The 57,671-nt window shown below is 57.8% G+C and carries 50 protein-coding genes and 1 tRNA gene (1 of these 51 running past the window's edge); 29 read left to right on the top strand and 22 right to left on the bottom strand.

Annotation, left to right across the window (positions count from 1 at the left end):
• Positions 1–740, top strand: the 3' portion of a protein-coding gene (locus tag AC5S3R_RS16075; protein ID WP_494268170.1) for a DeoR/GlpR family DNA-binding transcription regulator. 121 nt of this gene lie to the left of the window's left edge; the window shows 740 of its 861 coding nt (coding positions 122–861); the start codon falls outside the window, past its left edge; it ends in the stop codon at positions 738–740.
• A gap of 163 nt (positions 741–903) precedes the next feature.
• Here the strand turns inward: AC5S3R_RS16075 and AC5S3R_RS16070 are convergent, their stop codons facing one another.
• The 8 genes from AC5S3R_RS16070 to AC5S3R_RS16035 all read right to left on the bottom strand — a co-directional run bounded on the left by AC5S3R_RS16070 (position 904) and on the right by AC5S3R_RS16035 (position 7,499).
• A complete protein-coding gene (locus AC5S3R_RS16070) occupies positions 904–1,149 on the bottom strand; it encodes a hypothetical protein (protein ID WP_494268169.1) in 246 nt (81 codons plus the stop codon).
• Positions 1,146–2,153: an APC family permease gene (locus AC5S3R_RS16065; RefSeq protein ID WP_494268168.1), complete on the bottom strand. Its 1,008-nt coding sequence runs from the start codon at positions 2,151–2,153 to the stop codon at positions 1,146–1,148. Before AC5S3R_RS16065 ends, AC5S3R_RS16070 begins: the two co-directional genes overlap by 4 nt.
• Positions 2,154–2,180: 27 nt before the next feature.
• Positions 2,181–2,597 carry a phosphoheptose isomerase family protein gene (locus tag AC5S3R_RS16060; RefSeq protein ID WP_494268167.1) on the bottom strand — a complete coding sequence of 139 codons (417 nt, stop codon included), beginning with the start codon at positions 2,595–2,597 and terminating at the stop codon, positions 2,181–2,183.
• 296 nt (positions 2,598–2,893) lie between these two features.
• Positions 2,894–2,969, bottom strand: a tRNA-Lys gene (locus AC5S3R_RS16055).
• A gap of 155 nt (positions 2,970–3,124) precedes the next feature.
• The gene (locus AC5S3R_RS16050; RefSeq protein ID WP_494268166.1) at positions 3,125–4,843 is read right to left on the bottom strand and encodes a carboxypeptidase-like regulatory domain-containing protein; all 1,719 of its coding nucleotides are present in this window, start codon (positions 4,841–4,843) and stop codon (positions 3,125–3,127) included.
• A 110-nt stretch (positions 4,844–4,953) separates the two neighbouring features.
• Positions 4,954–6,687: a GWxTD domain-containing protein gene (locus AC5S3R_RS16045; protein WP_494268165.1), complete on the bottom strand. Its 1,734-nt coding sequence runs from the start codon at positions 6,685–6,687 to the stop codon at positions 4,954–4,956.
• 159 nt (positions 6,688–6,846) lie between these two features.
• Complete coding sequence (locus AC5S3R_RS16040; protein ID WP_494268164.1) at positions 6,847–7,263, bottom strand: type II toxin-antitoxin system VapC family toxin; 417 nt, start codon at positions 7,261–7,263, stop codon at positions 6,847–6,849.
• Positions 7,260–7,499 carry a FitA-like ribbon-helix-helix domain-containing protein gene (locus tag AC5S3R_RS16035; protein WP_494268163.1) on the bottom strand — a complete coding sequence of 80 codons (240 nt, stop codon included), beginning with the start codon at positions 7,497–7,499 and terminating at the stop codon, positions 7,260–7,262. Before AC5S3R_RS16035 ends, AC5S3R_RS16040 begins: the two co-directional genes overlap by 4 nt.
• 254 nt (positions 7,500–7,753) lie before the next feature.
• Here AC5S3R_RS16035 and AC5S3R_RS16030 point away from each other — a divergent pair, with 254 nt between their 5' ends.
• Both AC5S3R_RS16030 and AC5S3R_RS16025 read left to right on the top strand, forming a co-directional pair.
• Positions 7,754–9,124 (top strand): efflux RND transporter periplasmic adaptor subunit, encoded by a 1,371-nt coding sequence (locus AC5S3R_RS16030; protein ID WP_494268162.1) that lies wholly within the window; start codon positions 7,754–7,756, stop codon positions 9,122–9,124.
• Between the two features lie 146 nt (positions 9,125–9,270).
• The gene (locus tag AC5S3R_RS16025) at positions 9,271–10,026 is read left to right on the top strand and encodes an ABC transporter ATP-binding protein (RefSeq protein ID WP_494268161.1); all 756 of its coding nucleotides are present in this window, start codon (positions 9,271–9,273) and stop codon (positions 10,024–10,026) included.
• Between the two features lie 86 nt (positions 10,027–10,112).
• Here the strand turns inward: AC5S3R_RS16025 and AC5S3R_RS16020 are convergent, their stop codons facing one another.
• The 3 genes from AC5S3R_RS16020 to AC5S3R_RS16010 form a co-directional block, all read right to left on the bottom strand.
• Entirely contained in the window at positions 10,113–11,021 is a 909-nt protein-coding gene (locus AC5S3R_RS16020; RefSeq protein ID WP_494268160.1) for a 3-keto-disaccharide hydrolase, read from the bottom strand.
• A 112-nt stretch (positions 11,022–11,133) separates the two neighbouring features.
• A complete protein-coding gene (locus AC5S3R_RS16015; protein WP_494268159.1) occupies positions 11,134–12,042 on the bottom strand; it encodes a haloalkane dehalogenase in 909 nt (302 codons plus the stop codon).
• Between the two features lie 9 nt (positions 12,043–12,051).
• Positions 12,052–12,630: a TetR/AcrR family transcriptional regulator gene (locus AC5S3R_RS16010; protein ID WP_494268158.1), complete on the bottom strand. Its 579-nt coding sequence runs from the start codon at positions 12,628–12,630 to the stop codon at positions 12,052–12,054.
• A 215-nt stretch (positions 12,631–12,845) separates the two neighbouring features.
• On the opposite strand from AC5S3R_RS16010, the gene AC5S3R_RS16005 reads away from it, so the two are divergent.
• The 9 genes from AC5S3R_RS16005 to AC5S3R_RS15965 all read left to right on the top strand — a co-directional run bounded on the left by AC5S3R_RS16005 (position 12,846) and on the right by AC5S3R_RS15965 (position 26,105).
• A complete protein-coding gene (locus AC5S3R_RS16005; RefSeq protein WP_494268157.1) occupies positions 12,846–13,787 on the top strand; it encodes a sigma-54-dependent transcriptional regulator in 942 nt (313 codons plus the stop codon).
• Positions 13,788–14,074: 287 nt separating this feature from the next.
• Positions 14,075–15,073 (top strand): DUF885 domain-containing protein, encoded by a 999-nt coding sequence (locus AC5S3R_RS16000; protein WP_494268156.1) that lies wholly within the window; start codon positions 14,075–14,077, stop codon positions 15,071–15,073.
• 123 nt (positions 15,074–15,196) lie between these two features.
• On the top strand, positions 15,197–16,714 hold the full coding sequence (locus AC5S3R_RS15995) for a GGDEF domain-containing protein (protein WP_494268155.1): 1,518 nt from the start codon (positions 15,197–15,199) through the stop codon (positions 16,712–16,714).
• Positions 16,715–16,973: 259 nt separating this feature from the next.
• Entirely contained in the window at positions 16,974–18,383 is a 1,410-nt protein-coding gene (locus AC5S3R_RS15990) for a GGDEF domain-containing protein (RefSeq protein ID WP_494268154.1), read from the top strand.
• Between the two features lie 98 nt (positions 18,384–18,481).
• Positions 18,482–19,336 (top strand): pyrroline-5-carboxylate reductase, encoded by an 855-nt coding sequence (proC, locus tag AC5S3R_RS15985; protein WP_494268153.1) that lies wholly within the window; start codon positions 18,482–18,484, stop codon positions 19,334–19,336.
• 361 nt (positions 19,337–19,697) lie between these two features.
• Positions 19,698–20,762 (top strand): acyltransferase family protein, encoded by a 1,065-nt coding sequence (locus AC5S3R_RS15980; RefSeq protein ID WP_494268152.1) that lies wholly within the window; start codon positions 19,698–19,700, stop codon positions 20,760–20,762.
• 156 nt (positions 20,763–20,918) lie between these two features.
• On the top strand, positions 20,919–23,309 hold the full coding sequence (locus AC5S3R_RS15975) for a phosphoketolase family protein (RefSeq protein WP_494268151.1): 2,391 nt from the start codon (positions 20,919–20,921) through the stop codon (positions 23,307–23,309).
• A gap of 130 nt (positions 23,310–23,439) precedes the next feature.
• A complete protein-coding gene (locus tag AC5S3R_RS15970) occupies positions 23,440–24,636 on the top strand; it encodes an acetate/propionate family kinase (protein ID WP_494268150.1) in 1,197 nt (398 codons plus the stop codon).
• Between the two features lie 515 nt (positions 24,637–25,151).
• Positions 25,152–26,105 carry a COX15/CtaA family protein gene (locus AC5S3R_RS15965; RefSeq protein WP_494268149.1) on the top strand — a complete coding sequence of 318 codons (954 nt, stop codon included), beginning with the start codon at positions 25,152–25,154 and terminating at the stop codon, positions 26,103–26,105.
• Position 26,106: 1 nt separating this feature from the next.
• Here AC5S3R_RS15965 and AC5S3R_RS15960 read toward each other — a convergent pair whose 3' ends face one another.
• The 5 genes from AC5S3R_RS15960 to bshC form a co-directional block, all read right to left on the bottom strand.
• A complete protein-coding gene (locus AC5S3R_RS15960; RefSeq protein WP_494268148.1) occupies positions 26,107–27,261 on the bottom strand; it encodes a M24 family metallopeptidase in 1,155 nt (384 codons plus the stop codon).
• Between the two features lie 81 nt (positions 27,262–27,342).
• Entirely contained in the window at positions 27,343–28,770 is a 1,428-nt protein-coding gene (locus tag AC5S3R_RS15955; protein WP_494268147.1) for an L-fucose/L-arabinose isomerase family protein, read from the bottom strand.
• A 35-nt stretch (positions 28,771–28,805) separates the two neighbouring features.
• Positions 28,806–29,021, bottom strand: coding sequence for a hypothetical protein (locus AC5S3R_RS15950; RefSeq protein WP_494268146.1), 216 nt, complete (start codon positions 29,019–29,021; stop codon positions 28,806–28,808).
• 14 nt (positions 29,022–29,035) lie between these two features.
• The gene (locus tag AC5S3R_RS15945; RefSeq protein ID WP_494268145.1) at positions 29,036–30,820 is read right to left on the bottom strand and encodes a sodium:solute symporter family protein; all 1,785 of its coding nucleotides are present in this window, start codon (positions 30,818–30,820) and stop codon (positions 29,036–29,038) included.
• A gap of 751 nt (positions 30,821–31,571) precedes the next feature.
• A complete protein-coding gene (gene bshC / locus AC5S3R_RS15940) occupies positions 31,572–33,164 on the bottom strand; it encodes a bacillithiol biosynthesis cysteine-adding enzyme BshC (protein ID WP_494268144.1) in 1,593 nt (530 codons plus the stop codon).
• Positions 33,165–33,444: 280 nt separating this feature from the next.
• Between bshC and AC5S3R_RS15935 the strand changes: the two genes are divergently transcribed.
• The 4 genes from AC5S3R_RS15935 (at position 33,445) to AC5S3R_RS15920 (ending at position 37,511) form a co-directional block, all read left to right on the top strand.
• The gene (locus AC5S3R_RS15935) at positions 33,445–34,050 is read left to right on the top strand and encodes an NUDIX hydrolase (protein WP_494268143.1); all 606 of its coding nucleotides are present in this window, start codon (positions 33,445–33,447) and stop codon (positions 34,048–34,050) included.
• Between the two features lie 429 nt (positions 34,051–34,479).
• On the top strand, positions 34,480–34,713 hold the full coding sequence (locus AC5S3R_RS15930) for a cold shock domain-containing protein (protein WP_494268142.1): 234 nt from the start codon (positions 34,480–34,482) through the stop codon (positions 34,711–34,713).
• A gap of 256 nt (positions 34,714–34,969) precedes the next feature.
• On the top strand, positions 34,970–36,712 hold the full coding sequence (gene polX / locus AC5S3R_RS15925) for a DNA polymerase/3'-5' exonuclease PolX (RefSeq protein WP_494268141.1): 1,743 nt from the start codon (positions 34,970–34,972) through the stop codon (positions 36,710–36,712).
• A 178-nt stretch (positions 36,713–36,890) separates the two neighbouring features.
• The gene (locus AC5S3R_RS15920; RefSeq protein WP_494268140.1) at positions 36,891–37,511 is read left to right on the top strand and encodes a hypothetical protein; all 621 of its coding nucleotides are present in this window, start codon (positions 36,891–36,893) and stop codon (positions 37,509–37,511) included.
• A 90-nt stretch (positions 37,512–37,601) separates the two neighbouring features.
• Here AC5S3R_RS15920 and AC5S3R_RS15915 read toward each other — a convergent pair whose 3' ends face one another.
• On the bottom strand, positions 37,602–38,429 hold the full coding sequence (locus AC5S3R_RS15915) for a hypothetical protein (RefSeq protein ID WP_494268139.1): 828 nt from the start codon (positions 38,427–38,429) through the stop codon (positions 37,602–37,604).
• Positions 38,430–38,928: 499 nt separating this feature from the next.
• Between AC5S3R_RS15915 and AC5S3R_RS15910 the strand changes: the two genes are divergently transcribed.
• On the top strand, positions 38,929–40,062 hold the full coding sequence (locus AC5S3R_RS15910) for a citrate synthase (RefSeq protein WP_494268138.1): 1,134 nt from the start codon (positions 38,929–38,931) through the stop codon (positions 40,060–40,062).
• Between the two features lie 136 nt (positions 40,063–40,198).
• Complete coding sequence (locus tag AC5S3R_RS15905; RefSeq protein ID WP_494268137.1) at positions 40,199–40,672, top strand: hypothetical protein; 474 nt, start codon at positions 40,199–40,201, stop codon at positions 40,670–40,672.
• Between the two features lie 132 nt (positions 40,673–40,804).
• Here AC5S3R_RS15905 and AC5S3R_RS15900 read toward each other — a convergent pair whose 3' ends face one another.
• From AC5S3R_RS15900 to hfq, 4 genes are all read right to left on the bottom strand, one after another.
• A complete protein-coding gene (locus AC5S3R_RS15900) occupies positions 40,805–41,389 on the bottom strand; it encodes an NUDIX domain-containing protein (protein WP_494268136.1) in 585 nt (194 codons plus the stop codon).
• Between the two features lie 170 nt (positions 41,390–41,559).
• On the bottom strand, positions 41,560–41,760 hold the full coding sequence (locus AC5S3R_RS15895; RefSeq protein ID WP_494268135.1) for a cold-shock protein: 201 nt from the start codon (positions 41,758–41,760) through the stop codon (positions 41,560–41,562).
• A 117-nt stretch (positions 41,761–41,877) separates the two neighbouring features.
• A complete protein-coding gene (hflX, locus tag AC5S3R_RS15890; protein ID WP_494268134.1) occupies positions 41,878–43,317 on the bottom strand; it encodes a GTPase HflX in 1,440 nt (479 codons plus the stop codon).
• Positions 43,307–43,618, bottom strand: a complete 312-nt coding sequence (hfq, locus tag AC5S3R_RS15885) for an RNA chaperone Hfq (RefSeq protein WP_494268132.1) — start codon at positions 43,616–43,618, stop codon at positions 43,307–43,309. Before hfq ends, hflX begins: the two co-directional genes overlap by 11 nt.
• Before the next feature lie 241 nt (positions 43,619–43,859).
• Between hfq and AC5S3R_RS15880 the strand changes: the two genes are divergently transcribed.
• The 11 genes from AC5S3R_RS15880 (at position 43,860) to AC5S3R_RS15830 (ending at position 56,807) form a co-directional block, all read left to right on the top strand.
• Positions 43,860–45,050, top strand: coding sequence for a DegT/DnrJ/EryC1/StrS family aminotransferase (locus tag AC5S3R_RS15880; protein WP_494268131.1), 1,191 nt, complete (start codon positions 43,860–43,862; stop codon positions 45,048–45,050).
• A gap of 367 nt (positions 45,051–45,417) precedes the next feature.
• Positions 45,418–47,058 carry a methyl-accepting chemotaxis protein gene (locus AC5S3R_RS15875; protein ID WP_494268130.1) on the top strand — a complete coding sequence of 547 codons (1,641 nt, stop codon included), beginning with the start codon at positions 45,418–45,420 and terminating at the stop codon, positions 47,056–47,058.
• 131 nt (positions 47,059–47,189) lie between these two features.
• Positions 47,190–47,660 (top strand): transcriptional regulator NrdR, encoded by a 471-nt coding sequence (gene nrdR, locus AC5S3R_RS15870; RefSeq protein ID WP_494268129.1) that lies wholly within the window; start codon positions 47,190–47,192, stop codon positions 47,658–47,660.
• A 119-nt stretch (positions 47,661–47,779) separates the two neighbouring features.
• Complete coding sequence (locus tag AC5S3R_RS15865; protein WP_494268128.1) at positions 47,780–48,778, top strand: isocitrate dehydrogenase (NAD(+)); 999 nt, start codon at positions 47,780–47,782, stop codon at positions 48,776–48,778.
• A gap of 38 nt (positions 48,779–48,816) precedes the next feature.
• Positions 48,817–49,131, top strand: coding sequence for a YciI-like protein (locus tag AC5S3R_RS15860; protein ID WP_494268127.1), 315 nt, complete (start codon positions 48,817–48,819; stop codon positions 49,129–49,131).
• A gap of 128 nt (positions 49,132–49,259) precedes the next feature.
• A complete protein-coding gene (gene asd, locus AC5S3R_RS15855) occupies positions 49,260–50,336 on the top strand; it encodes an aspartate-semialdehyde dehydrogenase (protein ID WP_494268126.1) in 1,077 nt (358 codons plus the stop codon).
• A 69-nt stretch (positions 50,337–50,405) separates the two neighbouring features.
• Positions 50,406–51,824, top strand: a complete 1,419-nt coding sequence (lysC, locus tag AC5S3R_RS15850; protein WP_494268125.1) for a lysine-sensitive aspartokinase 3 — start codon at positions 50,406–50,408, stop codon at positions 51,822–51,824.
• 111 nt (positions 51,825–51,935) lie between these two features.
• Entirely contained in the window at positions 51,936–52,613 is a 678-nt protein-coding gene (locus AC5S3R_RS15845; RefSeq protein WP_494268124.1) for a 4-hydroxy-tetrahydrodipicolinate reductase, read from the top strand.
• Between the two features lie 133 nt (positions 52,614–52,746).
• On the top strand, positions 52,747–53,577 hold the full coding sequence (locus tag AC5S3R_RS15840; protein ID WP_494268123.1) for a TIGR03435 family protein: 831 nt from the start codon (positions 52,747–52,749) through the stop codon (positions 53,575–53,577).
• A gap of 81 nt (positions 53,578–53,658) precedes the next feature.
• Positions 53,659–54,579: a 4-hydroxy-tetrahydrodipicolinate synthase gene (gene dapA, locus AC5S3R_RS15835; RefSeq protein ID WP_494268122.1), complete on the top strand. Its 921-nt coding sequence runs from the start codon at positions 53,659–53,661 to the stop codon at positions 54,577–54,579.
• Positions 54,580–54,728: 149 nt separating this feature from the next.
• Entirely contained in the window at positions 54,729–56,807 is a 2,079-nt protein-coding gene (locus tag AC5S3R_RS15830) for a beta-N-acetylhexosaminidase (protein ID WP_494268120.1), read from the top strand.
• A 171-nt stretch (positions 56,808–56,978) separates the two neighbouring features.
• Here AC5S3R_RS15830 and AC5S3R_RS15825 read toward each other — a convergent pair whose 3' ends face one another.
• Positions 56,979–57,449 (bottom strand): GatB/YqeY domain-containing protein, encoded by a 471-nt coding sequence (locus AC5S3R_RS15825; protein ID WP_494268119.1) that lies wholly within the window; start codon positions 57,447–57,449, stop codon positions 56,979–56,981.
• Between the last annotated feature and the right edge of the window lie 222 nt (positions 57,450–57,671).

The raw sequence follows: 57,671 nt of genomic DNA, 5'->3' as shown, positions 1-57,671 counted from the left end.
TGCAGATTCTGCATAAGATTCGTACGCAGGGTCGCGTCAAGGTCAACGAGCTGGCCAACGTCTTCAACACATCCGCCGTCACGATTCGCAACGATCTCAACGACCTGCATCAGCGCGGGTTGCTCATGCGTTCCCATGGCGGTGCCGTTTCTCCCGATACCATTCTGCAGGAGTCCTCAGTCAATGACCGGCTCAAATCCCATGCAGATGAAAAGCGCCGCATTGGGGCCATGGCCGCAACTCTCGTTAGCAACGGGGAAACGGTCGTCATCGATTCCGGCACAACAACCGTTGAGCTCGCCCGTGGCATCAAGAACAAGCATGCGCTCCAGGTCATTACCAATGGTGTCAACATTGCCGCCGAGCTTCTCGATGCACGTGGCGTGCAAACCTTCATCATCGGTGGCACGGTACGCGGAGAGTCTGCCTCCATCGTAGGCCGCACGGCCGAAGATATGCTCAATCAATTTGCCGCGGACAAGTTCTTTCTAAGCGGCGCAGGATGTGACCCCGACTTTGGCGTGAGCGGCGCCAACTTCGACGAGACCATTGTTACGCGCGCCATGATGCGCATCGCCCGCGAGATTATCCTCGTTGCAGACTCCAGCAAGTTTTCCAAACGTGGGCTTGCGCGCATCGCGGAGTTCTCTGAGATCGATACTGTTATCAGCGATACGAATCTTAGCGAAGCCTTCCAGGAACGGCTGAAGGGCTTCGGCTGCAACCTGATTCTTGTCTGATTCGCGCCTGCCTATTCAAGCACCTCGTCGAGCTGGAACATCCGCACTCCAAACCGGCGTGTGCGAATCGCCCCGTAGCCAAGCCCCAGAACCATCCACACAAGACCTAGCGCCTTGGCCATATTACCCAGATGAATCCAGATGAACAGACAAATGACAAAGCTCAGCGCTGAGGCCGCCAGGATGCCTGTATGACGGCGAGGTCCCACCGCCAATAGTGCAGAAAGCAAGCCGCGTTTACTCCGGTGAACGCGAGAAACGCGCCAAAGTTCAGCATCTCCGCGCCAATCTCATACGCGCCGCCGCCCAGGTGTGCCGAGAAGAGCTCCAGCAACGATGCGCCGGCAAACGCTATTGCGCCCACAACCAGGATGCTGTTGCGAGGAACCTGCCGCTTCGGTTCAATCACACTGAAAAAGGACCGTGGCAGCGCGTTGCTGCGGCCCATTCTGTAAAGAATCCGCCCGCGGCAAGCTGCGAGCCAATCCCCGATCCCATGTTGGCCACCAGTAGCGTCAGATTGATGGCACGAAACAGTGCCACGCCGCCCACCCTCCGCGAGAGCAGCGCGAACGCGGACTCAACCTCATTGCCGGCAAACAGCTGCGATCCCCACACCAGTTCTGCCGCATACACCTCCAGCGACGACAGTACGCCAGCAATCAGGCACACTAGAATCGTCGCCAGCAAAATTTTTCTTCGCGGATTCCGCGCCTCTTCTGAGAGCGTTGATACCGCGTCAAACCCGATATACGTCAGCACTGCCACGGACGTGCCGCCCAGCACGCTCGAAAAATTAAACGTTGCCGCGTTGTAGAACGGCAGCATGAGATCCGGCTCCGCGTATGGACCTCCCCACACGGAGCGCGCCACCGCAATCAGAAAAATCAGCACAACTATGCTCATCGCGATGCACATGACTTCATTCACACACGCCGATGTCTTCACTCCGCGCACGCCCATCCAGGTAAAACACGCCGAAAAGATAAGCACCCAGATGTAGTAGGAAACACCGGGAACGATATTTTCCGCGGCTTTTGCGCAGAACGCCGTGCAGATCAATGGGTCCAACAGGTAATCCATCACCAGACCCCAGCCGACGATGTAGCCCAGCAGAGAGTTAGTCTCGCAGCTCACATAGGTGTACGCCGAGCCCGCGCTTGGGTATTTGCGCGCCATGCAGCCGTAGCTCACGGCAGTAAACAGCATTGCCACCATGGCAATCAGGATCGTCGTTACCACGTGGCCGTGCACCCGGTTGCTCACCACGCCGTAAATGCCCATCGGCGCCGTCGGCTGAATCACAACCACCCCAATCACAACCACCCCAATCACAACCAGGTTCCAAAGGCTCAGCGTACGGCTTAGCCGGCCTGTTGCAGACACCTCCTGCCGTTCTGCCTGTTCCGTCACACAACTCTCCCGCGCCCGCTGAAATTTTTAGTCTGTTGGATGGATGGTTACGCTCTGGACAACGCGATCGATAACGCCGTCCGGGCTCGGATTGTCCGGATTCAGCCCCGCGTCGACGCTGACATAATAGGCCAGCAGGTGCGGGCTAATAATCTCGAATGGCGTCCGCAACGCATCCGGAAGATCGCTTGCCACTACTGGAATCCGATGATCCAGCAGGTGTTCCGCTTCTTCTCCCCCGCCAATGCCCGAAAGATATCCCAGCTTCTTCGCTCGGAGTTCCTTGACCAGGTCAAGCTCATATAGATAGCGGATAGGATCATTCGAGAACAGGCACAGCACAAAGGTATCCGACGTAAGAAACGACATTGGTCCATGGCGCAGCCCAAGAAATGTTTCCGCAAGAACCGGAAAGCTCCCACCTGTCGGCTCCAGTATCTTCAAAGAGGCTTCGCGCCCCCACCCCAGTAGCGGAGAAGAAGAAAGTACAACCACCCGGCCATGAATTGCGTCGGCCGCCTCCCTGCATGCCTTGTCCAATGCGGGCAGCAGCGCCTTTGCATCCGCGCTTCGCTTCTCTACAACGCTTGCATCGTCGTTAAATCCTGCAAGCAGCAGTACGCAGAATCACCCGCGAATACGCATGGTTTTGAAGGTGAGTACCCACAAAAGTCCCCACAGTCGGGCATTTTGGCGGGTCATCGGGGAGTCTATCGGAGCCGTAAGCTGTTGAATTAAAATGGTGGACGCGGTAGGAATCGAACCTACAACCTGTCGGTTAAGAGCCGAATGCTCTGCCAGTTGAGCTACGCGTCCGGGAGGGTTTTAAGAGGGTTTCGAGGCGCCTGAGAAGCGCTCGCAGAGCACAACAACTGCTCTCACCACCTCAATGAATATAGCACAGAAAGTTGTGGATTCCAAAACGCAGTGAGACTAACTTTGCAAGCACCGCTTACTCCGCGAACATTGCCTTAGAAAGTGAATGCCAGACCCGCGCTCAGGCTGCGCTGATCCTGTGCGAACACAAGCACCGAACCATCCGGCAGAACAAACGGCCTGTAGCCTTGCGCAAGCAGATTCCGCACATCCATCATCGCGTCAATGCTACGCGTGTGCTCGCCATGCGTGCGGCACATAGGCTGCCGAACATGCAGGTTCAGGAAGGGCTCTGCGGCATCCAGCGCAAACGGCGCCACGCGCGTCAGCGTATCTTCCGGCTGCCAGCGGTAGCTTGCACGCCAGCGCGTGCCCGTTCCCTCAATCGTGCCGGAAAGCGATAGCGAGTACATCTGCGCCCGCTTGGGCCGCGCCGCTGCCACCAGGGCTGCCAGCGGCATCGCACCGCGCATCGCCACCGGAATCACCAACGCATCGCCATTGGCATAGCTCAGCCGAACCGAATTGCCACCCGGCAGACGCTTCTCAAACGTGGCCATCACGCCCGCCGTAGAAAAGCCCTGCCCAGCCGTACGCATCAGGCCGCTTTCGTTATCCAGCAAAGCATCCGCGGCAACCGTGCTGCCGCTCGCGCTGCGCGTGCTTGCTTCCAGCACCGGGTTGCTCATCGAATCCGCATAGACAAGCACCTGCAGGCCCGTACCGTTTTCCGTGCGCCGCTCCCAGCCAATCTCCTGGTGCAGGCCATGCTCCATCACAAGATTGCCGTTGCTCACGGCCAGCGCAGGCAGCATGCCCGCCGCTCGTGACTCATCCGTGCCAATAGCCGGAACCGCCGTCGCCATGCGGTAGCGAATCGTCGAGTCGCCCTTGCGCCAATCCACGTCAGCATAAGGCAGAGCCGCAAAAATCGTCTTCGCGCCCAGCGGATTTCCCGGCTCATTTGACGAGAAGCGCGCCAGCACTTGCTGCGAGCCAACCTCGGCGTCTGCCAGGTCGCCAAAGCTCATGCGCTCGGATGTCTTGACGGAAGCCTCTTCCAGCCCCTCAGCGCCACCAGCTTCCATCTCTGGATGCACCGCAATCGCCGCGACCGACTCTACCGCACCCGCAAAGCCAAGGTCCTGCCGGAAGCCCAGCATTGATTCCATACCCGCATCTGTTGACGGGTCAAAATCGACACGAGCAAGCAGCTCGCGGCTCTGCGACGGCGTCTCTTCTACTTCCACCGAAATCCGCTCGCCGTTTTCACCAAAGCTGCCTTGCTGGCCGCTCGCCACCAGCCGCGCTCTCAGCTTCGGCTTCGCATTCGAGCCCTCAGAGACGACCACCAGCGGACCATCTTCCAGCCAGCGCAGCAGCGGACGGTTCGCCGCCGAACGCAGCGTCCACGCCCAATCGTCCTTCGGCGTACCCGCATTGCGCGGCTGGCTCGGCAGCCACTGCATCACTTCATAGAGCGTGTTCAGCGTCATGCTCACGACTGTTCCCGTGCGCACCCGCACATTCTCACGCAGCGCGGGCAGAAAGGATGCGCCCATCGCCTTGATTGCATATTTTCCGGGAAAGAGAGACTGGAAGCTGAAAGCGCCATCGCTATCCGTCGTGACCGTGGCAATTACCGTCAGGTCCGGGCGCAGTAACTGCACCTGCGCGCCCATCTGCGGCACGCCGGCAGAGTTGCGCACCACGCCGCTTACCGACGCACCAGCCAGCGCATGCGCCACGGTGGGCACAGCAGCTACGGTTGCCAGCAGCAGAAACAACGCGAAATGGAGCCTGCGTAAAATCACTCTTCGTTTGACTGTGACTGCGCGGCGTCCTGGCTAAAAAATCATTTCATTTTCTCCGCACCTGCCCTCGGCTCATAGCCGGGTAGCGGTCTTGCGCGGAGGAATTGTTACTATTCCACGACAAAAGGTGCCGATTGCGCAATCTCTTGTTTAGAAATAGTGTCGTTGACCTTGATGGTTACCTTGTATTTGCCCGGACTCAGCCCCGCAATCGGAAGCGATTTCTCCACCGTTAGCTGGTCGCTGTGCGTCCCTAACTCCTTGGAATCCATCTGCTTCTCGAAAATCACATTGTTGGTGGCCGTATCGACAATCTGATACGTCACCGTCGCCATATTGCTCTTGCTCTGTTCGTCGATGCCCAGGTTGTACACCTGCATCCAGAAAGCAAGATTCTGGTTCCGCTTGTAGCTCACCGGAGTAGCCGGGTTGACCTGCACGCGCGGACAAATCTTCGTATTGCCAATCACGCAGCTACCCGTGCCCACCGAGTGCGAATCCACCGGCGTCATGTTGTCGGAAAGAATCAGCGACGACGTGGACAGCTTGTCATCGGTGAAGGTCGGCACGTTGATGCCGCGGCCATAAACGCCCACGTGGTCCGGGTTGTTCACGTCCTTAATCGCAACATCCAGGCGATAGAGGCCCGGGCGAAGCGGCAACGCCTGCCAGTAAATCGACTTCTGGTCCAGCTTTTGCTGCAGCAGTTCCGCCGGCTCTGTCACTTCCACGACGTCCTCAAAGGTCTGCACCGTCTTGTGCGTCAGCGTCGTCACCTTGCCAAGAATATTCACCACGCCCTTCGAGACGCCGTCCTTGGTCACAAAGGTGATGTCGCGGTTCTTAATCTGCAGCGTAACCGGAACCAGCACCGTGCTCTCGGTCACCTTCACAAAGTCCGTCCGTACATCGAACGGCAACGGCGGCCCGCTCATAATCGTGTGCTCGGAGATAAAGCCTTCCAGATCCTTGAACTTGATCGGCGGAGGCGCAAACAGTTTCGCCGCCAGTTCAATACGGTCAAACTCCTTGGAGTTCTGCCCACTCGCCTGCGGACCAAGGCCCAGCGCTTCGCCGCCGCCCTTGAAGCGGTCAGCCTTCTTCGCCATGCCCATCTCTTCCCACTGCGTCAGACCCGCGCCCGGCACGCGCAGCAGCGCGTCCTTCTCGGAGCGGTCAATCGTAAAGTGGTAGTCGCCGCACTGGCAGGTATCCACAAATTCGATATCGATGTTGTCGCCAATGCCTTCGAGATAGCGGTAGTGCCACGTCTCAAACGGGAAGGTCGAAGTCTCACCGCCGCCTTCATCAATGGGGCGCTGGTACGAACCACCCGAAGGGTGCGAGTCAATCGAGTCCGGCTTGCCAAACGCAATATAGATATGACCACGGTCCGTCTTCCATCCCGGCTTGCCGGCAGCAAAGTGCTCGTTGGCGTAGGCAATGCGGCGATAGTGCTCGTCGCGGTACTCATTCTCAGGAGAATCGGGATTCGGATTACGGCGCAGCCAGAACTGCTCGATGAACGCCTCGCGCTCTTCGTCGTTGGAAAGGCTCTTGAAGGCCTTCCGCTCTTCGTCCGTAATAATGTAGGCTACGTCCTGCTCAAGCCAGGTCTTGTAAGCGCCCTTCAACTCCTGCTTCAGTTCCTTGCGGGCCTGGAAGGTTTCCTTGTCCGAGCGCTGGCGCTTGAGAGGATCAACTTCCTGTCCTTGCGCGGGAGCCTGTTCCGTAGCCGCAGGCTGCTGCGCTGGTGGATTCTGAGCGGCCACCTTGGAAGCGGGCACGGCGACAAAGCCGCAAGCAATGGCGGCAACTAGCAAGGAACAACGTTTGGACATCATGGCCTTCAAGAAACTCCTGAATCTTCCCCGATTCTGATTGCCCTATTTTACGTTCCCCAAACAGCCCCGGCAAGCAAATCCGCACTGACGAGTAGAAGTGCCTGCATAGAAAACTTAAAGAGTAGGACGGAAATGCGCGGAGAACGTCAACATATCGAATCATTCAAAGGGATTGATGACCGATACTCCAGCGGCTAGAAACGGTCCCACATCCCTTGTAGCCACCTGAAACCCGCGCGACAGGGCTATCGACGCAATCTGACAATCCGCTACGGAGATACTCACCCCAGCTTTGCTCGTCTGCGCAAGAATCTCGATATAGCGTTCCGCCGCAGAATAATCAAAGGGCAGAATTCTGGAACCAAATAGGCGCTCAATCAGGTCCATTAACCCGGACTGCAGGCCTGCTTTCCGCTTGCCGTCCGGCAACATAACCACACCCGCCAGAATCTCTGTCCAGGCAATCGAGGTTAAATACAGTGTTTCAGCCGACTGTTCATCCAGCCATTCCAAAACGCGCTCGGACGGACTGGGCTTCAGGGATTCTGAAACCACATTCGTATCGAGAATAATCAATCGAACGTAGCCTCATCAGTCTCCGCCCCGGCCCGCGAGATATCCAGATCCACCCCGCCGAACTTCTTCCCGAAGGCTGCAAGCTCCGAACCGATGCGAGTGCGCTTCTCCGGCCGCACAGCCTCATCTAGAATGGCGCGAATCTCCGCCTCGGTACTCCGCCCATGATGAGCCGCCAGCACCCGCAATGCCCGATGCGTTTCCTCCGCGAGATTGCGAACTGTTACCACTGCCATAAAGCAACAACACCTCCAGCGAACGACAGCAATGCTGTCATATTGACTTTAATGATATCGCATGTCGAATTCTCTTTCTCCCATATCTTTTCTCCCGCCATCTTCATTTGCTTATTAAAGGAAAACTCTCCTCCAGAAGTTTTCTATTCCCTACTCCCTGTTCCCTACTCCCTTGCTTTTCGCAATTCCCGGAACAACAATCCTTCTTTTTGCGTACACTGGATGTCGTATCTTCCACGGAGCCTGAACTCCCCATGAAAAAAATCCTTTTGATTGTCCTTGCTGTGCTTGTGGTGGCCGGTCTGATTACCTTTATGGTTATCAAGCAGCAGTCTGGCTACACAAAAGTTCTCACTGCCAAGGTTTCGCGCCAGGACCTCACTACCGTCATCAGCGGCACCGGCCAGATTAAGCCCAAAACCTACGCCAACCTCGGCGCCACTGCCATGGGCCGCATCACGCATCTCTATGTAAAAGAAGGCGACCACGTGAAGAGGGGACAGCTCGTCGCCACCGTGGAAAACGTCCAGCAGGAAGCGCAGGTCGCCGGTCAGCAGGCCGCCATCTCCGCCGCCCGGACAGACATCAACGGCTACCTGGCCGCCGAAAAGACTGCCGAGGCCAACGTAGAGCAGGCCAGGGCTGACCTCGAACAGAAGCAGCTCGACTGGAGCCGCGCTCAGAATCTCTACCAGGCCGGCATCATGGCCAAGCAGGACTATGACGCCAAGAAAGCCGCCTACGACACCGACGTCGCCACCGTCGATCAGCGTGTTGCCGCGCTCAACCAGGCCAAGGCCAACACCGCCTCCGCCCGCGGCCACCTCGGCACACAGGTCGCCACCCTCCGCGCCAACAAAAACGCGCTCGACCTTACCAACGCCATCGCCCCCTTTGACGGCATCGTCACCAACCAGCCCGTCCGCGAAGGCGAGACCGTCGTTGAAGGTATCCAGAACACCGAAGGTTCCACCTTTATGACCGTCGCCGACATGAGCGTCATCACCGCCGAGGTCAAGGTAGACGAAACCGACATCGTCAACGTCAAAATCGGCCAGCCCGCCGACGTCACCGTGGACGCCATCCCCGGACGCGTCTTCAAAGGCCACGTCACCCTCGTCGGTGACCAGGCCCTACTCCGCTCCACCGGCGTAGCCACCTCGCAGTCCACCAGCGGCACAGAAGAAGCCAAGGACTTCAAGGTAGTCGTCACGCTCGACCAGCCTGATGACGCGCTCCGCCCCGGCCTCTCCACCACGGCAAAAATCACCACCGCGGCCAAGAGCAACGTCCTCGCGCTGCCCATCCAGGCGCTCACCATCAAGCCGCAGGAAGCACCCGCCGCAGGCGCGGCCAACGTACAGGCCGCCACCAAGCCCGCAGCCGGAACACCCGACCAGCAAGGTGTCTTCGTGGTCAACAAGGACAAGAGCGGCCGCCTCCGCACGCACTTCGTCCCCGTCACCACCGGCATCACCGGCGCCACGCAGATTGAAGTGCTCAGCGGCCTCAAGGAGGGTGACGAAATCGTCACCGGCCCCTACAAAACTCTGCGAGTCCTGAAAGAGAACGCCCTCATCAAACGGGATACACAGAAACCGCCCACGCCGAACAGCACGACGTAGCGCCGAACGGAACAAAGCGAAACAACTCTGCGTAAGTCAAAACAGTGTCAGTTTTCAGTGGTCAGTGGTCAGCAAAAAACCTGCCCCATCATCGCCCCGAATTCTGACCACTGACCACTGATTACTGACCACTGAAAGCAATGAGCATGGCCCTCGACACCGTCGGAACTGAAGTAGCCCCCGTGATCACCGCGCCCGACCAGGGCGACGTCATCGTGGTAGAAGACCTATGGCGCACCTATGACATGGGCTCCGAGCAGCAGGTGCACGCCCTCCGCGGCGTCTCGCTGCGCATCAAGCGCAACGAATACGTAGCTATCATGGGTCCCTCCGGCTCAGGAAAATCCACGCTGATGAACCTCATCGGCTGCCTCGACACGCCCTCCAAGGGCCAGTACTGGCTCAACAACCAGCTTGTCAGCGATCTCGACGACGACCAGCTTGCCCGCATTCGCAACAAGGAGATTGGTTTCGTCTTCCAGACCTTCAACCTGCTCTCCCGCGCCAGCTCGCTGCACAACGTGGAGCTGCCGCTCATCTACAACGGCACCCCGGCCCACGAGCGCACCGAGCGCGCAAAAGCTGCACTCGCCAGCGTCAACCTTGAAGAGCGCATGATGCACAAGCCCAACGAGCTCTCCGGCGGCCAACGCCAGCGCGTCGCCATCGCCCGTGCCCTCATCAACAACCCGTCCATTATCCTGGCCGACGAACCCACCGGCAACCTCGACTCCAAAACCGGCGTCGAGATCATGGCGCTTTTCGACAATCTCCACGCCAAGGGCAACACTATCGTCCTCGTAACCCACGAGCCCGACATCGCTGAGTTCGCCCACCGCGTAGTCCACATCCGCGACGGCCAAATCTTCTCCGACACCCCCAGCAAGCGCTTCCAAAGCTAAGGGACCAGGAACAAGAAAACAACAGCGCTGGCTATATGCGTAATAGCCAGCGCTGTTTTGTTTTGCTTTGAATCAGAGCCTTATCACTAATCGAACTTCCGCAGCCAGATATTGCGCACAGAAATCTTGCACGGCTCGCTTTCAATCTCGAACCCGATAAGCCCCGGCTGATTATTCGCAGAATCCTGGTTGTCATCAATGAAGACAGCCATCAACTGACCATTCATAATGTGCATCATCACGTCGCCGCGCGCAATAATCTCGTAGTCATTCCACTCGTTGACCTTTACATAGCCGCCCAGTGCCTGCCTGTCGCCGATATTCGCAACCAGCCGATTCGTCTGCCCCGGCAACGCCTCCGTAACCTGTCCGCGATAGGCAAGGATGCCCTGCAGCGTATTTTCCGAGTACCACTGGCCTGAGTACGACGCAGCCGCTGCACTCACCGGAAACCAGAAGTCAGCCTGTGGCCCAGTCATCATAAATTTCAAGTCGTAGGGTGGCTGCCCCGCAGGCTGCGGCCGAGTCCACGGCACACCCGTGGCGCTGCGATACTGAATACCGCCGCCTCCGCCTTTCTCAATCTTCATCTGTAGCTTCAAATCGAAGTCACGCGTCTTATCCCCGCGATAAACGATATAGTTGTTCCCCTTCGGCTTCCCCTCGAAAGTCTCACCCACCATAACGCCGCCTTCGACACGCCAGATGCTGGGGTCCGCATCCCATCCGCTCAAGCTCTTGCCATCAAATATCTGCTTGTAGCCCGTGTGCTCGTGAATGTCATAAGGCGCAGGCTCGTGAAATCTCGGCATGCCGACAAGCTTCTCGCCATGCGCCCCCACTCCCGGCGGTCCCGCTGGCGGGGCCTCCAACGCAGGCGGAACAGATTGAGCCACGAGCCCGCCCGCAAGAGCCAACGTGCAAGCCCCCAACGCAACAGCAGGCAAAAGTGAGCGGCAAGCAATACGGAGATACAGGCAATGCGAAGTGGCCATGGCGTTTCACGCCTCCCAATTGAGAATATTTTTCAATAGAGGGAGTGTAGCGGAAACGCCAAGCCATCTGCGTCAGCATTTTCAACAAAAATGAAGCATCGGCTGGAAATTCTTAGATAGCCAGCTTCTGCTTCGCATCCGATTCAATCCCCAGCCCAACCAGCCATTCCCGAACAATGTTGCCAATCACATCCGGATGGTCCTCCTGCAGATAATGCAGCCCTGAGCGAAGCTGTACCACTTTGCAGTTCTTCAAACCCTTCACAAAACCCTCCGCAAATGCAGGCGAAATCAACGCCCCCGGATTGCCCACAAACAGCAACTTCGGATAAGTTGATTCCGCCAACGCGAGATGCACCTGCTCAACAAGCGCATAAACATCCGCCGGCTCTCCCTCAATCGGAAGCTCATTCGGAAACTTCCACACAGGCCGCCGCGACTCACGAGTCTCGAACGGCGCTCGATAAACCGCCATCTCTTCCTCCGTAAGCTTCCGCACAGTAGCCGCCGGAAGAACCCCCTCAATAAACATGTTGCGATCCAGAATCATCTCCTCGCCCACACCCGGCGTTCGGAACTTCTGAAAAGTCTCCACCTGTCCCGGATCAGCGTCATTCCAGGTAGGCATGGGCCGGATGAACTCCATAAACGCCAGCCCGCGAATAAACTCCGGCCTGCGCGCCGCCAAATGAAACGCCAGCCCGCTCCCCCAATCCTGCGCAACCACATAAGCCGACGTAATCCCGGCCTGTTCAAGAAACGCATCGAGATATCGCACATGGTCGGCAAAGCGATACTCGATATCAGGCTTCCCCGACTGGCCAAACCCAATCAGGTCCGGCGCAATGCAATGCGCCACCGGAGCAACCAGCGGAAGAATATTCCGCCAGATATACGAAGACGTAGGATTCCCATGCAGAAAGAGAACAACCGGAGCGTCCTTATCTCCCGCTTCCCGATAGGCCATCGTGGAATCCAGAACATTCATCCTGGGCAAAGTGACATCAGACAAGACAGTCATTTCTGCTCCTTAAAACACGGTTTGAAAAGCAATTTTCCTAAAACGTTCGAGCGCAGCAGGGCCGCGTTCCACCTTCATGCGGAGAATTGCGCCCTCCCAGGACGCAAGTAAAAAATCAGCAAGCTCTATCGGATCGAATGTGGCGTCGATTTCCCCAATGGCTTGGCCCTCCGTAATGCACGCGGCAAACGGCGTGCGCCACTCCTCGAAGATTGCCTCCAGCCTCTGGCGCAAAAGCTTGCTTTGGGAACTGATCTCAATGCTGAAGTCGCCAATCAAACACCCGCAGCTCCAGTTATCGCCGGCCAGCACATTGCTGATCGTCTCCAGGTAGTTCTGCAACCGCTTTCGCGGCGTGACAGACCTGTCTTCCAGCGCCGCCCTCACATACCCCTGCAGGTTCGCAAAATAGCGGTCAAGCACTTCCTTTGCAAACTGCTCTTTCGAGCGAAAGTGATTGGTAAAGGAACCATGAGGCGCCCCCGCAGCCTCGCATATATCCCGCACGGTCGCCCCTGCATATCCCGCCCGAAACATCACCTTGAGTCCGGCATTCAGAATCTCTTCGCGAAGGGAATCTCTACTCATGAAAAGTATAATACGTACGTACGTATTAAAAATCAACTACAAAATGGAATGTCTCACGAACAGAGCCTTGCTTTTGCGCCGGGAGCGCTTTTTTATCCCTTGCTTTCTACTCCCTGCCTCTAACGTTCTCCATCTGCCCGCCGATGAAACAAAAGCTGGCCGCATTCAGGCCACCGGGCCCTTTCAGGCCCTCCATAAGTAACGGAGGCGGCTACATGAGCACCACGATGCAAACTACTATGTCCACACCTACGCAATTCCCGGGCCCCGCGCACCCATCCTTTGACATAACGGAATCCGCCGGCATCAGCGCCGCATGGCGCAAGCTTCTCCTGCAGGCAGAAACCGCCGCCCCGCACGTACAAATTGCCTCCATTGAAGGCGAACAGGGCTCCGGCAAGCAGACCCTCGCCCGCCATCTCCTCAGCCGCTCGCCGCTCTCGCGCTCCCCCTTCGAGCGCCACGATGCCCGCGAATGGCTACTCGGCGACTGCGACCCCGCGCGCCTCGCCGGCTTCATCTATCTGGATCGCGTAGACCTGCTCACCCCGCCCGGACAGAGCCTCCTGCTCAACGTGCTCAAGGGCCTGCAAAACCGCCCCGGTAACCGCGTCCTTCTCGTGGCCTCCTCACAGAACTCGCTCCGCCAGATGGCCGGACAGGGCCAGCTCATGCCTGACCTCGCCTTCCGCCTCACCGCCGTCCGCCTTGCCGTGCCGCCGCTGCGCATGCGCAAAGAGGATATCGCCCCCATCTCGCAAGCTATTCTTGACGGCCTCTGCGCCCGCTACCAGCAGCGCCCCGTCACACTCGGCCCCGGCACGCTGGCACGCCTGCTGCAGCATAACTGGCCCGGCAACGTCCGCGAGCTGGCCAGCGTTCTGGAAGCCGCCATGCTCGAGTCCAGCAGCGACACTATCCAACCGTCAGACCTGTCCCTGCCCTCTCCCGGCGAAATGTCCAGTGAGCCCCACGCCAGCGCAGCAAACATAACGCAGCCCAATGCGCCACTCACTCTCGACGACATAATCCACCGCCACGTCCAATATGTGCTCGACCTCAACCGCGGCAACAAACTCCGCGCCGCCCGCCAGCTAGGCATCAGCCGCTCCACCCTCTACCGCCTGCTCGAAAACGAGTCGCCGATAACGCATTAAAGCAGGGAACGTGGTACAAGGGTGCAGAAATGCCCTCCCTGCACTCTGCGAGTACCGCAAAAACCTCGAGTGCCCCCGGTCTCGATTCTGAGACCGGGAATACACACACCGCCAGCTCTCCCATCTCAGTTCTCCCACAAAAAATAGCGATGTCATCCTGACCGTAGCCATTTTTCAGGCACAGGGAAGGTCTTGCTTTTGTTTTCTACTCCCTACTCCCTATTCCCTACTCTCTGTTCCCCACCTTTCCCGTCCAATAAACTCAACACAGAGAGGTTCCCATCGAAATGCGTCGTATCGCCCTGTTCGCCCTTGCGCTATCCACATTCCTCCCGCAATCCCACGCGCAAGGCTCCCCTGCCGCCTCCCTCGACGACCGCCGCAAAGCCCTCGCCTCTCTCTCCCTGCAATACTGGGACGCCGTCCTTGAGCACTCCCCAGAATTCGCCTCGGAAATCGGCGACACGCGCTACAACGACAAGCTCACCGACTACTCCCCCAGCGCGCAGAACTCCTGGACCGCCCGCGAGCAGGACTACCTCCTTAAAATCGCCGCCGTGGACCCCACCGGCTTCACTCCCGCCGAAGCCAAAGCCCGCGAAGACCTGATGGCCCAGCTAGCCAACGACATAGAAGCCTCCAGCAACCGCGACTGGGAAACCCCGGTCAACGAAGACGGCGGCGTCTTCACGCAGTACGCAGACCTCGCCGACCAGCTTCCCTTCTCCACCGTCAAGGATTACGACGACTGGACCGCCCGCCTCCATGCCTTGCCCGACGCCATCGACCAGACCATCGCCAACATGGGAACCGGCATTGAAGACCACCGCGTCCCGCAAAAAGCCGTCCTCGACAGCGCCCTCACGCAGGTTAAGCAACTCGCCGAAGCCAAACCGGAAGACTCTCCCTTCGCCGCGCCCCTCAAGCACTTCCCCGCCGCCATTCCTACAGCCGAGCAGCAGCGCATTCAGACCGAAACCGAAGCCGCCATCACCAAGCAGGTCCTTCCCGCCTACCAGCGCCTCGTTCGCTTCTTCACCGTCAGTTATCTCCCCGCAGCCGGCTCCGCCACCCCGGCCCAATCCGCGAACGTGCAATCTCCCACCCTGCAGTCCCGCAAGATCGCCATTCTCACTCTCCGCGACAAGGCCGAAGAGGCCCTCGGCTCCAGGTTCCGCCTCAGCGCCTTCCATGACACGCTCTCCGGCTACGCCACCCTGCCCGCACACGTTCTTGAAGACCACATCAACGCCTGGATTCAAAGCCAGGCGACCACGCAAAAGTAGCAATTTGTTGCTATTACGAAAGAACTAAGCACTTTTGCTGATTTTTTCCTTCGCTATACCCGATACTTTTATGTAACACCGGAGAAAATCTCCCATAAAATCAGGGCCATAGGAGCGTAACGGGTGTCGCAACGCCAGTTCCACAGCAGTCTTGTACTCATCTTGCTGTCGCTGGCCGTCGTTTGCGCGCATCCCGTCCTCTGCCTGCTCTTCCCGGCCGCAGTCCTCCAGTTCTCCTATGCTTTCTTCCTTGGCACCAACATCCTGGCCCTGGCCGCCTGCCTCTGGCGCGCCGCCAAATCCCCCCGCAGCACAAGAATCAAGTGGTGCCTCATCGCAGCGGGCTTCGTCTTCTGGCTCATCGCCGACTGCATGGACGCAGTCACAGTTCTAATCGACCACGCCGAGCCAATCAGCGCCACGCTCAAAGACTTCCTCTACTTCTTCTTCGCCATCCCGCTGCTCATCATCGTCTCCATGCCAGAGGAAGAAGAAAAATCTCTCCCTTTCTTCGTCTTTCTGGATGCGCTGCAAGTGCTGGCCATCGGCTACCTCGCCTACGCCGCGCTTTTTTCTGTGCTCCCCTTCTCAGACAAGCCGGGGCAGCCCATTCCCGAAACCGCAATGAACCTGGTTTACGACGTCGAAAACGTGGTTCTCACGCTGTTGGCCACCGCGCGACTGGCCTTTGGCGTGCGCAGCATCCAGGACCGCCGCTTCTTCCAGGTGCTCGTCGTCTACCTCTGGATTTACAGTGTCTGCCTCTTCGGCTACAACCATCTCCTCGGCAACGGCACTACTCTGGGCTGGCTCGACGTGCTCGTAACCATTCCCTTCGTCCTGCTCATCCTCGGAGCCCTGCTCGTAGACAGGCTTCCCGTCTTCGGCACCGATAAGCCGACCCCCCACAGCATCTCACTCACCATCGACAACGCCCGCCCCATCCTACTCAGCCTTACCCTCGTCACGCTCTGCGCCATCGTCGCCGTGCATCATCTCGAAGTCGCTATCGCCTTCACCGCCGGAGCCTTCCTCATCTACGGCATCCGGTCCATCATTCTGCAAACTCACTTCCAGCAAACGCAAATCGCGCTAGAGCAGGCCCGCGACCGCCTCGCCGAAATCGCCCTGCAGGACGGCCTCACCGGACTCCCCAACCGCCGCTGCTTCGATCAGCGCTTTGACTCCGAGTGGAACCGCGCCAACCGCTACCACCGCCCGCTCTCCCTCATGTTCATCGACGCCGACCACTTCAAGAACGTCAATGACACCTACGGCCATCTCGCCGGCGACGAGTGCCTCCGCTTCCTCGCGAGCGCTCTCCGCTCCACCCTGCACCGTACCGGGGACATCGTTGCGCGCTACGGCGGCGAAGAATTCGCCATGCTTCTGCCGGAAACCGACTTCGCCGGCGCCGAGGCCATTGCGAACAACATCCGCCTCATACTGGCAGAAAACGCGCTGCCATCCGCCCCCACCCATCCCATCACCGTCAGCATCGGAATCACCACCTGGGATGGACTCGACGGCATCTCCCCCGAACAGATTCTCGAAACCGCCGACCGCGCACTCTACCTTGCAAAGCGAAACGGCAGGGATCGCATCGAATCCCTGAAGATCTCCTCTCTCGTGGCAAAATAGCCGGCACCCCTCTTAACACATTAGATTTCTGTTTTTGCTATGCTGGTTGTACCCCCACCTGTACGACTTGGTTGTACTTTTGCTGTCCTACTTTGCCCTTATCAGGAGTACCTTGGTTTTGAAACGCCCCTGGCACACCGGGCCTGCTGCGCTTATTTCCCTTAGCGTTGTGGCCGTCTGTGTCCATGCCCTGCTGAATACCCTCCTTCCCCACGCCGGCTTTGCCATTTCCTACGCGTTCTGGAGCTCCTGGTCCCTCATGGCAGCCATCTCCTGCACATGGCGTTCCTTCCATTGCCCTCCCACAGTTCGCACCCACTGGCGGCTCGCGGCCATTTCGGTCTCCTGCATCTTCGTTGCCGCAGCCGTGGAAGCCCCTGCGGAAATCTTCTTCCGGGCCACGCCCACCATGGCCTCCATCGGCGACTTCTTCTTCTTCTCCGCCTTCGTGCCCATCCTGCTCGCCATCGCCCTGCCGGAAGAAGGCGTCTTCGTCCGCTCCACCTTCCTGCTGGACTGCGTGCAGGCCGCCGCCTGCAGCTACCTTGCCTACGCGGCTCTCTTCAACGCCCTCCCCTTTGTTCCCAGTCCCGCGCAGGCCATGCCCTACGCGCCGCTTGAACTGGTCTACAACTTCGAGTACCTGGCCATCATGCTGCTTGCAGCTCTGCGCTTCTTCTTTGGCTCGCAGGCGCCCTCGGAGTACAGCTTCTTCCGCTCCATCCTCATCTACACCTCGCTCTACGCCATCACCTCGGGCATCTATAACCATTTCGTCGGCAAATACAACCTGACCAACGGCGTGGATGCGCTCAATGACATTCCCTCGGCGGCACTCGCTCTCTCCGCCATCTTCATGTCCTCCGCCGCGCCGCGTTCGTCCGCGGATCGCCGCTCTACATTGATTCGCCTCATTGATAACGCCCGCCCGGTCTTTCTCAGCCTTTCGGTTATCGCACTCAGCGCCATCATCGCCCGGCAGCACTTCGCCGTCGCCATCGGATTCATCTTCGGCGTATTCATCCTCTATGGCCTTCGCGCCGCCATGCTCCAAAACCGCATTCAACGCGCCAACGTCGCTCTCGAACACGTCAGCAACCGCCTCGCGGAAATCGCGCTTCTCGACGGCCTCACCGGAATCGCCAACCGCCGCAGCTTTGACCAGCGCCTGCTCATGGAATGGGAACGAGCCAACCGCAGCCGCACCCCGCTCTCTCTGCTGCTCATCGACGTGGACCACTTCAAGCGCGTCAATGATGCCTACGGCCATATCGTTGGCGACGAATGCCTCAAGCACACCGCACAAATTCTGCGCGCCACGCTAGGCCACCCCGCCGACCTGATTGCGCGTTACGGCGGCGAAGAATTTGCCATTCTGCTGCCGGAAACCGACGCCTACGGCGCATTTACTGTCGCCAGTAACCTTCGCGCCGCCATAGCCAAAGAAGCCGCCCCATCAGCCGGTTCCCTCTGCCCCATCACCGCCAGCATCGGCGTCTCCACATGGTACGCAGAAGAGGCTGCGCATCCGGACTACAGCTCAGCTTCCAACCCAGGCCCAAACCCAGACCAGCTAATTCGCGCCGCCGACTCCGCCCTCTACCAAGCCAAGCAAAACGGCCGCAACCGCGTCGAGTTCCTGAAAATTCAGCCCACCCACGTCAACTGAACGCCGGGTTAGCTGCTGGATACCCTGTACCCTGCCCCCTATACCCCGTTATTCTGTTGCAAGCACCTCATTCTGTTCCCTGAAAGCAAGGAAAAACCATGGCGGAAATCGCAGTCGAAGCCACCGAAACCCCGGCTCAATTCCCCAACGTCCGCGCAGCCGTGCTTGGCGCCGGAAAAATGGGCGGAATCCTCCTGCAGGCCTTCCTCAAGCAGAACCTCTTTGCCGTAGACCAGATTCACGCAACCGTGGGACACGAAGACCGCGCCATCGCGCTCAGCTCGCAGTGGGGCGTAGACGTCTCCACCGACAACCTCGAAGCCGCGCGCCAGTCGGACCTGATTCTCCTCGGCGTCAAGCCCTTTCAGGTCCCTGCCCTCATCGAAAAAATCAAGCCCGCGCTCACGCCAAAGAAGACGCTCATCTCCTTCGCCGCCAGCGTGAAGACCCGCGACATTGAAGAAGCCGCTGGCATGGAAATTCCCGTCATCCGCGCCATGCCCAACACGCCCGCCGCTCTCGGAGCAGGCATCGCCGCTCTCTGCGCAGGCCGCTTCGTTAAGCCCGAGCAGTTGGAACTGGCCCAGCGCATCTTCGAGACCGTAGGCCGCACCGTCATCGTCGATGAAAAGCACATGGACGCCGTAACCGGCCTCTCGGGCTCCGGCCCCGCCTACGTCTACATCATCATTGAGGCGCTGGCGGAAGCAGGCGTCAAAGTCGGTCTTCCGCGCGACATCGCCACACAGCTAGCCGCGCAAACCGTCTTCGGCGCAGGCAAAATGGTTCTCGAAACCGGCTACCACCCAGCCTTGTTGAAAGACGCCGTAACCACCCCCGCAGGCTGCACAGTAGACGGCATTCTCGAACTGGAAGAAGGCGGCCTTCGTGTAACGTTAATCAAAGCCGTAATGCGCGCAACGGAAAGAGCCAAGCAACTAGCCGCCGGATAATTTTGGGGAGGGACCATGAATATTGCTGGAGGAGTAGCCCGCCTGCAGCGGGCGGGCCGTACTCTGATGTTAGGGCCCTTGGGCATCATAGCGGTATTGCTGCTCCTTGTGTTTCTCAATAATATTTTGAGCCGTATTGGAAGCCATGTATCGCTTGACCCCGCTCTGGGAGTGCTAATGTTAATGGCCATCTATTGCGGAACATCCTTTTTCGGGCTCGGTATCATACTCTGGCTCGCCGGCTGGATTCTCGAAGGCTTCGCTGAGCCAAAGTCATAAAGCAGGAAAGACAAAATGAGCCGGGTTTCCCACCCATGCGCAGCTTTTCGCGCATGGGTGGGAAACCACAAAATTCAACCTATTGAAGATTCAACGCCCAATCTGGCTCCCCAGGCACATCCCCGAGCTCGACGGCCTACGTGGCCTCGCAGTTCTCGGCGTCTTCTTCTATCACTGCAAAACCCGCCTCATCGGCACGCCCATCTACCACGCATCTCTCTGGGGCTGGAGCGGCGTAACCCTCTTCTTTGTCCTCTCTGGCTTCTTAATCACATCCATCCTTCTCGAATCGCAGTCCAAGCCGCATTACTTTAAGAATTTCTACGCCCGCCGCATCCTGAGAATCTGGCCGGTCTACATCCTCGCCTTAGCCGTCTGCTACCTAAAAGCCGACTGGTTCATCGGCGCGCCAGTCTGGGAGTCCATCCGCACCGCCCCATGGTGGGCCTACGCGCTCTTTATCCAAAACCTCTTCCACTTCACGCTCCCCGCAGCCATCGGCCCCACATGGTCGCTGGCAATCGAAGAGCAGTATTACGTCATATGGGCGCCAATCGTCCGCTTGCTCAAGCATCCTCTGCTTCTCGCAATCCCATTGCTAGCTGCCCTAATCTCCAGCCCGCTGATGCGCCTTACGCATCACGCATGGATAACGCCCACCCACACGCTAACGCACCTCGACGGCATCGCCATGGGCAGCCTCATCGCACTCGCGCTGCACACCCTCAACTGGGACCGCCGCACCTGGCTCACCATCGGCTGCTTCAGCATCGGCCTCGGCTTCTCCGCGGCATCCTCCTTCGCTGGCGGCACAGCCTTCCTCGACTCGGCACTCACTATTGGTTTCGCCGGAACGCTCATAGCCTGCCTCGCATCCACAGGCTCCCGCAGCCCGCTCAACTGGCTGCTCAGCCGCGGCCCTTTGCCCTTCTACGGCAAAATCAGCTATGGCCTCTACATGACGCACATCTTCGTCTTCATCTACTTCGGCTGGTTCGACGCCAAAATGGACGCACCCGGAACCGGCCCCAGCATCGCCGGCAACCTCGCCGTAGTAGCCTTCCGCCTCATCGCCGCAACCGCCATCGCCGCCGCCCTCTGGTACGGCTTCGAGTCCCGCATCCTCCGCCTCAAGCGATTCTTTTAGCAGGACATTCACACGCAACCCCATCCTCCCCAGCAATCCTGTTTTTAACCCAAAAAGCAGGCGACCTTTGCCTGTTCAAGGACATCCATCACTCTATAGCCCGCTGCAATGGGTGTACGCTGTTGTGGCACGCGATTCTCCGTAAAAGAGGTGAACATGAGCGCAACTGCAGTCCCCGAAGTCTCTGCCAACGGCCCCCTGAGCCCCGACGAACTCCAGAAAATGAACGCCTATTGGCGTGCCGCAAACTACCTCTCCGTCGGCCAGATTTACCTGAAGGACAACCCGCTCCTCCAGCGCCCGCTTACCCTCGACGACGTAAAGCCGCGCCTGCTCGGCCACTGGGGAACCACTCCAGGCCTCAACTTCCTCTACGTGCACTGGAACCGCATCATCAAGCAGCGCGAGCTGGACATGATTTACATCATCGGTCCCGGCCACGGCGGTCCCGGCCTCGTCGCCAACACCTACCTCGAAGGCAGCTACTCCGAAGTCTACCCCCACATCGAGCGCAACACCGACGGCATCAAGCGCCTCTTCCGCCAGTTCAGCTGGCCCTACGGCATCCCCAGCCACGTCGCGCCAGAAACCCCCGGCTCCATCCATGAAGGCGGCGAGCTCGGCTACTCGCTCGTCCACGCCTACGGTGCAGCCTTTGATAATCCCAACCTCATCGTCGCCTGCGTCGTCGGCGACGGCGAAGCTGAAACCGGCCCCCTCGCCACAAGCTGGCACTCCAACAAGTTCCTCAACGCGGCCACCGATGGCGCAGTGCTGCCCATCCTGCACCTCAACGGCTACAAAATCGCCAACCCCACCATTCTCTCGCGCATTCCTCACGAAGAGTTGGAAGCCCTGATGCGCGGCTACGGTTATGAACCCTTCACGCTCGAAGGCGACAACCCGGAAACCCTCCACCAGCAAGCCGCCGCCATCTTCGACACCATCTTCGACCGCATCGCAGCCATCCAGAAGGCCGCGCGTGAAGAAGGCGTCACCGAGCGCCCAAGCTGGCCCATGCTCATCATGCGCACGCCCAAAGGCTGGACCGGCCCCAAGACCGTAGACGGCAAGCCCGTCGAAAACACTTGGCGCTCCCATCAGGTCCCCTTCAGCGAACTGCGCGAAAAGCCCGACCACCTCAAGTTGCTCGAAGAGTGGATGAAGAGCTACAAGCCCGAAGAGCTCTTCGACGACAAAGGCACATTCCGCACCGAATACGCAGACATCGCTCCCAAGGGCCGCCTGCGCATGGGCATGAACCCCCACGCCAACGGCGGCCTTCTGCTCAAGCCCCTTCAACTCCCCAACTTCCGTGACTTCGCCGTCGAAATTAAAAAACGTGGCGATACCGACGTAGAATCCACTCGCGTCCTCGGCAAGTTCCTCGCTGCTGTTCTGCAGGCAAACCAGGAAAACAAAAACTTCCGCATCGTTGGCCCCGACGAAACCGCCTCCAACCGCCTTCAGGACACCATCCCTGTCACCGGCAAAACATGGGAATCCGCTACTCTGCCCGTGGACGAGAACCTCTCTCCAACCGGTCGCGTCATGGAAGTGCTCAGCGAGCACCTCTGCCAAGGCTGGCTCGAAGGCTACCTGCTCACCGGCCGCCACGGCTTCTTCTCCTGCTATGAGGCCTTCATTCACATCATCGATTCGATGGTGAACCAGCATGCCAAGTGGCTCAAAACCACGCGGTCGATTCCGTGGCGCAAGCCCATCGCCTCGCTCAACTACCTGCTCAGCTCGCTCGTCTGGCGGCAGGATCACAACGGCTTCTCGCATCAGGACCCCGGCTTCATCGACCACCTGCTCAATAAGAAGGCCGATGTTGTCCGCATCTATCTGCCGCCCGATGCCAACACACTGCTCTCCGTAGCCGACCACGCGCTCAAGAGCAAGCACTACATCAACCTCATCGTTGCCGGAAAACAGCCCGCCCCGCAGTGGCTCAAAATGGGCGAAGCCATCCGCCACTGCACCATCGGCGCAGGCATCTGGGACTGGGCCAGCGACGAAGGCGAGCCTGATGTGGTGTTAGCCTGCAGCGGTGACATCCCCACGCTGGAAGCACTCGCGGCGGTAACCATCCTTCACGAGCGCATCCCCGACATCAAAATCCGCTTCGTCAACGTGGTTGATCTCATGGCGCTGCAGCCACAGTCCGAGCATCCGCACGGCCTGTCCGATGAAGACTTCGACGCCATCTTCACCAAGGACAAGCCCGTCATCTTCGCCTTCCATGGCTACCCGTGGCTCATTCACCGGCTTACCTATCGCCGCCACAACCACAACAACATCCACGTGCGCGGCTACAAGGAAGAAGGCACAACCACCACGCCCTTCGACATGTGCGTGCTCAACAACATCGACCGCTTCCAGATCACGGTCGATGCCATCATCCGCACACCGCGCCTTGCCGCGCAGGCAGACGCGGCGCACCAGTGGTACTCCGAGCAGATTCAACGCCACAAGCTCTACGTGGCCGAGAACGGCGATGATTTGCCCGAAGTGAAAAACTGGCGCTGGCCCGGCGAGCGCTAAGGCTGATAGCGACACAACCCTCTGTGAGCTGTGTGCTCTAAAACACAGCTCACAGAGGAACCGCAATGTATCGTTAGCCTTGCCGCACTCATGCGGCCATTTCTATCTCATTTGCGCGAGGCTCACCAGCATGCCCTCTTTGCCGGTCCTGGTCTTAAACAGCGGCTCCTCCTCCATCAAATTTTCCATCTATGAAGCCGCCGGCAACGACCGCACACGTCTCTACGAAGGCGCAGTCGAAGGCATCGGCACCGATCAGGGCAAGTTCTGGATCAGCGATGCAACCGGAACAAAACTCATCGACCACGCGCAAGCCATTCCGCACCGTACCGACGCATTTCCGCTCATCGCCGAAGCACTCCACTCCGACAAATTCCCCACGCCGCAGGCCATCGGCCACCGCATGGTTGCCGGCGGTCCCACCGTGCAGGAAAATCAGCGCATCACTCCCGAACTCATCGACGAGATGGAGCACTATGCAGCCTTCGCGCCGTTGCACACGCCCATCGCCATCTTCCTCATGCGCGAGTCGTTGCGCCTCTTCCCCAACGTGCCTAACTTCGTCTGCCTCGACACATGGTTCCACCGCACACTGCCGGAAGTCGCACGCGAACTGCCCATTCCGCAGGAGTACTCCGCCATGGGCGTACGCCGCTACGGCGCACACGGCATCTCCTACGAATCCATCGTTCACCAGTTGCAGCCCAATGTTCCGGAAAAACTCATCGTCGCGCACCTCGGCAACGGCTGCTCCATCTCAGCCATTCGCAACGGCATCTGCATCGATACCTCGATGGGCCTGACGCCAACCGGCGGCATCATCAGCGCCACGCGCACCGGCGACATCGATCCCGGCGTACTGCTTTTCATCCTGCGCAAACTCGCGGAGACCATTCCCAACACCAGTGAAGCCGCCGACAAGCTCGAAGTCATCGCGGCGAAGAAAGCAGGGATGCTCGGCGTCAGCGGCGGATTAAGCGATATGCGCGACCTCCGCGCCGCCATCGCCAGCGGCAATGCGCATGCACGTCTCGCCGTAGAAGAATTCACTCACGTCATCCGCAAATTCATCGGCGCATATATCGCCGAGTTGGGCGGCCTCAATATGCTGGTCTTCACCGGCGGCATCGGTGTTTACGACCCTACAACGCGAGCGGAGATTTGCGCCGGTCTGGAAGGGCTGGGCATTGCTCTCGACTCCGAGCGAAACAATGTACGAGGCGCAGCTACGATCTCAGCAGAAGCCTCCCCGGTAACAATTCGCGTCATCCCTCCCGCGGAAGACCTGATGATTGTGAACCACGTTGTGCGCCTGCTCAGCAGATAGCAGCGTGCCAGACATTGCCCACTTGATACACGGAACAGGAACTGGGAGCTCCCTATCCCCGGTCTCCCTATGGAAAACCCCTTGTCAAGCCCTAAGTCGGAAAATATTTTCTAACTCATTGATTCCATTAAGCAAAAATCCTGGCCAAGTTTGCGCTCAATTATGGTCATTTATGCCAAACTAAAAATAAGCTGAAGTAAAGCAAACAAACGGCCCGATTCCTTGGGAATCGGGCCGTTTGTTTTTCCGCTAACTCGCTACCCCAAAAAGAAAGGAGAACCCAATGCCGTCAATGGCAGGCACACCCCACTTGTCCCTTGTCCCTGCCTTTTACACAGTTCCACAGTTCGCGCATAAAGAAACTGCACAGTCCCTGTGCAATCCCCCACAACCCACACAAAACAAACAGCCTGGAAAAACGCCCCACTGTGCGCATACACACGGAGCAAAACAAGTCATTGTGTTTCCCCGCACATCGATACAGCTCCGCATCTGTTCTACACTGGAATGTTCCCATGATTACCGTCGCCATTCCGGTTCGCACCCAACAGCTTCCTTCGCCTGCCCTGCGGCGTTTCGCATGGGCTGTTCTCGCTTATTTCATTGCGACGAGTTTGTGGGGCACGTTAACACGCTCTACCGGATCCGGTGCGGGCTGCGGTGACCATTGGCCTCTCTGCAACGGCACCATAGTGCAGCATTCGCCCCGCATAGATACCATCATCGAATTCACGCATCGTATCACGAGTGGAATTTCCCTCTTCTCAGCTGTTGGATTACTCATATGGACATTCGCAAGCACTATGCGCGGCCATCTGGCACGCGCTGCGGCAAGTGCGGCTGTCATCTTCACACTCGTTGAAGCTATCCTCGGCGCATTGCTTGTAATCCTTGGCCTCACCGCGCAGAGCCAGTCTCCACTGCGTCCGCCGTTTCTCGCCCTGCACTTTACAAACACGCTGCTGATGCTGGCCTCGCTCACCCTGACCGCGCATCTACTGAGCCGCAAGACCGGCTACACCCGCACCACGGTACGTCTCACCACTCCCATCGGCGCCATGCTTGCCGTCGTCATCGTACTCGTCGTAGGCGTCACTGGATCGCTGGCCGCACTCGGCGATACGCTCTTCCCCGCAAGCTCCGTCAGCACTGCCTTCGCGCAGGACTTCTCCGCCACCAGCGACTGGTTACTCCGCTGGCGCTGGACGCATCCCACAGTCGCATTCCTCTCCAGCGTCTTCCTAATCTGGCTACTGGTACGTGCATCCAAAAAGACCGCACACTGGGACAACCGTGGCCTCTCCGCGCTTGTACTGGTCTTGCTGGCTATTCAATATCTGCTCGGCGTGCTGGATATCTTCATGCTCGCGCCAACATGGCTACAAGTAGCGCATCTGCTGGGAGCGGACGTGCTGTGGGCCGCGCTGGTAGTGCTAACGGCCCGCGTCACGCTGGAACCGGTTTCCTGACTTACTTAACCAAAACACCAGCCGCCGGATAAACCACCCCATTCACACTGGCCTCAATCACCGGCAAGCTTGGCGTAGCTGTCAGCCACTCAATCTTTCCGTCATTGAGAAGTACAGTATCTTCCGCCTTCGCTCCGCGAATGCTCGGGTTCCACGCAAAAGCCTGATGGTTGACCACCGTTTCCCCACCCTGTGGAGTCGCAATCCACTCGCGCTCGCTGTATCCCGTCGGACCGCCCTGGTGATGAAGCTGTTCATCCCCCGCATAACCCTCAGCAGCATATGCAGTTTTAGCAGCAGCAAACAACTGCGCGGACGTTGCACCTTCACGCGTCGCATCCAGCAAAGCAGCATTTATCTTTGCGCTGGATTCAAACTTTGCCGCAAGCTCCGCAGGCAGCTCGCCAAAGTAGATAAAGCGCGTAATCGAAATCGCCAGCCCCCATTTGCGCGAGCAGAGATTCAACATGCCATACTGCTGCAACCGCTTGCCGCGCGGAGCAGCATGCTTGTACTTGTAGATGCGCTCATCCACCGCATACAGTGATACCGAAGGCAAAATGCCGCGCCGCAACAAATTCTCTGCTGTCAGCGCTTCGAGGTCATACTCGTTCATCCCCGGCTCAACCTCATGCAGAGCCTCAATCGTCGAGTCCGCAGTCTGCACACCCAGCCAGCGATAACGCGCAATCTCCGTCTCACTCAGCGACTGACGCAGCGGGTAAAGGTTCACAGTTGTAAGCCCCGCAACAGGAGTGTCCGAACCAAGCGCACTACCCGCAAGCTTCTGCGCGGCAGCCACCGTATCATCCGCATACCACGGAAACAGAACCGGCTCGAAATCCAGCACGCCAAACTCCTCGTCATGCAGGCGTGGAGCCTCATTCTCCGTAGTGAAGTAGTAGCGCTTGCCTTCCGCTGTTACCAGCAGAGACGCAACACCTGTTTCCTGTGGAGTGCGCACCCGCACCTCCACTGCACCATCTGTAACCCAGGCCACGTTCTCATTGCGACGCAGCAAAACACCGGCAAGCTTTTGCTCTTTTAACCAATCCACAAGCTTTTCATGCTTCGCGTCCAGTTCCGCGTTCCACGCGGCTTCCGTCACGATCGTCGCGCCATTCACAGTCAGAGATTTGCTGATGCGCTTGCTCATGCTTTGTCCTTTTCTCGGTTTACTGAAACGTGCGAAGGGCGTTGACGTATTTCGTCAACGCCCAGTCAACTTGCAGGCTGGTTACTCTTCCGTCTCGCCGTGCAGGTAGGATTCCCATCCAAGATAAACAGTTGCCGCCTCGTGCACAGCCTTCGACACATCGGAGAAGTTCGCAGCAACGTGATGCTCGAAGCCTTCACGGCAGATGTACTTGAGCAGCTTCTGCAGCTTTGGAATCTCCGCAACGCCAGCGCCTCCGAAAGTTTCGAGCGGATCGTCTGTAAAGCTGCCTGCGCCAGTGTAGCCACGAATCACGCCTCGGCGATCATCCGTCGAGAAGCGCGCATAGCTCATGGCGCCTGCTTTCACGCGGCCTACGCAAGTACCAAAGGTATTCAGCTTGCCCACCGTGCCGGCGATGATTTCCTGATAGTCCATGCGAACATCCGCGAAGAAGTGCTTCGGCAGATTGGAGCAGTGGAAGCAAACACACTTGTTCGGATCAGAACCATAGTTGTTGTTCCAATCGAGAAGAGCTGAAGGTGTCTGCGAAGCCAACGCAAGCATGTACATGGAAAGCGTGCCCGGCACATCAACTTCGCATGCCGAGGGAATCAGGTTATCGCTCATCATGCTCATAACGGTGCAAGGCACCACGCCGAAGTATTCTTCCATCGAGGTCCAGCACTGGACGGCGCTGATGGTGGAGTGTGTCTGCTTCATCCACGTCTCAATGACTGCGCCGAGCTTGGCCATCTTGAGCAGTGCCGCATCTGGAATGCCCTGCGTCGAAACATAGTTCTTAATCGCGCCGAGCTTGGCCTGTGCCAAGTCATCATTATCTTTCAGCCGCTCAATGCGGCCAAAAACTTCCGAGAGGTCCAGCGGCTCCACCGAGATACCGGCTGTTTCCAGGATGCGCTCCGAATAGCGAACCGTATTAAACGCTGCCGGACGCGCGCCAATGGCGCCAATCTTCAGGTTCTTCAGTCCCTTTATGATGCGGCAAACTGCTGAAAACCATTCGAGATCTGACTTGAACTCAGGAGAAGTTACGGCTTCCGTATGCAGAGTGGTCAGCGAATAAGGGATGCCATACTGCATCAGGTTGTTACAGGCGGACATCTTTCCGCAGAACGAATCGCGGCGCACTGCGATGGTCATGTTGTCCGAACGGTCGGGCGTGGCCTGCACAAGGACAGGGACTTTCAAACCAGAGAGACGAATCGCATCGACAATGCCGCGCTCTTCACCAAAGTTCGGCAGCGTGACGATGATGCCGTCGATATCATCCGCGTGCTTCTTGAACAACTCAGCGCAGCGCAAGCTCTCGTCATAGGTCTCTACTGCTCCGTACTTCGACTCTTCAGGCGTAAGCGCAATCGCTTTTGCACCGGCTGCTTCAAGGACGGAAAGAATCTCCTCGCGGCCCGTCTTGGCCAGGTGATCGGGAAAGAAGCCGCGGTTGCCCACCACGACTCCGAAGGTCATCACGCGTTCGGCTGCCATAAAACTCCTTAAGAAAAATACTGCCGTTGAAAAAGTTAAGCCTTGCGGCCAGGGCGGAACTTGATTGCGTAGAAAAGCCCGAGCAGAAGCATCAGCCCGCCCCACCATAAGGGCGCGTGCATCTCCTTGAGCACCACGTTGGCGAGTTGGCCGGTGACTACCTCAAAGATTCCGTAGCCGGTAATGAGCACGCCATAAACCGTTAGCAAAACTCCTATGAAGAACCAGATGGAAATATGCCCCGAGTGCATGTGCGTTCTTCTCCTTACCAGAAATAAATGTTGAGCGCCAGGAAGAGCACTACTGCAATGGCAGTCCAGAACCACTCGTTTTTGTAGAACGGCACCGGCTCTTCCTCGGGCAGCTTGGTTGCTCCGTAGACCACGCCGTTGAGCTCTTCAATCGGCTTGGGCTTGGTGAACAGGCTGACCACGACGTTGACGCCCATTGAAACGATTACGCTCCACAGGGCGCGGTACATATCTTCGGCCATAGCTTTGGCGTCCGGCGAAAGCGCCACGAACTGCAGCGCCGACGGCACCAGCTTGACCCATGCCCACAGGCCTACGGAGGTTAGCGTGCCCAGCAGCAGGCCCCAGAATCCGCCTTCTTTTGTTGCGCGCTTCCAGAACATGCCCACCAGCACTACGCCCAGCAGCGGAGAGATGAAGAAGCTGAACAGTGCCTGCACATAGTCCATGATGCCCGCCGCACCCATTACCAGGTATGCCGTGCCGATGGAGATAATCACGCCGAGAATCGTTGCCCAGCGGCCCACCGATACGTAGTGTTCATCACGGGCGGTCTTGTTAAACAACGGCTGGTAAATGTCGTATGTCCATACGGCGGAGAAGGCGCTGACGTTGCCGGCCATACCACTCATGAAGCCTGCGATGAGCGCCGTAATGCCGAGGCCGAGCAGGCCGGGAGCGCAGTAGCGCACCAGCATGAGCGGCAGCACTTCGTTGTAGCTGTACGGGTGCGCGGCGCTGACCTGGTTCTCGCCGACAAGCTGGATCAGGTGGCCACTGGGGTCCTTGAGCACCACCAGGCCAAGCAGGCCGGGCAGGATGACGATGAACGGCACGGCCATCTTGAAGAAGGAGCCGAGCACCGGGGCAAGACGCGCCGAGCGGAGGTTTTGCGCGGCCAGCACGCGCTGGACAACAAGGAAATCAGTCGTCCAGTAACCGAAGCTGATTGCGAAGCCTAGGCCGAAGACAATGCCCGTCCAGTGAATGCCCATTGGGTTGTCGGCGAAGTGGCCCGTCGAGCGCCACATGTGTGTGTAGTCGCCCATTGGGACGAGGCCGCTGTGAATGTTCTGCGTCAGCCGCGCCTGAAAGCCACTCCAGCCGCCGGTTTCGATGATGCCGAGGATGGGGACCAGCAGCGCTCCGCCCCAGATGAGCACGAACTGCAGCACCTCATTGAAGATGGCCGAGCGCAGGCCGCCCAGCGCCACATAGGCCGCGACTGCCAGCGAGGAGATGATGATAGAGAAGTTCAGGTCCCAGCCGAGAATTACCTTCATCACTACAGCCATGGCGAACATGTTTACGCCGCTCATCAGCACCGTCATGAAGGCGAAGGAGATGGCCGCCACGATGCTTGCGCCCTGCCCGTATCGCAGCTTGAGGTAGCCCGGCACGGAGTGCGTTTTGCAGACGTAGTAGAACGGCATCATGACCATGCCGAGGAAGAGGATGGCCGGAACCGCACCGATCCAGTACCAGTGCGCGGCCAGAATTCCGTACTGGTAGGCCGAGCCGGCCCAGCCCATCAGTTCGAGCGACCCAAGGTTTGCGGAGACGAAGCTTAGTCCGGCAATCCACGCTGTCATTTCGCGCCCGGCCATGAAGAACTCTTCGCTCGTGTTCGACTGGCCTTTCAGGTAAAAGCCAATCCAGATGACGATTACGAAGTAAATGGCGATGACAGCGATGTCGAGAGCGCTGAGGTGGGCGAGAGAAGCCGTGTTCAAGGCGAGCAGCCGGCTGGCAGAAATGGGTAGGCCGGCGGCAAGGGCAACCGGAAAAATTCCGAACATGAGTCACCTTACAATGGGGCTGTCCGCCCTTGGTTCTGATGGACGTTCGCCCTCAAGTAAATGGGTTTACTACATGGTTTGTCAAGCTCTGCCGGGCCGGTCCAAAACGGCTGCTGCAGAACGCGTGGACGCGGCGGGAAGTGTATCGTCTGGAGGCTGCGGCACGCCAGAGTTGTTTTAGGGCTGGTACGTCTTTGAAGGTGCGGGTTGTGGGAGGAAAGTGTTCTGTTTTTTTATGCGGAATTTATGCGTCCGTGTGTATGCGCACAGTGGGGTGCTTTTCCAGGCTGTTCGTTTTGTGTGGGTTGCGGGGGACTGCACAGAGACTGTGCAGTTTCTTTATTCCGGAACTGTGCAAAGGCAGAGACAAGGGAAGAGGGACAAGGGACAAGTCGGTTGTGGCTGTTGTTTGCTGCATTGCCTGCTCCTTTCCTTCACAGTCCAGTGTTAAGAGGGGGGACCCTCTTTCGGTCCTTAAAAACAGAACGGCCCGGTTCCTTTGGAACCGGGCCGTTTTTCTGCTACTGATTCTATTGTGGCAGATTTTGCATAATTGAGCGCAAATCTGGTGAGGGTTTTTGCTTAATCGAATCAATGAGTTAGAAAATATTTTCTGATTTGAGGCTTGACAGGGGTTTTCCACAGCGGCAACGGAAGAACTCGGGGTGGGAGAACTGGGCATGTGGGTATCCCACCTTTCTGCAAAAGACGCAGAAGGGTGAGGCACGGAGCATTCTTAAAAAATTGGCGGCTAGAGCCAGACTACGGTGTGGCCGGGGGTGTCGGTGGCGGCGTGGGTGACCAGCTCCGCGCTCAGGTCGAAGCCGTGGCGGGCGTAGTACCAGGCTGCGCCGTGAACTCGCTCCTGCAGGGTGCCGTGGGGGTAGAGAGATTGGATGATGGCTTGTGCGTGACGGCCCAGGGCGGCTTCCTTTTGAAGCTGAAAGTTGGCGGAGAGGCGGCGCAGGCGGTTCATCTGGTAGCGCATTTTGCTGGCGGCAGTGATGGCAGAACGGCCAAGGCCTTCGTCCAGCTTCTGCATCCAGGTGGTAACTTCCGCGAGTTCGGCGTCGAGGGCGTTGCCGGCGGCGGCTAATTTGCGCTTGCCTTCTATCGGCATGGCGCGAGCTCCGAGAAGCTGGGCCAGCGAGTCTTCGGTCTGGGTGAAGACTCGTTCGGGTGTTAGCTCGTGGCGGCGGAGCACGTCTGCGATAGACGGCTCGACAAGCGTAGCCGACCAGCGGGGCTGGAAGGTGGTTACATGGCCGAGAATACGCTCGTAGAGGACGGCGGACTGGGCGAAGTAGGCAATCTCCGCAGGGCCGCCGATGGTGAGCGAGGTTCCGAGAAGGAAGTCCTGGAAGACGGGGCGCAGGAGAGCCGAGGGCGAGATACGGTTGGGCGCAGAGAGCAGGATTCCGACCAGCTCGCTAGTGGAATAACGCTGGCGGCCTGCCTGCCAGACGCCGTTGGGCTCTGAGGCTGACGGAGCAGTGCGCTTGAGGGCCTGACGAGCTCCGGTCTCTTCATCAAGGAGGAAGAGCAGGCTGGAGTCAGGCGCTACGGCGACCTGAACGTGGTAGCCGGCAGCGATAAGGGCGCTGTTGCGCTCGGCCAGGGCTGCGTGCAACTCGTCGGCCTGCTCGATGGCGGCCTGCAGAACGGGAGCTCCCAGCTTGTGAACGGCTGCGGGGGCTGCGTCGAGGACAAGAAGACCCTGCGCGGCGAAGGCTTTGGAGTAGAAGCTGGCGAAGGCCTGCGCAAAGGTGTGGCCGGGCTGGTAGGCGGCGTTGAGAGCTTCGAGCGCGTCAGACCAGCCGAGGAGTTCTCCGGCCTGGTCGAGCAGGGGCAGGATGCTGTCGTCAATAACTACGCTACCTGCCGGGATTGCGTTCTTTGGAACGGCTGAGTAAGTGAGCTTGCGAAGTTCGCGCTGGGCCGGGAAGACGACGTGGTTGATTTCGGCAAAGTCGTGATCTTCACTGGCCAGCCAGAAGATTCCTACATGGGGGCAGCCTGCGGCTGTGGCCGTAGCGGCGCGCGCCAATGCGGTGGCGGCCTTGAAGGGCGTATAGAGCGGACCGCCGAAGAGGCCTACCTGCTGGCCGGTGAGAACGGTGCCTGCTCCCTGCCGCAGGGCCGCGATGGATTGCGTGGCGGCGGGGTTTTGTTCCGCGAGAATGTCTACGATTTGCTGCCAGTGGGCGGGACGGGCGGGAGCATTTTGCCAGTCAGGGTCCGCAGGATAGAAAGGGCGAACTGTGGGGGCGCTGGAACAGAAGTCCTGAAAGATACGGCTGGCACCGGGGGCGACCGTTACGGGATGAGATTCAACTGTGGGCACGGCCGTCACGTTTCGGAGAAGTCCTTTGCAAAATACGGATGAATATAAGGATGCCATGAAAGGGTGGGTAGATGCAGAAAGGCAGGGAACAAGGAAAAGCAAATGCGAAGCAATCTCACCAGGAACGGTCTTGGTCAGGATGGCACCACTGAGAGTGTGCGAGAGATTTTATCGTTCCTTTTGTTCTCCCGGTCCCTTGTTCTCTCGTTCCCTTATACTCGGTGGTGATTGAGTAAATTGGGCTCATCACGAATCCTGCGCAGAGGACTGGACGATACTTATGTCGAAAAAGGATAAGGCTGAGAAGAAGAAAACTGTGAAGAAGGCTGCTGCGAAAGAGACCGCGAAGATTGTTCGGTCTAAGACGGTTTACAAGGGACCGATGTTTCGCGTGACCACGGATACGATTGTGGAGCCGGGACGGGATACGAAACGCGTTCGCGATGTGGTTCGGCATAACGGCAGCGTTGTGATTCTTGGCGTGGATACATCGAAGAGCAAGAAGAATCCGTGGATTGTGATGGAGCGGCAGTATCGCCACGCAGCGAACCAGTTTCTATGGGAGTTGCCGGCGGGCAAGCTGGAAGCGGGAGAAGAGCCGCTGACAGGCGCGCAGCGCGAGATGGAAGAAGAGACCGGCTATCACGCAAAGAAGTGGAAGCTGCTGGTGGATTACTGGCCCAGCCCCGGTTTTCTTGGCGAGAGCATGCAGGTGTTTGTGGCCGAGGGATTGATTGCAGGAGAGGCGCATCCCGAGGCGGATGAGCATATCGAGTTTCGTCTGGTAAAGCTGAATGATGTGCTGAAGAAGATTGATAAGGGCGAGATTGTAGATGGCAAGACGATTGTTGCCGTGTTGCTTTATGCGCGGAAGGTGAAGGGGTAAGAAGCGGGGTACAGGTGCCGGGTACAGGGAAAAGCATACAGCCGCGGTAGCCAATGCAGAGGTGCTAATATGTGCTCTTCCCTGCTCTTGAGGTGTGGCTTTGGTCAGGATGATTTTTCTGCCTAGCCTGTGAAAGTGCTATTCCGCATTTCTTGCTGCTGGCGAGGTGAGGAGCACGTTGTTGCGTGTTGAGCGTGACGTTCTATTACTTATTGTTCGCTCTAAGTATTCGTTATACATCTGCATCTTGTTTTGATTCTGGACATTAGGGTTTGTGTTAAAAGGCGTCCCACTTTTTGACGCTGCCATGTAAATTTTTTCTAAACCTTTGGAGAAGCTGCCTCGTCATACCGAATAAGTGCGGTGGGAGACCCGTTGTTTCTTGTCCTGGCCGCCGCACATCTTACGACGCAAGGAAGGCAACCGCCTGTGGCTCAGTACAAAGGGAAAGTTAAGTGGTTCAATAACGCCAAAGGGTATGGATTCATCGGCCGTGAAGACGGTCCGGATGTCTTTGTGCATTACTCGGCAATCCAGTTGGACGGATATAAGACGCTGAAAGAAGGCGACGATGTTGAGTTCGACATTGTGCAGGGCCAGAAAGGCCCGCAGGCTGACTCGGTCAGTCGCTTGAAGGATGCTGCCGTTCACAGCGCGGCGTAACTCTGGGGAATCGCGCCGCGTGCTGGAAGCCGCCTGAAGGTGGAACAGGTAGAGTGTGCGCGGGCGATTCACACGGATTGAGTTCGGTGATGTGGTGACGGATTCTCTGTGTTGCGTGGGGCGGAAGCTTCCTTGAAAACAAAAACTTAGAGGTTATGGCCTGCAGTTCTTCTGCGGGTGTTGAGTGCTGTCTATCTCATTCGCTATTACTGTGTCTGCCGCGCTTACTATACTGGTCGCGGAGCGAGTGTACGCGATGGATAACTCACAAATGGCGCGGCTGCTGGAGCAGACTGCCGACCTGTTGGAGATTGACGGCGGGGACAGCTTTCGGATTCGCAGCTATCGGCGCGCGGCTGAGGCTGTGGAGCAAACTACTGTCGATTTGAATGAGGCTGCGGGAGATACGGCGCGGCTGCTGGAGACTCCCGGCATTGGCAAGGGCATGGCTACGAATATTCAGGCCATGGCTGCGGATGGCACGCTGCCGCTGCGCGATGAGCTGCTGGCGAAGTATGGGAGTAGCATTCTGGAGTTGATGAAGCTGCCGGGGATGGGTCCGAAGACGGTTGCCCTGTTGTGGAGCGCGGCACAGATTGCGAGTGTGGATGCGCTGGCTGAGGCGATTGATGCGGGGCGCTTGAATGGGCTGCCGCGGATGGGCGCGAAGCAGATTGAAAAGCTGAAGAAAGGCATTGAGGATTACCGGCGGAGTTCGGGGCGTTTTCGGATTGACCAGGCAGATGAGGCGGCGGAGAGGCTGACGAAATACTTGCTGCAGTTCAAGGGGATTGAGCGGATAACTCCAGCGGGCTCGCTGCGGCGTGGAAGAGAGACCGCGGGCGATTTGGATTTGCTGGTGACGGGAACAGCTTGCGAGCCGGAGCATACGGACAAAGCTGTGGATTATGTTGCGGCTTATCCGGAGATTCACGACCTGATTGTGAAGGGCGAGAACAAGGTCAGCTTTCATCTTGAGGATGGAATGCAGGTGGATGTGCGGCTGCTGCCGGGTGAGAGTTATGGCGCGGCCCTGCAGTACTTTACGGGTGGGAGAGCACACAACGTGACGCTGCGGCAGCGTGCGCTGAAGATGGGATACACGCTGAATGAGTGGGCTCTGGCTACGTTGGATGACGGCGCTGTTGTTGCGGCTAAGACAGAAGAAGATATCTATGCGGCGCTGAAGATGAAGTGGATGCCGCCAGAGATGCGCGAAAATCTTGGCGAGATTGAGTTGGCGGCTAAAGGCGATGTTCCTACGCTGATTGAAGAGAAAGATATTCGCGGCAATGTGCATATGCACACTACGGAGAGCGATGGTCGCAACTCAATTGCTGAGATGGCAGAGGCGGGGATTGCAGCGGGGTATGAGTACATCGCGATTACGGACCACTCGAAGAACCTGGCAATGACGAACGGGCTCGACGAGAAGCGTGCGCTGAAGCATATCAAGCGGATTCGCGAGGTGGATGCGGAGTTTGAAGGACGGATTCGCATCTTTACCGGGATTGAAGTAGATATTCTTGGCGACGGCAAGCTTGACCTTGACGACGAAGTGCTGGCGCAGATGGATGTGGTGATTGCCAGCGTTCATACGAAGCTGGAGCAGCCGCGGGAAGAGATGACGGAGCGCGTGCTGCGGGCGATTGAGAATCCGCATGTGAAGATACTGGGCCATCCTACGGGGCGGTTGTTGTTGCGGCGGGAACCGTTTGCGATTGATATTGGCGCGGTGTTGCGGAGGGCTGCGGAGCTGGGTGTGGCTGTAGAGCATAATGCGGCGCCGGAGCGGCTGGATTTGAGCGATCGCGACCTGCGGCTGGCGAAGGAGCTAGGGTGCAAGGTTGTTATCAATACCGATGCGCATGAGACGCGGACGGTGGGCCGGATGAAGTATGGGGTGAAGCAGCTCAGGCGCGCATGGCTGTCAAAAGAAGATGTGTTGAATACGCTGCCGGTGAAGAGGTTTTTAGCGGGGTTGAAGAGGAAGAATTAAACTGGAGGTGTTCCACCCTTGCTCCAGAAAAAAGGCGCAAGGGTGGGGCACGGACTTTATAGCTAAATAGAAAAATAAAAACTTAAGACTGAAACATCTCAGTCTGCGACGCTTTCAATTGCTATGGTAAAAATTCTGCCTGTTGGCGAAGTCCAAACGGGCGTATGATGAGGGCGCTATGAGCCTGTTGCAGCAGAACTCCTTTGAAGAAGTGGATGACGCCGCGAAGGGTGAGGAATTTACTCGCGGCACCAGCCATATTGTGTGGGCTGCGATAATCGCGGCTGTTGTGATTTCGGTAGCCATTGTGGGCTATGCGTATCTGACGCGCGAGATTCCGGCCGCTACTGCCAGCGTGACACATGCGACGGCGCACTTTGTGCATCGGGAAAATTCTGGAACGGATGCGGCTGGGAATCCGATGCCGAAGGATTCCTTTGACCAGGTGCTGGTCTTCTCGCATGTGCAGATTCACAACCAGAGCAAAAATCCGTTGTTTGTGACGCATGTGCTGACGAATCTTGATACTGCAAGCGGGATTGTGTCGAGCTATGCCGCACCGGAGCGGGATTATGAGCGGCTGTTTCAGGCCTACAAAGAGCTTGCTCCTCTGCATGGGAATGCGCTACCGATGGAGGCTACGATTCCGGCAGGGCAGACTGTGGAGGGAGACTTTGTTACGTCCTTCCACATGACGCGTGAGCAGTGGGATGCGCGCAAAGGACTGAACTATACAGTCGGATTTCAGTATCAGCCGAATCTGGTGATTGCGGGGCCGGGCGATATTAAGGCCGAGTGACGAAGGACGAGTGACGAAAATAACCAACTCCAGCAAATCTGCCCCGTGCAGGAGTGTTTTTTCTCGTCCTTCGTCACCCGTCCTTAGTTTTTACATTCCTGATGGCGCGGCAGCGCTCTTCGGCGTGGAGAGATAGCCGGCTATCTGGCTCTTGGAGTTAATCGTGTTGACTACGATTTCGTAGAGGCCGGGTTCTTTGCCGCTGTAGAACTGCAAGGGCTCGTTGACGTTCTTATCCTTCTTCTCATACTTCTTGTCGTCGGAGTAAACAACGAGTGTGAAGCGGCTCTTTTTGAAGTCGGCTTTCTTGAGCTCCAGCGTTACGGTGCCTACGCGCTGCCTGTCGCCTTTGTTGAGGGTGAACTCAAAGTAGTTCCGGTCTCCCTTGTGCTTGAGGATTTCGAGCTCGTCGTGCGTGCGGGCAATGAGGCTCGCATGGTCGCTGAGGTCCCCCTTCATGGATTGCAACTGGGTGATGGCTCCGGCGAGGTCGGTTTGTGTTTTGGCAACGTCGGTTTTCACGCCGCCTACATCGGTTTTGACCGAAGAAACATCTGTCTGCACGGCGCTGACCTGTTGCGCGGTCTGCTTTTGTTCTGTTTCGAGACGCTTGTTGGCCGCCTCTTCCTGCGCGACGATCTGCTGGGCGCGGGTGTCCATCTGGCGCTGCGTAATGCCGAGGGAGTGGCTTAGCTCGTCTGCAGTAACGCGGAGTTTGGCATTGGTTTCGCGAAGCTGCGCGGCAAGCTCTGTGTTTTTGTGAGTGGCGTCTGCAAGTGCGGCCTGCTGGGTAGCGAGCTTGCCGCTGAGAGTGTAGTTCCAGATGAGGCTACCGACGCCGGCAAGAAGAGCAACTGCCAGCGCAACCAGCATAGCCGAGGAATAATCGCGAGGAGCATTGTCCAGTGGATCTGTCATAGCAATCGTTCATTCTCTCCCTGGCGGTTTGTAACCGCCGTGTTATCGATCACACTGCCGTATGAGACGCCGATGGTAGAACAAATGTTTACGTTACCGGCGCAGGCTGGTTTGGGGAGTAGTTTAGTGGAATCTTAGCGGATGGGAAAGGGGTTTGGAGGGACAAGGGACAGAGGGAAAAAGGGACAAGGGGAAAAGCAAAGGCAAACGCAAGAACAAAAACAAAAGCAAGTCCTTTCCTTCGCCTGAGAAATGGCGCGGTCAGGATGGCGCTGTTGCGATGATTCCGGTGCTTGATTGTTCCCTCGTTCCCTTGGTCTCTTGTTCCCTGTTTTCCCTTTTCCCGCATCGTGGGCCAACGTTTCGTGACAAGCGTTGAACCGTTCCGCTATAAAGAATTTGCTCCATTTACTCCGCAACCCTGGCGCTTATGCTCGTACGCCTCCGCCGCGGCACTGAAAATTTTTATCCCAAACTCGAAATCAGGAGTTCAAACGATATGTCTACTGCTGTCGCCGGAAAGGGTCTGGAAGGCATTGTTGCCGCTAACTCAGGAATCTGCTGGATTGATGGAGAAGCCGGCGTCCTGGCGTATCGTGGCATTGATATTCATGAGCTTGCGGAGAGCTCGACCTTTGAAGAGACCACTTTCCTGCTGTGGAACGGGCGGCTGCCGAATGCTGCCGAATTGAAGGATTTTTCCGCGAAGCTGGCCGAGGCGCGCGAGATTGACCCAAAGATTATTGACCTGCTGAAGAGCCTGCCGGCGAATGGAACGCCGATGGAGGTTCTGCGCACGGCAGTTTCCGCGCTGAGCTTTTATGACGCGGACGAAAAAGACAATACGCACGATGCGAATGTGCGCAAGGCATTCCGGCTGACGGCGCAGATTCCGATGATTGTGGCGATTTATGACCGCATCCGCAAGGGGAAAGAGATTATTGCGGCGGATAAGTCGCTGACGCATGCGGCGAATTTTCTTTGGATGCTGAATGGCGTGAAGCCGAGCGAGACAGCTACGCGAACCCTGGACATTGCGCTGATTCTGCATGCCGACCATGAGCTGAATGCTTCCACATTTGCTGCTCGCGTAATTGCGGCAACGCTCTCTGATATTCACTCCGCGACGACCGGCGCGATTGGCGCGCTGAAGGGGCCGCTGCATGGCGGCGCGAATGAAGCGGTAATGCGCCTGTTGCAGAAGATTGATGCCGAGGGCGCAGACCCGGTGGAGTATGTGAAGGCCATGCTGGCGGCGAAGCAGAAGGTTTCAGGCTTTGGGCATCGCGTGTACAAGACGGAAGACCCGCGTGCGACGCACCTGCGCCGCATGAGCGAACAGCTTGGCAAGGACGCAGGCAACTCGAAGTGGTTTGATATGTCGCGGGCGATTGAGCTGTATATCAACCGCGAGAAGAAGCTGAATGCGAATGTGGATTTTTATTCGGCTTCCACGTACACCACGCTTGGAATTGACATCGACCTGTTTACGCCGATCTTTGCAGTGAGCCGCATTGCCGGCTGGGCGGCGCATGTGATTGAGCAACTGGATGACAACCGGCTGATTCGTCCGCGGGCGGAGTATGTGGGGCCGGAATATCCGACGCATTGGGTATCTATCGCGGAGCGATAGAAGCAGGTTTCAGAAAAGCGGCGGCATCCTTTTGGGTGCTGCCGTTTTGTTTTGTGTGGATTTTCGTGGCTTGCCAGGGGGTTCTCGTGTAGTCTGGTTTTCCCTTCGGCGGGAAAGCTAAACAAGGAGACTGCACATGATTCTGGGATTAAGCACGGGGCTCTTTACCGGGATACATGTAGTGCTGAGCCTGATTGGAATTCTTTCCGGGTTCCTGGTTCTCTTTTTACTGATTGGCAAAAAGCAGCACACAATCTGGACGCCGGTCTTCTTTATCTCAAACATCCTGACGGACGTGACGGGATTCCTGTTTCCGTTCAAGGGAATTACGCCGGGAATTATTATCGGCGTGCTCTCGCTGATTGCGCTGCTGATTGCAATTGCGGTAAGCGGCAGCAGGACGAAGCGCGGGTTGTTTTTGACCGCCGTAGCCGTGGCGCTGGAACTGAATGTCTTTGTGCTGGTCGTGCAGTCATTTCAGAAGGTGGATTTTCTCAGCAAGATTGCGCCTACACAGAGTTCGCCCGTGTTTTGGATTGCGCAGGCTGTGGGGTTGGGAATTGTAATTCTGCTGGCGGTTACAGCCTGGGGGCGGTTTCGGAAGGCTTAAAGGCAGGGAGCAGGGTGTAGGGGGCAGGGTTTTAGATAAACGACAAAAGCTATAGAAGACTTATAGATATCCCACCCGCCCGCAAAAGCGCGGGCGAATGGGGCACCCAGTTTTCGCCATTCTCCCTTGCTCCTACTTCCCTGCTTCCTGCTTTTCTTTCCACATCTTGTACATTCCCCAGGCGGACAGGGTGCAGTTGTCGCGAATCGTGCCGTCCAGCATCTTCTGCTCGAACTCTTCGATGGGCATGGAGAGGACTACGAGGTCGTGCTCTTCTTCGTCGGGGTCTTTCTCGGCGGCCGTCAGGCCGGTGGCGATGAAGACGTGGTGCTTCTGGCGCGTGAAGCCATAGGCAATCCAGAGATAGCCGAGGTAGGTCATGTGCTCAGCGTTCAGGCCCAGTTCCTCTTTTAATTCGCCGCGGGCCAGCTCTTCGGGGTTGTCAATTTCCATCTCCCAACCGCCTTGCGGCAGCTCTATGGCCCGCTCCTGGATGGTGTAGCGGTATTGCTCGACTAGCCAGACGCGGGCCGGGTTGGAGGACGTGTCGATGGGCACAATGATGGCGCCGTCGTCCTTGTCCACCACGCCATAGATGCCTTTTTTGCCATTCGAGCGCAGGATGTCGTCTTCGCGGACACGCATCCAGTGGTTGCGATAGACCTCGCGCGAAGCAAGGGTGATGATAGAGGGGGGAGTTTTGACCTTGTCGCTCACAACAACAGGGTACAGGGGACAGGGTGCAGGGTACAGCAAAAGCGCGCTCGGGTAGTAACTAATTGTTACTCCTTACGCTTTCGCGTCCTTCCCTGATATTGAGCCTAAATGCAAAACGGGAAGAAACCCGAAGGCTTCTTCCCGTTCTTTACTGCTTGTGCGCTTGCGGCTTAGAGAGCGCGAACGTTCTCTGCCTGCCAGCCCTTGGGTCCCTTGACCACATCGAACTGAACAGCCTGACCTTCCTGGAGCGAACGGAAGCCGTTCGTCTGAATTGCCGAGAAGTGCACGAAGACGTCTTCGCCATTGGGGCGGCTCAGAAAGCCGAAGCCCTTGGCATCGTTAAACCATTTCACAGTACCCTGTTCCATAAAAATCTCCTACCTGGTGATGATGTATCGCGGAACTCAAGTGGAGTTGATTGCGAGTCAGGCGTATAACCGGGAACAGGCAAGAAAACCAAGTCTAAATTCAACGACCAGAATTTATTATAACTCGTTTTGCGATTTTGCGGTGGGGCGTATGCGGAAGGCCCGGTAGCGGCCTACCAGGCTGGCTGGGCCGGTAACGGTGAGATAGACGATGTTCCCTTCGTAGCGGCGGCTATGGATGACCATGCCCGCTTCAATGGCTGCCAGGACGGCGCCTTCGTGCTGCGGGATGCGGAATTCAGCTTCCAAGAGCAGGTCAGAGTGCAGCGCCTGGTCGATGGCGGCGAAGAGGGCTTCGGTTCCCTCCCCTGTTCTAGCGGAGAGCGCCACCGCGCCTTCTCCTTTCGGACTGGCTGCCAGGCGGTGCGAGAGAGCTTCTCGGGCCGGGATGTCGAGCAGGTCAATTTTGTTAAGAACTTCAATGCGGGGCTTGGTCAGGGCTTCGAGCTCGCCGAGGACTTTTTCCACCTGCGCTTTTTGCTCTTCCCCGTAGGTGCTGGCGGAGTCGCGGACGTGGAGAAGGACTTCGGCCTGCTGCACCTCTTCCAGCGTGGCGCGGAAGCTGGTGACGAGCGTGTGGGGCAGATTACGGATGAAGCCTACCGTGTCGGACAGCAGGACTTTGCGACGGCTGGGGAGCTCGATGGCGCGAAGCTTCGGGTCGAGCGTGGCGAACATGCGTGAGGACGAGAGGACGTGGGCTCCGGTAAGGCGGTTGAAGAGCGTGCTTTTGCCGGCGTTGGTGTAGCCGACGAGGGCCACCGTTGGCACGGGAACGGCTTCACGGCGCTGGCGCTGCTGGCGACGGACGCGACGGACGTCTTCGAGGTTCTGCTTGAGGTGGTCGATGCGGCGCTGAATGCGGCGGCGGTCGGTTTCAAGCTGGGTTTCTCCGGGGCCTCGGGTACCGATGCCGCCGCCTAGCTGAGACATGGCTTTGCCGCGTCCGGTGAGCCGCGGGAGCATGTATTCAAGCTGGGCGAGCTCCACCTGCAACTGGCCTTCGCGGGTTCGAGCGTGGCGGGCGAAGATATCGAGGATGAGCTGGGTTCGATCGAGAACGCGGGAGGGCAGCGCAGCTTCCAGGTTGCGGAGCTGCGTGGGGCTGAGGTCGTGGTCGAAGAGGATGAGGTCGGCCTCTGCGGAGGCGGCGATGCCGGAGAGCTCTTCCAGCTTGCCGGGACCGATGAGCGTAGCGGGGTCGGGACGCTGGCGGCGCTGAGTCAGCTCAGCAACAATTTCTCCGCCGGCGCTGAGGACAAGCTCGCGGAATTCGGCGAGAGATTCCTCTGCATCGAGAGAGTGAGGGGTGGAGGCGGGAACAGACGTTGGCTCCTGCGCATCGAGGTGGGCATCATCGACACGCAGAGCTACGCGCGCTCCGGCTGATCCGGTGCGCTTGCTAGGCAAGCGGAGGGGAAAATCAACCCCAACCAAAATGGCGCGTTCCGGGCTGGTGTGCTTAGACAGGGCGCGCCGGTTCTCTTCAACTGCCAACGGCAACGGCTCCGCTGGCCGGTGCGGCTGGCACGGAGGCCGGGCCGACTCCGGCATGAGCTGCGGGAGCGCGATGGTCGGAATGCATCACGTTACGGCTGCTCACAACGGTTGAGATGGCGTGCTTGAAGATCAGCTGCTCCTGGCTGTTGTTTTCCAGCAGTACGGAATACTTGTCAAAGGAGCGGATCTTTCCGGTGAGCTTAACTCCGCTGACAAGGTAAATGGTGATGGGGGTTTTGTCCTTGCGGACCGTGTTCAGGAAGGTGTCCTGAATATTTTGTGCCGGCTTATTTTCCATGTGTGCCGATCTCCTGCTTCCTCTTCGGGTTGGTGGTGCTTGTTGTCTTTCCGTATAGAAACAATGGGAGCGGGGCCGACGCCGGAAGGCCCGAGATCGGAAATTCCCGCAATGGGACAACAATATAGTGGTTTTGGATGGTTTTCAACTGCTTAAGGTTGCAAGGTGAGCGGAAATGTGTGGTTAAGCAGGGGTTGCGGGATGCGGACCAGGGTGGCAAAGCCGCTGCTAGGATGAAGAGGTGAAAGAAGTTTCCGGTGTGCCTATGACGTCTGCTGCGAAGAATGTGCCTGTACCGATGCTGGATTTAGAACGGCAGTATGCTCCACTGCGTGAGGAGCTGCTGGAAGCGCTGACGGGCGTGCTGGATTCGCGGCAGTTCATTCTGGGCGGTGCCGTGGCGGAGTTTGAAAAGGCCGGGGCGGCGCAGCTTGGCGTGAAGCACGGGATTGGGTGCGCCTCCGGAACAGATGCGCTTTGGCTGGCGCTGGCGGCTGCGGGAGTTGGGCCGGGTGATGCCGTGGTGACTACACCGTTCAGCTTTTTTGCTTCGGTAAGCGCGATTTTGCGGGCCGGAGCGAAGGCGGTGCTGGCGGATATTGAGCCGGTTCACTTCAATCTTGATCCGAGCGCGGTGCGCGTGGTGCTGCAAAGCGGGCGCGGCGAAGGCGTAAAGGCCATGTTGCCGGTACACCTTTATGGGCAGTGTGTGGATTGGACCGCATTTGATGCGCTGGCGCGGGAACGCGGGTTAAAGCTCGTCGAAGACGCGGCACAGGCCTGGGGCGCGGAGTGGAACGGCGTGAAGGCCGGCGGACTGGGCGATGCAGCAGCATTCAGCTTTTATCCCACAAAGAATTTGAGCGCGGCAGGCGATGCGGGAATGGTTACCACCAATTCCGATGAGATTGCCGAGCGGGCGCAGATGCTGCGTCAGCATGGGATGCGGCGGCGGTACTACCACGATGAAGTGGGCTGGAATGCCCGAATGGACGGTTTTCAAGGGGCTGTACTTTCCGTCAAGCTGAAGCATATTGATGGATGGAACGAGGCTCGGCGTGCAGCGGCAGAGCGGTATGACTCGCTGTTTCGCTCGACGGGGCTGGCGGAGGCAGGGCCATATCCGCGAAATGGCGTGGTGTTGCCGTTTGAGGCGCAGGGTGCGCGGCATGTGTGGCACCAGTATGTGATTCGGACGCCGAAGCGGGATGCGCTGCGGGAGTTTTTGACCAGCCGGAAGATTGGGTCGGAGATTTACTACCCTGTGCCTCTGCACTTGCAGGCGGCGCTGCAGTCGCTGGGCTATAGCGAAGGCGATTTCCCTGAAGCGGAACGCGCAGCGCGGGAAGTGCTGGCGCTGCCTATTTTTCCAGAGATTCGCGAAGAAGAACAGCAGACGGTAGTGGCAGCGATTGCAGAGTTTTTGAGCTAAAAACGATGCTGCGTGCCCAGGTGGGTGCGCAGCATATCTCCGTATTCCTATCTGCTGCTTCTCTATCTTTTCCCAAGGCGCCATGCGCTTTCTGAAAGTCACATCCTTTTTAAAAATTGGCCTTTCTCTCCGCGAGTTCCGGTTCGGCGCTTAGAAGCCGCTGAATCGTCCATGAGCTTTCACTAATCCGGCTGACTCGCCGATATCGACGCTACATATCCAGTGGATTTTGGGGTGTCCCTGTTCCGCAAGCCGCGGACAGGGCTCCCCCTCGCACGTTCGCCCACAACAATATGCGTCACCGCCGGTTCAGAAGCCCTCTGCTTGTGACGCCAGCAACCTAACTCTTCCTGGGAGAAAAAGAGTCATGAAAGCGCTATACGATTTGAAAGTCGGAACCAAACTGGCAATCGCCTTTGCCTTAGTCAGCCTGATTACGGCTCTCGTTGGCTACATGGGAATTTACAACATGGGCCGGATTGCCGATATGACCTCGACGTCTTACAACAAGGAAACACTCGGCATTGTGCACCTGAAACAAACAGCCATCGAGCTGGTCAGCATGGCGCGTGCGGAAAAGAATCTGCTTCTTGCCAGCTCTCCGGAAGAGCGTGAAAAGTACCGGAGCGGACTTCTCGAATTTCAGGACAATGTAGACAAACAACTGGAAGAAGCGCGCCCGCTTATCTATACCGAGCGCGGCAAGGCCCTGCTGGCTCAAATTGATGAGGCATGGAAAGAGCGGAAGGCGGTTGAGCAGCAGATTCTGGATCTGGCAGCGAAAGACCAGCTTTCCCAGAGGCGCGATTCTGTTGAGCTTTCGTTTGGGCTTGGGCGGCAGAAAGCCGATGCGATGGAAAACGCTCTCAACAGCCTTGTGGCGATTAAGGAGACGGACGCCAAGGACTTTGTTGACAGTGCAATGCAGATTTATCACTCCAGCCGCACCTTCATGGTGGTTCTGGCAACGGGCGGCGTCATGCTGGGCATGGCGATTGGCATCTTCCTGCACCGCCTGATTGTGCCGCCGCTGCAGCAGGTTTGCTCGGCGCTGACTCGCGTGGCCAACAAGGACCTGCGCGTGCAGCTGGAGCCTCTGGGCAAGGACGAGATTGGAAAACTGGTTATTGACTTAAACCATTGCGCCGAGGCCATGCGCGATGTGATGAAGTCCATTTCCACGGGCACGGAGACACTTTCTTCCGCGGCGCTGGAACTGAGCGCGCGGTCGGAACAGGCAGGCGGCAATGCGCAGAGCCAGTCGCAGAAAACACAGCAGATTGCAGCCGCATCGCAGGAAATGACCGCAACGATTGGAGAGATTGGCCGCAACCTGACGAGCGCCAGCAACTCCAGCCGGGAATCGGCAAACAACGCCTCTGATGGCGGCGCGGTGATGCAGGAGATTGCAGCTACCATGTCGCGGCTATCTGCCTCGACAGAGCAGACCGTGGAGAAGATGCGCGCGCTTGCGAAACGCTCCGAGGAGATTGGCGCGGTTGTCACTACGATTCAGGAGATTAGTGAGCAGACCAACCTGCTGGCCCTGAACGCGACCATTGAAGCAGCCCGAGCGGGTGAGCAGGGACGCGGGTTTGCCGTGGTTGCAGGCGAAGTGCGGCGTCTGGCTGAGCGCACCAAATCCGCAACCGAGGAGATTGCCGGCACCATCCGGAATATTCAGCAGGAAACGGATGAGGCATCCCGAATGATGGAAGCGAGCAGCGGCGAAGTCGAAGCTTCCATCAAGGCCACGCAGCGTGCACAGGATGGCATGTCCTCCATCATCAGCTCCTCTGGCGAAATGGACGCGATGATTCAGCAGATTTCCGCGGCGGTGACCGAACAGACTGCGGCGGCTGGAGAGATTGCCGGCGGAGCGGAGCTGATTTCCAAGCTCTCGATTGAAAACGCGCAAGTGGCGGCGGATAACACCTCCGCTTGCAAGAGCCTTTCTCACCTGGCAAATGACCTGGAAGGCATCCTGGTGCAGTTCCAGATGAGCTAAGCGGTACTGCAATTGGGTACGGCACAGGCGGCGGAGTCTAAGCACTCCGCCGCCTGTGCTTTGCGGGCATGAAGCGTTGTGATGGTGCTCCGGGACGGTTCGCGGGCAGAGGCATTTAGAATCAACGCAAGATGAAATGTCCCTATTGCGGATTTGCCCAGGACAAGGTGGTGGACTCGCGCGAGAGCAAAGAGGCGGATTCGATTCGCCGGCGGCGCGAGTGCGAGAGCTGCGGACGGCGCTTTACCACGTATGAGCGCATCGACGAGATTCCCTACATGGTGGTGAAGAAGGACGGTCGGCGCGAGCGCTTTGACCGCCAGAAGATTTTGAGCGGGTTGCTGCGTGCCTGCGAGAAGCGTCCGGTTGCTTTGTCGAAGCTGGAAGAGATTGTGAATGCCTCGGAGACCTTCCTGGTGGATGCGCCGGAGCGGGAGCGCTCGACGCGTGAGATTGGCGAGCTGATTATGAGCCATCTCAAGGGACTGGATACGGTCGCGTACATTCGGTTTGCTTCTGTTTACCGTGATTTCAAGGATGTGCGCGAGTTTAAAGAAGAGCTGGAAGGGTTGTTGGACGGAAACAGGGCAAAGAAGAAGTAAAAAACAGCTTTTAGCTGTTAGCTCCTAGCTTTTAGCTCATCCCGGTAGAACGTGGATATGAGCATGAGCGAAGGGCGGCAAAGCTAAGAGCTAGAAGCTAGGAGCTAAGGACTGCTTTTATGGCGCATAAGGTTACGTTGATTCCCGGAGATGGGATTGGGCCTGAGGTTTCGCAGGCGGTTGTTCGGATTCTGGAAGCGACCGGCGTGAAGTTTGAGTGGGAGCGGTATGCGGCGGGTGCGGAAGCTTACGAGATTCATGGCGAGTACATTCCTGCTGAGCTTTACGAGTCGATTGAACGGAACAAGGTGGCTCTAAAAGGGCCGGTGACGACTCCGATAGGCGGCGGCTTTAAGAGCATTAACGTGACTCTGCGCAAGAAGTTCGATTTGTTTGCGAACTTCCGTCCGATTAAGAATCTGCCGGGGCTTGAGACTCGCTATCCGAACGTGGACCTGATTATTGTTCGCGAGAATACCGAAGACTTGTACGTTGGCATCGAGCACGAGGTGGTTCCGGGCGTGGTCGAGAGCATAAAGGTGATTACGGAGAAGGGTTCGACGCGTATTGCGGAGTTTGCCTTTGACTATGCGCAGAAGCATGGGCGCAAAAAGATTCATGCGATTCACAAGGCGAACATCATGAAGCTCTCCGATGGGCTGTTTTTGAAGTGTGCTCGGAAGGTTTCAGAGAGATTTCCGAATGTGCAGTATGCGGAGCACATTATCGACAACACCTGCATGCAGCTTGTGATGAATCCTTACCAGTACGACACGTTGCTGCTGGAAAACCTCTACGGCGATATTGTGAGCGACCTTTGCGCGGCGTTTGTGGGCGGCCTTGGGCTGGTGCCGGGCGCGAACATTGGCGTGGATTGCGCGATCTTTGAGGCGGTGCATGGCTCGGCGCCGGATATTGCGGGCAAGGATATTGCGAATCCTACGGCTCTGTTGCAGTCGGCGGTTCTGATGCTGCATCACCTGAACGAAACGGACGCGGCGGAGAAAGTGCAGAAGGCTCTGGAAACTGTCTATGCCGAAGGAAAGACGCTGACGCGCGATGTGGGCGGCAAGGCGAGCACTTCGCAGTTTGCGGACGCTGTGCTGAAAGCGATGTAACAGGATCAGGTTTCAGAGATCAGGGGTCAGGAAAAGCTATGAAGCATTTTTTGCTGTTTTACGAGCTTGAGAAGGATTATCTGGAGCGGCGTGGGGAGTTTCGTGACGCGCATCTCACGCAGGCGTGGAATGCCAGCAATGACGGCGACCTGATGATTGCCGGGGCGCTGGCAAATCCGGCTGACATGTCCGTGTTTCTTTTCAAGGGTGAGACGGGAGAAGCTGCCGAGAAGTTTGCGAAGACTGACCCCTACGTTCTCAACGGGATTGTGAAACGCTGGTATGTGCGCGAATGGATGACGGTGGTTGGCGAGAGTTGCTCGGCTGCCGTTTATCCGGCGGGATATCGGTAGATTTCCGCTTCTCTTCTCCATTCACAGGCCGCGATTCCCCGTTCGCGGCCTTTAGTTTTCTATTCCTTGCACATAGAGGTGCTTGTTCCCTGCACTTCCCTGTACACTGGAGTGTTTACACAACTACCATGCAAAACAAATATCCAATCGGCATTCTGGGCGCGACCGGCATGGTCGGCCAGCGGTTTATTCAACTGCTTGAGAACCATCCGTGGTTTGAAGTGACATGGCTTGCGGCGAGCGACCGCTCGAGCGGCAAGCTGTATGGCGAGGCGGCAAAGTGGAAGCTCGACACGCCGCTGCCGGAGCGGATTGCGCAGATGCGCGTCTCGCCCGCGGAGCCAACCGGCGCACCGAAGATTATCTTTGCGGCGCTCGACTCGGACATTGCGAAAGAGATGGAGCCGAAGTTTGCCGAAGCGGGCTGCGCGGTTGTTTCCAACTCCAGCGCCTTCCGCATGACTCCGAATGTGCCGCTGGTGATTCCCGAGGTGAATGCGGACCATCTGCATCTCATCGAGGAGCAGCCGTGGCGCAAGGAAAGCGGCGGGTACATGGTGACGAACCCGAACTGCTCGGCGATTGGGCTGGTGCTGGCGTTGAAGCCGCTGGAAGAGCGCTTCGGCATTGAAAAGATTTTTGTGACGACGATGCAGGCGGTGAGCGGCGCGGGGTATCCGGGCGTGCCTTCGATGGACATCCTGGGCAACGTGGTTCCCTTCATCAAGAATGAAGAAGAGAAGATGCAGGAGGAGACGCTGAAGCTGTTGGGCAAGCTCTCCGGCGCGACGGTTTCTCCGCTTGAGGCGGGTATGAGCGCGCATTGCAATCGCGTGGCGGTTGAGGATGGGCATACGGAGTCTGTCTCGATTCAGTTGAAGAAGAAGGCGACGCGCGAGGAGATTCTGGCGGCGTGGGCGGAGTTCCAGCCGCTGAAGGGGCAGGATTTGCCGATGGCTCCGGAGCAGCCGATTGAGTGGGCTCCGCAGGAGGACCGGCCTCAGCCTCGTTTGGACCGCAATCGCGGACGCGGGATGGCTGTGACGGTTGGCCGGCTGCGGCCTTGCGGTCTGCTTGACTGGAAGTTCACGGTGCTCTCGCACAATACGGTTCGCGGGGCTGCGGGTGCGGCGATTCTGAACGCGGAACTGCTGGCGAGCCTGGGCAAGTTGGAACCAGTGGCGGAAGTTGCCGCAAAGGCATAGTTATCCCACGTCCGAGAACACGGACGTGGGGCACTCATTTGTTTTGACCTTGGAAAAGAGAAAGCGCGCATGAGTCTGGTGGTGATGAAGTTTGGCGGCACGTCCGTGGAAGATCCGGCGGCCATCGAGCGCACTGCCGCCATTGTGGCGGGACGTGTGGCGGCGGGTAAGAAACCAGTTGTTGTTGTGAGCGCGATGGCGAAGGTCACCGACCAGTTGCTGCGTGCCGGTTCGTGCGCGGCTGCGGGCGATAAGAAAGGCGCACTGGCAATCAGCTCGCGGCTGCGGTCGCGGCATCGCGATACGGCTGCCGCGCTGGTGAAGGATACGGCCACGATTGCGGAGCTGCAGGCGTGGATTGATGCGAAGTTCGACTCGCTGGATGAAGTGCTGCGCGGGCTGGCGGCGATCCTGGAGCTTACGCCTCGCATTTCGGATTTAATTGTGGCGCATGGGGAACGGCTTTCGAGCCGTATTGTTGCGGCGGCGTTTCGTGAGCGCGGCATCCATGCGGAAGCTGCGGATGCGCGGCAGATTGTAATTACGGATTCGCAGTTTCAGAAGGCAATTCCGATAGACGCGGCGATTGAAAAGCGCGCGGAAGAAAAGCTGCGGCCGCTGGTGAATGCGGACAAGGTTCCGGTGATGGGCGGGTTTATTGGCTCCAATGAAGCCGGAATTACGACGACGCTGGGACGCGGCGGGTCAGACTTTACCGGGGCGCTGATTGGCGGGGCGTTGAATGCGGAAGCCATCGAAATCTGGACGGATGTGGATGGCATTATGACGACGGACCCGCGGGTGGCTCCGGATGCGCTGCGGGTGAAGGTTATCAGCTTTGAAGAGGCTGCCGAGCTGGCTTACTTTGGTGCGAAGGTACTGCACCCGGCGACGATTCTGCCGGCGGTGAAGAAGAATATCCCGGTGCTGGTGCTGAACAGCAAGAATCCTACGAATGAGGGCACGCGGATTATCTCCGTCGCGCCGCATTGCAGCAGCCCGTTCAAGTCGATTGCTGTGAAGAAGAAGCTGAGCATTATCGACGTGGTTGCGAGCCGCATGCTGATGACGCATGGGTATCTGAAGGAGATTTTTACCATCTTCGACAAGCATCAGTGCCCGGTGGATATGGTTTCGACGAGCGAGGTTTCGGTTTCGCTGACGGTGGATTCCAATGACAAGCTGCCGCTGATTGCCGCTGAGCTGAGCAAGCTGGCTGATGTGAAGTATGAAGGCAAGAAAGCGCTGGTCTGCCTGGTTGGCGAGGATATTCGCGGACAGAACGGCATGGCGGCGCAGGTATTTAATGCGGTGAAGCACATCAATGTGCGGATGATTTCGCAGGGAGCGAGCGAAATCAACATGAGTTTCATGATTGAAGAGGATGATGCGGATGAGGCGGTGCGCTCGCTGCATGCTGCGTTCTTCCAGAATCCTGATCCAAATGTGTTTGATGTGGAAGCGCGGAAGGCAGCTTTTAGCTCTTAGCCTCTAGCTATTAGCTGGATTGTGCAGGTCGCGGCTTCCGAAGAAAACGCAGCCTCTTAGCCCTTGTAAGGTGGGCTAAGAGCTAAAAGCTAATAGCTAGGAGCTGTTCTTATGTTGTTTCTCGTGCTGGGCAAGGGCAAGACGGGCAGTCTGGTGACAGAGGTTGCGCGGGAGCGCGGACATAGCGTGCGCGTGCTGGACTTCAAGGAGAATCACGATGCGGCAGCGATTACGGCTCCGACGCTGGCCGGTGTGGATGCGGTGATTGATTTCACCAATGCGGATGCGGCGATGCTGAATATTCGCGCGGTGCTGGCACTGGGCGGCAAGATTGTTGTGGGCACGACGGGATGGTATGCGGCTCTCGACGAGATGCGCGCGAAGACGGCACGCGGTGGAGCACTGCTCTACGGCACCAACTTTTCGATTGGCGTGCAGAAGTTTTTCCGTCTGACGGAAGAGCTGGCGAAACTGGATGGATATGAGTTTTCGATTGAAGAAACGCATCATACGTCCAAGCTGGATTCGCCCTCGGGAACGGCTCTTACCCTGAAGGAGATTCTGCAGGCGGCGCATCCGGGTACGGAGATTCGCGTAGACGCGCAGCGCGTGGGCGATGCGAATGGCGAGCATATTGTGAAGGCCAAGAGCGACGTGGATGTGATTGAGCTGCGGCATGACGCGAGTAACCGACGCGGGTTTGCGCTGGGTGCGGTGCGGGCAGCGGAGTGGCTGGCGCATCAGAAGTCGGGAGCGTGGGATTTCCGCGAGGTCTTTGACAAGCTGTAGGAATTCTTAATTTGGAACAGGCAGGCCGGGGATAACTCCTCGGCCTTTTGCTTTTCTTTCATTACAATTAGGCATCCGTTTCGTCATTGCACTGGACGTATTGACGCAAATTCACGCGTGGGGGATATGCGGGATGCCCGGTTTGGTTGCTGTGTTGAAGGCGTATCGCTGGAGCTTGTTGGCGGCGTGTTTACTTCTTGTCATGCCGCTGTTATCTGCGCAGGCTGCTGCTGCTCCGGCGGCGCAGGATAGCGCAAAGACATTCGAATATGAGGCTGTTGCCATTCATCCATCCAAGATGGATAACGGCATGATGTGGCAAACCAACGACGACAGCTTCACGACAAAAGGGAGCACGGTTCGCTCACTCCTGATGAATGCCTACAACCTGATTCTTGAGGACCAGATTGAGGGATTACCCGGCTGGGCGGATAGCGATAAGTTCGATGTCCAGGCCAAGATGGATGCCGAGACGGCTGCGGCACTCAAGAAGCTGTCTCGTGAGGAACGGAACAAACAGCATGCACAGATGCTGCAGGCGATTCTGGCGGACCGCCTCCATCTGAAGGTTCATCACGACACCAAGGTGCTTCCCGTCTATGAACTGGTGGTGGCCAAGGGCGGCTCGAAGCTGAAGCCAGCCGCGCCTGACGCGAACGGGGGCTATTCCATCGGCTTTGGCGGCAAAGAAGAGTACATGAAAGGACAAGCAATAGAGATTGCATCCATGGCCTTCAGCCTGTCCAACAACGTGGGTCGCATTATTGTGGATAAGACTGGGTTAACGGGGAAATACGAAGTCGATCTGAAGTGGTCGCCGCAGGAAAATCAGGGCTCGGGGGATGATACAGGCCCGTCGATTTTCACCGCACTGCAGGAGCAGCTTGGGTTGAAGCTGGAACCGTCGAAGGCTCCGGTGGAGTCGATTGTGGTGGAGCATGTGGAGCGGCCTACGGAGAATTAGCGGCGCAAATCCGGTTAAGCGGCAGAGAAGATTGGGTGTGGAAAACTCCGGGATTCGCATGACGTTATAAACTGGGCTGTCATGGAAACGACAGGTTGCGGTACAGCGATTGTTACGCCCTTCCGGGTGGATGGCTCAGTGGACGACGAGGCGCTTCGGGCGCTGGTTCATTGGCAGGTTGACTCCGGTATTGATTTCATAGTGGCTTGCGGGTCTACAGGTGAGGCAGCGACGCTTGACGAAGACGAGTGGCTGCATGTGATTCGCGTTGTGGTGGAAACTGCGGGCGGGCGCGTGCCGGTGTGGGCTGGGTGCTCGCACAACTCGACGCGGGCAGTGCTGAATCTGGCGGCGAAGCTGCGTACGGTGCCGGGTGTGGCTGCGGTGCTTACTTCCAATCCCTGGTACAACAAGCCTTCGCAGGAAGGGCAGTATCAGCACTTTCTGGCGCTGGCGCGGGAGCTGTCTCCGCTGCCGGTGTGCCTGTACAACGTGCCGGGACGGACGGCGGCGAATCTTGAGCCGCAGACGGTGGCGCGGCTGGCTGGCGATGCTCCGAATATCCAGGCGATTAAGGAAGCTAGCGGCAGGGTAGAGCAGATTAAGCAGCTTGTGCATCTGTTGCCGCGGGAGTTCAAAGTTTTCTCCGGCGATGATGGGCTGGCGCTGGCGGCGATTGCCGCAGGAGCGAATGGGCTTATCAGCGTGGCTTCCAACGAGGCTCCGGCAGAGGTTGGGCGCATGGTGCGCTCTGCCCTGCTGAATGACTGGACGCAGGCTCGCGAGATTGAACGGCGCTATACGCGGCTGTTTGAAGCGAACTTCTGGGATTCCAACCCTTCGCCGGTGAAAACGGTGCTGAACCTGATGGGCAAGACGAACGATACTGTCCGGTTGCCGCTTGTGCCGCCTGATCCGCAGACTCGGCATAAGCTGGAGCGCGTGGTCGGTGAGCTGGGGTTGTTGAAGCATCTTCCGAATACGGGGAACGAGCTGTTTTAAAGCGGCATGGAATAGAAGACGGGTAGCGGGAGTGCTGTCTCCATCTCCAGATTTGGAGATGGGGGCGTGATTGGCCTGTTATTCTTTTGGGGAATTCCGCACCTGATTCTCTGGCAACTTCTGCCACACCTGAGGGATACATGTTTCGTATGACCAGTTCTCTGCCCTGTCGCCGTTCGTTTACCGGCGCGACGGGATTTGTTGCTTCGTTGCTTGTTTCCGCTGCTGCTTTTGCGAATGCGCAGGCTCCGGCGCTCCACGTGATGCCGCTGCCGCGTTCTGTACAGCCGGGGACGGGCAAATTTGTGGTGGATGACCAGTTCAACATCCTTTTAGAAGGACAGCATGATGCGCGCCTGGATGCGGCGGCGGGGCGATTTATTGACCGGCTGGACCGGCAGTGCGGCGGAGTGCGGCGCTCGCTTTATGGTTTCCATGCGCATCCAGATGCGAAGGCGGGGCACCCGTTTGTGGTTCATGTGGCAGGGCCGGGCGCGGTTGTGCAGGGTCTGAATGAGGACGAGAGCTACAAGCTCACAGTAACGGATGGAAGCGTGGAGTTGAGCGCAGCTACCGATGTGGGAGCGATGCACGGCTTTGAGACGTTTTTGCAGCTTGCGGAGCCTACGGGCAGCGCTTGCTGGCTGCCTGCGGTGACGATTGATGATGCTCCGCGGTTTCCGTGGCGTGGGTTCATGCTTGATGTTTCGCGGCACTTTGAGCCGATTTCAATGATTGAGCGGACGCTGGATGGGATGGCGATTGCCAAGCTGAATGTCTTTCACTGGCATCTGAGCGACGACCAGGGGTTCCGCGCGGAGAGCAAGCTGTATCCGCGGTTTACGCAAGTGGCAAGCGACGGCTTGTATTACACGCAGGATGAGATGCGGCACATTGTGGAGTATGCGCGGGCGCGGGGAATTCGCGTGGTGCCTGAGTTTGATGTGCCGGGGCATACGTCGAGCTGGCTGCTGGCGTATCCAGAGATTGGCGCGGGCGAGGACATCAAGGAGATGCCGGAAGGGTTTGGGATTCCGCAGGCGGAGCTTGATCCTTCCAACGAGAAGACGTTTGTGTTTCTCGACCGCTTTATTGGCGAGATGGCGGCAATTTTCCCGGATGCCTATTTCCACATTGGCGGCGATGAGACGAAGGGCAAGGGCTGGCTGGAGAATCCGCGCATCAAGGCTTTCATGGATAAGAAGGGCTTCCAGAAGCCGGAGGAGTTGCAGGCGTATTTCAACACGCGGCTGCTACCGATTTTGACGAAGCACAACAAGAAGATGATGGGTTGGGATGAGATTCTGCAGCCGACGCTGCCGAAGGACATCATGATTCAGAGCTGGCGCGGAGAGAAGTCGCTGGGCGAGGGCGCGGCGCAGGGGTATACGGGGATTCTTTCGGCTCCGTATTACCTGGACCACCAGAAGACGAACGAGATGATGTTCCTTTCGGACCCGATTCCGTCGAATACTACGTTGACGGCGGAACAGCAGAGGCTGATTCTGGGCGGCGAAGTGACGATGTGGGGCGAACATATCAATCCTGAGACTTCGGACTCGCGCATTTGGCCACGCATGTTGTCGGTGGCGGAGCGGTTCTGGTCGCCGCAGTCGGATACGGATGTGAAGGATATGTACCGGCGGCTGCAGATTACTTCACTGGAGCTGGAAGATGTGGGGCTTACGCACATCTCGGGGCCGCAGAAGCTAAGGCGGAGTTTGGCGGGTAAGGAGAACAAGGACCTGGAGCTGTATGCCAGCGTGCTGGAGCCGACGAACCTTGGTGAGCGCGCGCATGTGCAGCATACAGACCGGCTGACTTCTTTCGACCGGATGGTGGATGCGGTTGTGGAAGATCCGGCGTCGCGGGAGGAGATTGCGGCGCAGGTGGATACGGCTATAAGCGGCAAGGGTGCCGAGCGGAAGCTGGCGATTCAGCGGCTGAAGGCGCAGTTTGTGAGCTGGCAGACGGCTGGGCCTGAAGTTGCCGCTTTGGCTGTGCAGAGAGTTCGGCTGAATGACCAGGCGACTCGGGCTACACAGTTTGGTGCGCTGGGTTCGGCGGGCGTGGAAGCGCTGGAGTATCTTGAGGACGATGCGGCTCCGCCGACGGGATGGAAGGATGCGAAGCTGGCTCTGATTGAGGATGCTAAGAAGCCTTCCGGGCTGGTGAAGTTTGATTTTCTGCCGGCGCTGCAGAAGTTGATTGAGGCGGCGGGGAAGTGAAAGGGCAGCTATTAGCTTCTAGCTATTCGCTCTTAGCTTGTTGGTGAAGGTGCTGGCTTTTGTGGTTATCCCATGTCTCCAAAATCGGGAGACATGGAGCACCTGAAGATTGTGGGAATGCAAAAGGCCCGGACGAATCGTCCGGGCCTTTTGTTTTGGGTGATGTGTGGCTTAGTTGGCGAGGGCGGCTTTTACGGCGTCGCTGACTAGCTTGCCTTCGGCGCGGAGGCCACTGGCCTGGATTTTGGCCTGGACAGCCTTGATGATGGGGCCCATTTCTTTGGGGCCGGGCTTGGCGCCGGTTGCTGCTTCGTGGGCTGAAACGGCTTCTGCGACGATGGCCTGCAGACCGGCTTCGTCTAGGGCTTTGGGGAGGAACTCCTCAATCACTGTGATTTCGGCGGCTTCTTTGGCGGCCAGTTCGGGGCGGTTGCCCTTGGTGAACTGCTCGATGGAGTCGCGGCGCTGCTTAATCATGGTGGCGAGGGTTTGCTGCTCCTCTGCCTCGGTGAGCGGGGCGCGCTTGTCGATCTCTTTGTTCTTGAGGGCCGTTTTAATGAGGCGGAGGGTGCCGGTGCGCTCGGCGTCGTGGGCCTTCATGGCGACGATGGTGAGTTGGCTGATTTGGGCTTCGAGGGACATGGGGTACAGCTCCTAGCTGCTAGCTTCTAGCTCTTAGCTTGTTTGTGGGTACGAAGCTTTAGTGTATCTCGTTTGTTTCCTGATGGGATTTTCGGGGGTTGCACCTTTATGTGTGCAAGAATGGGCGATATTCTGGCCTTATTATTTTCGCCTATATAACTGTAAATAATAAAGTTAAATGCGAAAATTCAGGATATTCGGGGGGGGGGGGGTGGGGGTTCT

It is taken from the genome of Occallatibacter sp. FHG110214_02 (assembly GCF_059115385.1).
The sequence above is the reverse complement of the archived record's forward strand: the minus strand, read 5'-3'. Positions and strand labels throughout refer to the sequence as shown.

Excerpts from the sequence above, each read along its gene's own strand:
- AC5S3R_RS16020 (WP_494268160.1), bottom strand. The coding sequence starts at position 11,021 with ATGGCCACTTCGCATTGCCTGTATCTCCGTATTGCTTGCCGCTCACTT.
- AC5S3R_RS16015 (WP_494268159.1), bottom strand. The coding sequence starts at position 12,042 with ATGACTGTCTTGTCTGATGTCACTTTGCCCAGGATGAATGTTCTGGAT.
- hfq (WP_494268132.1), bottom strand. The coding sequence starts at position 43,618 with ATGGAAAATAAGCCGGCACAAAATATTCAGGACACCTTCCTGAACACG.
- dapA (WP_494268122.1), top strand. The coding sequence starts at position 53,659 with ATGGAAACGACAGGTTGCGGTACAGCGATTGTTACGCCCTTCCGGGTG.
- AC5S3R_RS15970 (WP_494268150.1), top strand. The coding sequence starts at position 23,440 with ATGCCCTCTTTGCCGGTCCTGGTCTTAAACAGCGGCTCCTCCTCCATC.
- AC5S3R_RS15840 (WP_494268123.1), top strand. The coding sequence starts at position 52,747 with ATGCCCGGTTTGGTTGCTGTGTTGAAGGCGTATCGCTGGAGCTTGTTG.
- AC5S3R_RS15910 (WP_494268138.1), top strand. The coding sequence starts at position 38,929 with ATGTCTACTGCTGTCGCCGGAAAGGGTCTGGAAGGCATTGTTGCCGCT.
- AC5S3R_RS15860 (WP_494268127.1), top strand. The coding sequence starts at position 48,817 with ATGAAGCATTTTTTGCTGTTTTACGAGCTTGAGAAGGATTATCTGGAG.
- AC5S3R_RS15825 (WP_494268119.1), bottom strand. The coding sequence starts at position 57,449 with ATGTCCCTCGAAGCCCAAATCAGCCAACTCACCATCGTCGCCATGAAG.
- AC5S3R_RS15920 (WP_494268140.1), top strand. The coding sequence starts at position 36,891 with ATGAGCCTGTTGCAGCAGAACTCCTTTGAAGAAGTGGATGACGCCGCG.
- AC5S3R_RS16005 (WP_494268157.1), top strand. The coding sequence starts at position 12,846 with ATGAGCACCACGATGCAAACTACTATGTCCACACCTACGCAATTCCCG.
- AC5S3R_RS16035 (WP_494268163.1), bottom strand. The coding sequence starts at position 7,499 with ATGGCAGTGGTAACAGTTCGCAATCTCGCGGAGGAAACGCATCGGGCA.
- proC (WP_494268153.1), top strand. The coding sequence starts at position 18,482 with ATGGCGGAAATCGCAGTCGAAGCCACCGAAACCCCGGCTCAATTCCCC.
- AC5S3R_RS16030 (WP_494268162.1), top strand. The coding sequence starts at position 7,754 with ATGAAAAAAATCCTTTTGATTGTCCTTGCTGTGCTTGTGGTGGCCGGT.
- AC5S3R_RS15935 (WP_494268143.1), top strand. The coding sequence starts at position 33,445 with ATGTCGAAAAAGGATAAGGCTGAGAAGAAGAAAACTGTGAAGAAGGCT.
- AC5S3R_RS15965 (WP_494268149.1), top strand. The coding sequence starts at position 25,152 with ATGATTACCGTCGCCATTCCGGTTCGCACCCAACAGCTTCCTTCGCCT.
- AC5S3R_RS15830 (WP_494268120.1), top strand. The coding sequence starts at position 54,729 with ATGACCAGTTCTCTGCCCTGTCGCCGTTCGTTTACCGGCGCGACGGGA.
- AC5S3R_RS15955 (WP_494268147.1), bottom strand. The coding sequence starts at position 28,770 with ATGGCAGCCGAACGCGTGATGACCTTCGGAGTCGTGGTGGGCAACCGC.
- AC5S3R_RS16045 (WP_494268165.1), bottom strand. The coding sequence starts at position 6,687 with ATGATGTCCAAACGTTGTTCCTTGCTAGTTGCCGCCATTGCTTGCGGC.
- AC5S3R_RS16000 (WP_494268156.1), top strand. The coding sequence starts at position 14,075 with ATGCGTCGTATCGCCCTGTTCGCCCTTGCGCTATCCACATTCCTCCCG.
- AC5S3R_RS15950 (WP_494268146.1), bottom strand. The coding sequence starts at position 29,021 with ATGCACTCGGGGCATATTTCCATCTGGTTCTTCATAGGAGTTTTGCTA.
- AC5S3R_RS16025 (WP_494268161.1), top strand. The coding sequence starts at position 9,271 with ATGGCCCTCGACACCGTCGGAACTGAAGTAGCCCCCGTGATCACCGCG.
- AC5S3R_RS15960 (WP_494268148.1), bottom strand. The coding sequence starts at position 27,261 with ATGAGCAAGCGCATCAGCAAATCTCTGACTGTGAATGGCGCGACGATC.
- AC5S3R_RS15915 (WP_494268139.1), bottom strand. The coding sequence starts at position 38,429 with ATGACAGATCCACTGGACAATGCTCCTCGCGATTATTCCTCGGCTATG.
- polX (WP_494268141.1), top strand. The coding sequence starts at position 34,970 with ATGGATAACTCACAAATGGCGCGGCTGCTGGAGCAGACTGCCGACCTG.
- lysC (WP_494268125.1), top strand. The coding sequence starts at position 50,406 with ATGAGTCTGGTGGTGATGAAGTTTGGCGGCACGTCCGTGGAAGATCCG.
- AC5S3R_RS15945 (WP_494268145.1), bottom strand. The coding sequence starts at position 30,820 with ATGTTCGGAATTTTTCCGGTTGCCCTTGCCGCCGGCCTACCCATTTCT.
- AC5S3R_RS15865 (WP_494268128.1), top strand. The coding sequence starts at position 47,780 with ATGGCGCATAAGGTTACGTTGATTCCCGGAGATGGGATTGGGCCTGAG.
- AC5S3R_RS15990 (WP_494268154.1), top strand. The coding sequence starts at position 16,974 with ATGGCAGCCATCTCCTGCACATGGCGTTCCTTCCATTGCCCTCCCACA.
- asd (WP_494268126.1), top strand. The coding sequence starts at position 49,260 with ATGCAAAACAAATATCCAATCGGCATTCTGGGCGCGACCGGCATGGTC.
- AC5S3R_RS15975 (WP_494268151.1), top strand. The coding sequence starts at position 20,919 with ATGAGCGCAACTGCAGTCCCCGAAGTCTCTGCCAACGGCCCCCTGAGC.
- nrdR (WP_494268129.1), top strand. The coding sequence starts at position 47,190 with ATGAAATGTCCCTATTGCGGATTTGCCCAGGACAAGGTGGTGGACTCG.
- AC5S3R_RS15845 (WP_494268124.1), top strand. The coding sequence starts at position 51,936 with ATGTTGTTTCTCGTGCTGGGCAAGGGCAAGACGGGCAGTCTGGTGACA.
- AC5S3R_RS16010 (WP_494268158.1), bottom strand. The coding sequence starts at position 12,630 with ATGAGTAGAGATTCCCTTCGCGAAGAGATTCTGAATGCCGGACTCAAG.
- AC5S3R_RS15895 (WP_494268135.1), bottom strand. The coding sequence starts at position 41,760 with ATGGAACAGGGTACTGTGAAATGGTTTAACGATGCCAAGGGCTTCGGC.
- AC5S3R_RS15875 (WP_494268130.1), top strand. The coding sequence starts at position 45,418 with ATGAAAGCGCTATACGATTTGAAAGTCGGAACCAAACTGGCAATCGCC.
- AC5S3R_RS15905 (WP_494268137.1), top strand. The coding sequence starts at position 40,199 with ATGATTCTGGGATTAAGCACGGGGCTCTTTACCGGGATACATGTAGTG.